This window comes from Paraburkholderia sediminicola, assembly GCF_046027355.1.
GTDB lineage: Bacteria > Pseudomonadota > Gammaproteobacteria > Burkholderiales > Burkholderiaceae > Paraburkholderia > Paraburkholderia sediminicola_B.
In genome coordinates, this window is sequence record NZ_JAQQEK010000050.1 from 1 (window position 1) to 41,588 (window position 41,588).

General features: G+C 64.0%; 35 protein-coding genes. 13 read left to right on the top strand and 22 right to left on the bottom strand.

Going from position 1 to position 41,588, the window contains the following annotated elements:
* Positions 1-289: 289 nt before the first annotated feature.
* Both PQR42_RS42045 and PQR42_RS42050 read right to left on the bottom strand, forming a co-directional pair.
* A complete protein-coding gene (locus PQR42_RS42045) occupies positions 290-421 on the bottom strand; it encodes a hypothetical protein (protein ID WP_408392533.1) in 132 nt (43 codons plus the stop codon).
* Positions 422-506: 85 nt separating this feature from the next.
* Positions 507-1,487, bottom strand: a complete 981-nt coding sequence (locus tag PQR42_RS42050; protein WP_408392483.1) for an AraC family transcriptional regulator — start codon at positions 1,485-1,487, stop codon at positions 507-509.
* A 384-nt stretch (positions 1,488-1,871) separates the two neighbouring features.
* Between PQR42_RS42050 and dalD the strand changes: the two genes are divergently transcribed.
* From dalD to PQR42_RS42065, 3 genes are all read left to right on the top strand, one after another.
* Positions 1,872-3,284: a D-arabinitol 4-dehydrogenase gene (dalD, locus tag PQR42_RS42055; RefSeq protein WP_408392486.1), complete on the top strand. Its 1,413-nt coding sequence runs from the start codon at positions 1,872-1,874 to the stop codon at positions 3,282-3,284.
* A gap of 158 nt (positions 3,285-3,442) precedes the next feature.
* Positions 3,443-4,924, top strand: a complete 1,482-nt coding sequence (gene xylB / locus PQR42_RS42060; protein ID WP_132373316.1) for a xylulokinase — start codon at positions 3,443-3,445, stop codon at positions 4,922-4,924.
* A gap of 90 nt (positions 4,925-5,014) precedes the next feature.
* Positions 5,015-5,962 carry a sugar-binding transcriptional regulator gene (locus PQR42_RS42065; RefSeq protein WP_408392489.1) on the top strand — a complete coding sequence of 316 codons (948 nt, stop codon included), beginning with the start codon at positions 5,015-5,017 and terminating at the stop codon, positions 5,960-5,962.
* Positions 5,963-5,980: 18 nt separating this feature from the next.
* Here PQR42_RS42065 and PQR42_RS42070 read toward each other — a convergent pair whose 3' ends face one another.
* From PQR42_RS42070 to PQR42_RS42100, 7 genes are all read right to left on the bottom strand, one after another.
* Positions 5,981-6,277, bottom strand: coding sequence for a DUF1330 domain-containing protein (locus PQR42_RS42070; RefSeq protein ID WP_408219919.1), 297 nt, complete (start codon positions 6,275-6,277; stop codon positions 5,981-5,983).
* Between the two features lie 58 nt (positions 6,278-6,335).
* The gene (locus tag PQR42_RS42075) at positions 6,336-7,445 is read right to left on the bottom strand and encodes an ABC transporter ATP-binding protein (protein ID WP_408219916.1); all 1,110 of its coding nucleotides are present in this window, start codon (positions 7,443-7,445) and stop codon (positions 6,336-6,338) included.
* A gap of 97 nt (positions 7,446-7,542) precedes the next feature.
* Positions 7,543-8,256 (bottom strand): HAD family hydrolase, encoded by a 714-nt coding sequence (locus PQR42_RS42080; protein ID WP_408392492.1) that lies wholly within the window; start codon positions 8,254-8,256, stop codon positions 7,543-7,545.
* Positions 8,253-9,086 (bottom strand): carbohydrate ABC transporter permease, encoded by an 834-nt coding sequence (locus PQR42_RS42085; protein WP_085966707.1) that lies wholly within the window; start codon positions 9,084-9,086, stop codon positions 8,253-8,255. Before PQR42_RS42085 ends, PQR42_RS42080 begins: the two co-directional genes overlap by 4 nt.
* 38 nt (positions 9,087-9,124) lie before the next feature.
* Positions 9,125-10,060 carry a carbohydrate ABC transporter permease gene (locus PQR42_RS42090; protein WP_310814025.1) on the bottom strand — a complete coding sequence of 312 codons (936 nt, stop codon included), beginning with the start codon at positions 10,058-10,060 and terminating at the stop codon, positions 9,125-9,127.
* Between the two features lie 164 nt (positions 10,061-10,224).
* Entirely contained in the window at positions 10,225-11,547 is a 1,323-nt protein-coding gene (locus PQR42_RS42095) for an ABC transporter substrate-binding protein (RefSeq protein WP_408392530.1), read from the bottom strand.
* 72 nt (positions 11,548-11,619) lie between these two features.
* Positions 11,620-12,402, bottom strand: coding sequence for an L-iditol 2-dehydrogenase (locus PQR42_RS42100; RefSeq protein WP_408219906.1), 783 nt, complete (start codon positions 12,400-12,402; stop codon positions 11,620-11,622).
* Between the two features lie 331 nt (positions 12,403-12,733).
* Here PQR42_RS42100 and PQR42_RS42105 point away from each other — a divergent pair, with 331 nt between their 5' ends.
* The 4 genes from PQR42_RS42105 to PQR42_RS42120 all read left to right on the top strand — a co-directional run bounded on the left by PQR42_RS42105 (position 12,734) and on the right by PQR42_RS42120 (position 15,929).
* Positions 12,734-13,228 (top strand): Fur family transcriptional regulator, encoded by a 495-nt coding sequence (locus tag PQR42_RS42105; RefSeq protein ID WP_408392495.1) that lies wholly within the window; start codon positions 12,734-12,736, stop codon positions 13,226-13,228.
* A 61-nt stretch (positions 13,229-13,289) separates the two neighbouring features.
* Positions 13,290-14,246, top strand: coding sequence for a metal ABC transporter solute-binding protein (locus PQR42_RS42110; protein ID WP_408392498.1), 957 nt, complete (start codon positions 13,290-13,292; stop codon positions 14,244-14,246).
* Positions 14,243-15,154, top strand: a complete 912-nt coding sequence (locus PQR42_RS42115) for an ABC transporter ATP-binding protein (protein ID WP_408392501.1) — start codon at positions 14,243-14,245, stop codon at positions 15,152-15,154. Before PQR42_RS42110 ends, PQR42_RS42115 begins: the two co-directional genes overlap by 4 nt.
* Positions 15,147-15,929, top strand: a complete 783-nt coding sequence (locus PQR42_RS42120; protein ID WP_408219894.1) for a metal ABC transporter permease — start codon at positions 15,147-15,149, stop codon at positions 15,927-15,929. Before PQR42_RS42115 ends, PQR42_RS42120 begins: the two co-directional genes overlap by 8 nt.
* A 59-nt stretch (positions 15,930-15,988) precedes the next feature.
* Here the strand turns inward: PQR42_RS42120 and fghA are convergent, their stop codons facing one another.
* The 3 genes from fghA to PQR42_RS42135 form a co-directional block, all read right to left on the bottom strand.
* Positions 15,989-16,840, bottom strand: coding sequence for an S-formylglutathione hydrolase (gene fghA, locus PQR42_RS42125; protein ID WP_408219892.1), 852 nt, complete (start codon positions 16,838-16,840; stop codon positions 15,989-15,991).
* Positions 16,841-16,855: 15 nt separating this feature from the next.
* Complete coding sequence (locus tag PQR42_RS42130) at positions 16,856-17,962, bottom strand: S-(hydroxymethyl)glutathione dehydrogenase/class III alcohol dehydrogenase (RefSeq protein ID WP_132373288.1); 1,107 nt, start codon at positions 17,960-17,962, stop codon at positions 16,856-16,858.
* Between the two features lie 217 nt (positions 17,963-18,179).
* The gene (locus PQR42_RS42135; RefSeq protein ID WP_408392504.1) at positions 18,180-19,610 is read right to left on the bottom strand and encodes a xylulokinase; all 1,431 of its coding nucleotides are present in this window, start codon (positions 19,608-19,610) and stop codon (positions 18,180-18,182) included.
* Positions 19,611-20,035: 425 nt separating this feature from the next.
* Between PQR42_RS42135 and PQR42_RS42140 the strand changes: the two genes are divergently transcribed.
* Entirely contained in the window at positions 20,036-21,445 is a 1,410-nt protein-coding gene (locus PQR42_RS42140; protein WP_408392507.1) for a nucleobase:cation symporter-2 family protein, read from the top strand.
* Positions 21,446-21,604: 159 nt separating this feature from the next.
* Here PQR42_RS42140 and PQR42_RS42145 read toward each other — a convergent pair whose 3' ends face one another.
* From PQR42_RS42145 to PQR42_RS42155, 3 genes are read right to left on the bottom strand one after another with little or no spacing between them, the layout of a single operon-like run.
* Positions 21,605-23,182: an efflux transporter outer membrane subunit gene (locus PQR42_RS42145; protein ID WP_408392510.1), complete on the bottom strand. Its 1,578-nt coding sequence runs from the start codon at positions 23,180-23,182 to the stop codon at positions 21,605-21,607.
* A 1-nt stretch (position 23,183) separates the two neighbouring features.
* Positions 23,184-26,405 carry an efflux RND transporter permease subunit gene (locus tag PQR42_RS42150; protein WP_408219880.1) on the bottom strand — a complete coding sequence of 1,074 codons (3,222 nt, stop codon included), beginning with the start codon at positions 26,403-26,405 and terminating at the stop codon, positions 23,184-23,186.
* A gap of 18 nt (positions 26,406-26,423) precedes the next feature.
* Positions 26,424-27,653 carry an efflux RND transporter periplasmic adaptor subunit gene (locus PQR42_RS42155; RefSeq protein WP_408219877.1) on the bottom strand — a complete coding sequence of 410 codons (1,230 nt, stop codon included), beginning with the start codon at positions 27,651-27,653 and terminating at the stop codon, positions 26,424-26,426.
* Positions 27,654-28,083: 430 nt separating this feature from the next.
* Here PQR42_RS42155 and PQR42_RS42160 point away from each other — a divergent pair, with 430 nt between their 5' ends.
* Positions 28,084-28,743, top strand: a complete 660-nt coding sequence (locus PQR42_RS42160) for a TetR family transcriptional regulator (RefSeq protein ID WP_408219963.1) — start codon at positions 28,084-28,086, stop codon at positions 28,741-28,743.
* A 138-nt stretch (positions 28,744-28,881) separates the two neighbouring features.
* Here the strand turns inward: PQR42_RS42160 and PQR42_RS42165 are convergent, their stop codons facing one another.
* On the bottom strand, positions 28,882-29,514 hold the full coding sequence (locus PQR42_RS42165; RefSeq protein ID WP_408392513.1) for a cysteine hydrolase family protein: 633 nt from the start codon (positions 29,512-29,514) through the stop codon (positions 28,882-28,884).
* Between the two features lie 168 nt (positions 29,515-29,682).
* Between PQR42_RS42165 and PQR42_RS42170 the strand changes: the two genes are divergently transcribed.
* Positions 29,683-30,684: a helix-turn-helix domain-containing protein gene (locus PQR42_RS42170; RefSeq protein ID WP_408392516.1), complete on the top strand. Its 1,002-nt coding sequence runs from the start codon at positions 29,683-29,685 to the stop codon at positions 30,682-30,684.
* A gap of 123 nt (positions 30,685-30,807) precedes the next feature.
* Here the strand turns inward: PQR42_RS42170 and PQR42_RS42175 are convergent, their stop codons facing one another.
* The 6 genes from PQR42_RS42175 to PQR42_RS42200 all read right to left on the bottom strand — a co-directional run bounded on the left by PQR42_RS42175 (position 30,808) and on the right by PQR42_RS42200 (position 36,593).
* Positions 30,808-31,572, bottom strand: a complete 765-nt coding sequence (locus PQR42_RS42175) for an SRPBCC family protein (RefSeq protein WP_408392519.1) — start codon at positions 31,570-31,572, stop codon at positions 30,808-30,810.
* A gap of 33 nt (positions 31,573-31,605) precedes the next feature.
* Positions 31,606-31,998, bottom strand: coding sequence for a DUF427 domain-containing protein (locus PQR42_RS42180; RefSeq protein WP_132373270.1), 393 nt, complete (start codon positions 31,996-31,998; stop codon positions 31,606-31,608).
* A 151-nt stretch (positions 31,999-32,149) separates the two neighbouring features.
* On the bottom strand, positions 32,150-32,647 hold the full coding sequence (locus PQR42_RS42185; protein WP_408219865.1) for a carboxypeptidase-like regulatory domain-containing protein: 498 nt from the start codon (positions 32,645-32,647) through the stop codon (positions 32,150-32,152).
* A gap of 301 nt (positions 32,648-32,948) precedes the next feature.
* Positions 32,949-34,466 (bottom strand): DegQ family serine endoprotease, encoded by a 1,518-nt coding sequence (locus PQR42_RS42190; protein ID WP_408219862.1) that lies wholly within the window; start codon positions 34,464-34,466, stop codon positions 32,949-32,951.
* 158 nt (positions 34,467-34,624) lie between these two features.
* Positions 34,625-35,926, bottom strand: a complete 1,302-nt coding sequence (locus PQR42_RS42195; protein WP_408219859.1) for an ATP-binding protein — start codon at positions 35,924-35,926, stop codon at positions 34,625-34,627.
* Positions 35,927-35,930: 4 nt separating this feature from the next.
* Positions 35,931-36,593, bottom strand: a complete 663-nt coding sequence (locus PQR42_RS42200) for a response regulator (protein WP_408392521.1) — start codon at positions 36,591-36,593, stop codon at positions 35,931-35,933.
* Between the two features lie 221 nt (positions 36,594-36,814).
* On the opposite strand from PQR42_RS42200, the gene dacB reads away from it, so the two are divergent.
* The 3 genes from dacB (at position 36,815) to PQR42_RS42215 (ending at position 40,990) form a co-directional block, all read left to right on the top strand.
* On the top strand, positions 36,815-38,494 hold the full coding sequence (gene dacB, locus PQR42_RS42205; RefSeq protein WP_408392524.1) for a D-alanyl-D-alanine carboxypeptidase/D-alanyl-D-alanine endopeptidase: 1,680 nt from the start codon (positions 36,815-36,817) through the stop codon (positions 38,492-38,494).
* Positions 38,495-38,682: 188 nt separating this feature from the next.
* Positions 38,683-39,645, top strand: coding sequence for a sterol desaturase family protein (locus PQR42_RS42210; RefSeq protein WP_408392527.1), 963 nt, complete (start codon positions 38,683-38,685; stop codon positions 39,643-39,645).
* A 94-nt stretch (positions 39,646-39,739) separates the two neighbouring features.
* A complete protein-coding gene (locus PQR42_RS42215; protein WP_408219851.1) occupies positions 39,740-40,990 on the top strand; it encodes an SGNH/GDSL hydrolase family protein in 1,251 nt (416 codons plus the stop codon).
* The last annotated feature ends 598 nt before the right edge of the window (positions 40,991-41,588 follow it).

A 41,588-nucleotide genomic window follows, 5' to 3' on the forward strand; every position in this document is an offset into this window, starting at 1 on the left:
TTGCCGCAAAGAAAGTAGGCAAAGAAAGCGGCTTCACACCGTAAGCTCATAAGCGGGTCCCCCGCACAGTCGCGATAGTGGTGCATCTGGAATCTGAGTTCTCGCACATTCCGCGTCAGTGACAAGGCGCTCATTCTTCCCGCCTCGCGCGACGCGCTCGCCGGAACGGTCGGCTCAAAACCGTGGGCTTGTCCGCGTGCGGTGGGGGTCGTCGGCTGCGCCATACCTCCCCGTGCCATGCCGCGCTATGCCCTATCCCGCCGTGCCACGCTCCGTCGCACTCGCCGCGTCATGCTCTGCCGTGCCGTGCCGTGTTGCGAATCAGGTCCATGCCCTGATTCACGCCGATCGGCGCGCCGGTGGTTTCAATATACACATCACAGCCGTAACCGTCGGTGAGCGAGTGGATGAAAGTGAGCACGTCCCTCACGCTGTCGTGGGACAGCGCGATACGTGTCGAAACGCAGGTGAAATGAAACGCTTCGGCGGAAAGCCTGAGCTCGGGACTACGTCGGTGGATAAGCAGCGGCGGCGCTGCGCGGCAGACCCGGCGCGAGCACGATGGCGGGCGCGTCGTCGATACCCACGCCGCGCGCCGCGGCTTCTTCGGAGGCGTCGCGACTCGCGTCGTTCAGTTGCTGATAGCGGCGGAATTTCGAAGGCGCCATGCCCTTCACCGCGAGAAACTGTCGGTTGAAATTCGACAGGTTGTTAAAGCCCGCCTTGAAACAGATATCGGTGACGCTCAGATCGTCGTCCGTCAGTAACTGGCACGCGAGGTTGATACGCATGCGGTTCACGTACTGCACGAACGGCAGCCCGGTATGCCGGCGGAAATAACGCGAGAACGCGCTGACGCTCTGGCCCGCGAGCTGCGCCAAGTCCGACTCGCGCAGCTCGTTCGCGAGGTTTTTGCCGATATACGACAGCACGTGATTGATGCGCGTCGACGCGAAGCTGCTCGGATCGGCCTGATAAGCGGGACTCGCGAGCGTCTCGCGATCCTCGGCGTTCATCAGGATTTCGAGCATCGACATGAACAGGACCAGCCGACGCAGTCCGCGCGCTGCCAGCAATTCAAGGAACAGCGGCTGGATCGCCGCGCTCGTTTGCACGCCGAACGAGATGCCCCGACGCGAATCGGCGAGCAGCGCTTCGACCTGACGCCACTCCGGAAAACTGTCGATGCAACTCGACACGAACTCCTGCCCGAACTGCACGACCAGATTGCGCTGTGCGATGGTCTCGCCTTCCTGCACGTCGCTCACCCAGTTGTGCGGCAGGTTCGGCCCCATCAACACGAGGTTGCCGGGCGTGTAGCTGCTGATGTGATCGCCGACGAACATCTTGCCGGTCGTCGCCACGATCAGATGAATTTCGTATTCCGGATGAAAGTGCCAGCGCACCGTACGGTACGGATAGCCGTGCGACCATACTTTGAACGATTCGTCACGACGTACGGCCACGAGTTCGAGATCGGGTTGCACTGTCTGTCTCCATGAAGCGGCGACTTGGAGCGCCGCTGGTCTTTCGTCTTGTATAGCGAAAAGTAGTCTTCTAACGCGTGATCCACCACTAAAAATGAGACCGCGGACCAATACTTTTTTGCATTCGGGTTAGTCCTGGCGCGCTCGATGTCAAATTTGATGCAATGCAATACGCGCGGCAACGCGCCGCCATCACACCACGGTGCACCGTGAGGCACACCGAAAAGCCGCGCCACGCCGCGCTGCGCCACAAAAACCGTACGCGGTCGCCTTGACTTTCGTTTCGCCGGGTACGATCATTCGCTCACATGCAGAGCAAATGCTCCATCTCAAGAAGAAACGCACGCGACGAGCCGTGCGAGCAAGGACATTCAGGAGACGCACATGAACAGCGGGCAAGACAGCGGCGCGGCCGCACACGTGATCCTGCACATCGGCGCGGGATCGTTTCATCGCGCCCATCAGGCGTGGTATCTCCATCGATTGAACGAGGCCAAGGTGCCCGGCGAGCCGCATTGGTCGCTCACGGTCGGCAATATCCGCAGCGACATGAATGCGGTGCTCGAAGCGCTCGCCGCGCAAAACGGCGTCTACACGCTCGAGACCGTCACGCCTCAAGGTGAGCGCGCGTACGAGACGATTCGCTCGATCGAACGCGTCGTGCCGTGGACCGAGAGCCTCGACGCGCTGATCGAAGCAGGCGCCGATCCGGCCTGCAAGATCATCGCGTTCACCGTCACCGAGGGCGGCTATTACCTCGACGAGCAGGACGAACTCGACACCGCCAACCCCGATCTCGCCGCCGATCTCAAAGGCGGCCACACCACCATTTACGGTGCACTGGCCGCGATTCTCGACGCGCGCATGAAAGGCGGCGCGGGCCCGGTCACGCTGCAGACTTGCGACAACCTGCGCAGCAACGGCGAGCGTTTCCATGCGGGCATGAGCGAGTTTCTCGAACGGCGCGGCGCTGCCGACCTGGCGCAATGGTGCGACGACAACACCGCCAGTCCGAGTTCGATGGTCGATCGCATCACGCCGCGTCCCACGCCGGACGTGAGTGAACGCGTCAAGGCCACCACCGGCGTCGACGACGCCTGCCCGGTGATGGGCGAAGCGTTCATCCAATGGGTGATCGAAGACAACTTCATCGCGGGACGTCCGGCATGGGAAAACGTCGGCGCGGAACTGGTCGACTCGGTGATGCCGTATGAAGAAGCGAAGATCCGCATTCTCAACGCGACGCATAGCTGCATCGCGTGGGCGGGTACGCTGGTCGGGCTGAACTACATTCACGAAGGCACGCTCGACGCGGACATCAACAAATTCGCCTACGAATACGTGACCGAAGACGTGATTCCGTGTCTCACGCCTAGTCCGCTCGATCTCGAAAGCTATCGCGACGTGGTGCTCGAGCGCTTCAGCAATCCTTATATCCAGGACACGAACCAGCGCGTCGCGGCGGACGGCTTCTCGAAGCTGCCCGGCTTTATCGCGCCGACGCTGTCGGAGTGTTTCGAGCGCGGCGTCACGCCCGCGGCGACTGCGATGCTGCCCGCGCTGTTCTTCCGCTTTCTCGATCGCTGGAACGCCGGCGAGTTGCCCTACGCGTATCAGGACGGCGTGATGGATGAACGCGTGGCGCGTGCTTTCTTCGAGGCGCCCGACCCGTTGAAAGCGTTCGCCGCCGACCGGCTGCTGTGGGGCAGCATGGCGCAGACGCCGGAACTGGAATCGGCGTTAGAGGGCGCACTGGCGCGCGTCGATGTATGGCTCGCCAAACGCGGCGCGGTTTGAGCGCCGCTGACTTCACGATTCAGAAGGGCCGCGCACCGCGCGGCATCGAAGCGCGCACGTGCCACGCCAAGCCACGCTCAGCCAGGCTTAATGCGCATGGCACGGCGCGCCATGTGCGGCTAAAGTAGCGCATCTCCAACGACGAAGGTTCCGCGCCCATGTATCTCGGCATCGACCTCGGCACGTCCGAAGTGAAAGTTCTGCTGCTCGCCTCCGACGGACGCGTGATCGGCACCGCAGGCTCACCGTTCACCGTTTCGCGCCCGCATCAGCGCTGGGCCGAGCAGAATCCCGAAGATTGGTGGGCCGGCACGCGTACCGCGCTTGCCGCGTTGCGCGCGAAGCATCCCGACGAGTTCGCGCAGATTCGTGGCATCGGCCTGTCGGGTCAGATGCACGGCGCCGTGCTGCTGGATGCGCAGGACCGCGTGCTGCGGCCCGCGATCCTGTGGAACGACATGCGCAGCGACAAGGAATGCGCGGAACTGACCGAGCGCGCGCCGGAGCTGCACAGCGTGGCCGGCAATCTCGCCATGCCCGGTTTCACCGCGCCGAAGCTGCTGTGGGTCGCGCGTCACGAGCCCGAGATTTTTGCGCAAACCGCCTGCGTATTGCTGCCGAAGGATTACTTGCGCCTGCAACTGACCGGCGGCAAGGTGTCCGATCCATCGGATGCGGCCGGCACGCTGTGGCTCGATGTCGCCAAACGCGACTGGTCCGACTCGCTGCTTGCGGCCTGCAACATGTCGCGTGCGCAGATGCCGAGCCTGTGCGAAGGCAGTGAGCCGTCCGGCACGCTGCTGCCCGAAGTCGCGCGCGAATTCGGTTTGAGCGACGGCGTGATCGTCGCGGCCGGCGGCGGTGACAACGCCACCAGCGCGATCGGCATCGGCGCGACGCAACCCGGCGACGGCTTCGTCTCGCTCGGCACATCGGGCGTGCTGTGCGTGGTCGGCGACAGCTTCCGGCCGAATCCCGCTTCCGCTGTGCATGCGTTCTGTCACGCGATTCCGGATCGCTGGCATCAGATGAGCGTGGTGCTGTCCGCCGCGAGCTGTCTGCGCTGGGTCTGCAAACTCACTTCCACCGACGAGCCGACCCTGCTCGCCGAAATCGAGGCGCTGCCCGCGGACGCGTTGAACACCGCGCCGCTCTTCCTGCCCTATCTGTCCGGCGAACGTACGCCGCACAACGACCCGTATGCACAAGGCGTGTTCTTCGGCATGACTCACGCAACCGATCGTGCGTTGCTCGGCTACGCGGTGCTCGAAGGCGTCACGCTTGCGCTCACCGACGGCCTCGACGCGCTGCGCGCAGCCGGTACCGAAGCGAAGGCACTGTCCCTGCTCGGCGGCGGCGCCCGCAGCGACTACTGGGCCCAGTTGCTCGCCGACGCGCTCGACACCGCCACCCGCAAGCATGGCGGCGGCGAGACCGGCGCGGCGCTCGGCGCGGCGCGCCTCGGCTGGCTGGCCGCCGGTGGCGATCCGGCCACGGTGCTGACCAAGCCGCCGATCGCCAAGGAGTTCACGCCGAACCCGCGCCGCCATGCCGAACTGCGCGCGCGGCTCGAAGCGTATCGCGCGCTTTACCGCCACGTGCGGCCGTTGTTCGACCCCGCGCGGCAGCCGCTTGCCTGACCGGCAATCCGCGGCCGGTTTCCGCGCAGGGATTGGTTGAAGCGCGGGGACCGGCTGCTATCATCGGCGCACTTCAAGCGAACCGTCACCGTGCCCAAGTCCACAGAAAAATTAGATCTTGCTACCCGCGCGGCGTGGCTTTACTACGTCGCCGGCAATACCCAGAACGAGATCGCCGAGAAGCTCCAGGTGTCGCGCCCGGTCGCGCAACGGCTGGTCGCCTTCGCGGTGGAGAAGAATCTGATTCGCGTGCGCGTCGACCACAAACTGGCAGACTGCCTCGCGCTCGCCGATCAACTGTCGAAGCGCTACGGCCTGAGCATGTGCGAAGTGGTGCCGATCGACAGCGATACGTCGGAGGAAGTCGACCGCAAACTGGCGGTGGCCGGCGCGCAGGTGATGGAGCGCTATCTCAGCGAGGAAAAACCGATGGTGGTCGCGGTGAGCAGCGGCCGGACGCTGAAGGCCGCGGTCGATCAGATCGCGCAACTGGACCGTCCGCAGCATCGGCTGGTATCGATGGTCGGGGCGATCGCCCAGGACGGCTCCTCGAACCGCTATGACGTCGCGCTGCACATTTCGGAGAAGACGGGCGGCAAGCATTTTCTGCTGCCCGCGCCGCTGCTCGCCGATAGCGAGGCGGAACGCGCGCAGTGGTGCAATCACCGGCTTTACCGGATTGTCGAATCGCTGTCGGCGCAGGCCGACGTGGCGTTCGTCGGCATCGGCAATATCGGGCCGAAATGTCCGCTGCACGAAGACGGCTTCATTACGTCGGCGGAAGTGAAGGAGTTGATGCAGAACGGCGCGGTGGCTGAAATGCTCGGCCTGCCGATCGATGCAGCCGGCGCACACGTCGAGTCGCCGACCGGCCGGCGCGTGACGAGCATCGCGCTCGACGCGCCGCCGCGGCGGCCGACCATCGGCTTCGCCGGCGGGCAGCGCAAGCGTGAGGCGCTGATCGCAGTGCTCAAAGGCGGCTGGCTTTCGGGGCTCGTCACTGATGAATCGTGCGCGAGGGCCGCGCTCGAGGCGTGAGCGGACGGTCTTGCCCTGCTACATCGCCGTCAGGCCTTCGGTGATGATGATCCGATATTCCCCGCCCTGCAGACGCGTCTCGCTGACGGCCTGGTACTCCGGGCTGCGATACCACGCGAGTGCTTCGTCGTAACTGGCGAATTCGAGGATCAGGATTTCGTCGATCGGCGGACCCTCCACCACTTCCTTGCGCCCGTGGCTCGCCAGCATCATCACCGGATGCCGCTCGAAGGTTGCAGGCGCAATCTGTTTGTATTCATCCAGCTTCGCGGGGTCGAGGGTTTTCTCGCGCGTAATGACAACGTAGGCGGCCATGAGCGTTTCCGGAGCGTGATTTGAAAGGAAAGCGGCGCGCCCGCCGCTTTCCCAATCATCACGCGGCTAGCACTTCGACGATCTTACGCTGGAATGCTTTCCCTGCGCTGTCGAACAGATGGCAATGCTCCGGCGTGGCGCCGAGTTTTTGCGTCTCGCCCTTGGTATGACGTTCGAGCGGCGGAATCCGCGCGATCAGTCCGTCCGGCGCGACGCCCGATTCCGCATACAGATACGCCGCGTCGCCGAGCGACTCGATTGCCATGGTGCGGGCCGAAATCCCGTCGTCGGCCATGCCGACATGCAGATGCTCGGGGCGAATGCCGACCGTCACCTTGTCGCCCTGCTTCACCGCCGCCGGTTCCACCGCGACACGCTGCGTCTCGCCGGTTTCGTAGCGCACCGTGACGCCATCGTGCGTGACCGACTGCACCACGCCCTCCATGAAGTTCATCTTCGGCGAACCGATGAATCCCGCGACGAAACGGTTGGCCGGCGCGTGATACAGCATGGTCGGGCTGCCGACCTGCTCCAGATTGCCCGCCGACAGCACGACGATCTTGTCCGCCAGCGTCATCGCCTCGACCTGATCGTGCGTCACATAGATCATCGTGGTCTTCAGTTCGTCATGCAGACGCGCGAATTCGAGGCGCATTTTCACGCGCAAGGCGGCGTCGAGATTCGACAGCGGTTCGTCGAACAGGAACACCTTCGGCTTACGCGTAATCGCGCGGCCGATCGCCACGCGCTGACGCTGACCGCCCGATAACTGCTTCGGCTTGCGATCGAGCAGATGGTCGATGTGCAGGATCTTCGCCGCGTTGCGCACGGCGGCGTCGATTTCCGGCTTCTTGGTGCCGGCGAGTTTCAGGCCGAACGCCATGTTGTCGTACAGCGTCATGTGCGGATACAGCGCATACGACTGGAACACCATCGCGATGCCGCGCTTGGCGGGTGCAACGTCGTTCACGCGCATGCCGTCGATGGTCAGATCGCCGCCGCTGATATCCTCGAGGCCGGCGATCATCCGCATCAGCGTCGATTTACCGCAACCGCTCGGGCCCACGAACACGACGAACTCACCGTCCGCGATATCGAGGTTGATGTCGCGCATCACTTCGTTTTCGTCGTACGCCTTCCTGATGTTGCGCAGAGTTACGCTTGCCATGATGTGTCTCCGTGTAATGCTATGTGTTGCTTGTCCGATGTTTCGGTTGCCTGAGTTTTCCAGGCGGCTACGTTGATTCGCTTTTCGATGCCGCCGCTTACGGCGCGGCCGCCGTCGCACTCAGCGTCCATTGCGCGACCAGTTCCGGCAACTGCTGCATGTCGTCGAATACGTGACGCGCGCCGGCTGCATGCAGCTTGTCGATCTGCGCGTCGCTCGCATGACCGCCGCCGATGAAGCCGAGCACCGTCATGCCCGCCGCGCTCGCCGCCGTCACGCCGGTGACGCTGTCCTCCACCACGAGGCACGCCGAGGGCGCGAGTCCGAGACCCTTGGCCGCCGCCAGATAGACGTCGGGCGCGGGCTTCGGATTCGGCACCGCATCGGCGCAAAACAGGCGGTCGCCGAAAAACCTCACGAGGCCCGTGCGCTCCAGCACCGTTTCCACATACGGGCGAAAGCTGTTGCTCGCGCAGCCCTTGGTGATCGGCACCTGAGCCAGCGCGGCTTCGATGCCTTCGACCGTCGGCGCCTGCATCGCCGCTTCTTCCACCGCGCTACGGATCGCATCGATATCGTCGGCGCTGAGGCTTTTGCCGAGCTGCGCCGCGGTGCCTTCCAGCACTTTCTCGATGCGTAACCCGAGCAGCGGCAGCACCACCGGTTCGACGTCGGTGTTGGGCCAGCGCGCTTCGAGTTCGTGCACCAGCATGCGCGCCGCCACGGCTTCGCTGTCGATCAGCACGCCGTCGCAATCGCAGATCAGTGCGAAATTGCCGGCGAGCGTGCTTCCACTCGTGCCTGCCGTCATTTGACCGCCCCGAAGGTAAGGCCACGCACCAGTTGCTTCTGCGACAGCCAGCCGACGATCAGGATCGGCGCGACCGCCAGCAGCGAAGCGGCGGACAGCTTGGCCCAGAACAGTCCTTCAGGACTCGAATACGAAGCGATGAACACCGTCAGCGGCGCGGCGTTCGAACTCGACAGGTTGATGCTCCAGAACGCTTCGTTCCACGACAGGATCACGAGCAGCAGCGCCGTCGATGCGAGCCCAGGCAGCGACATCGGCATCAGCAGATAGACGATTTCCTGCCACGTCGCGGCGCCGTCGATCCGCCCGGCTTCGAGAATGTCGCGCGGAATTTCGGCGAAGTACGTGAACGACATCCACACCGCGATCGGCAGATTGATCAGCGTGTAGACGATCACGAGGCCCGACACCGAATCCAGCAACCCGCTGTTTTTCCACAGCAGATAGATCGGCACCAGCACGCCGACCGACGGCATCATCTTGGTCGACAGCATCCACAGCAGTACTTTCTGCGTGCGGCGAGTCGGGAAGAACGCCATCGCATAGGCAGCCGGCACCGCGAGAATCAGGCACAGAATCGTCACGCCCGCGGAGATCAGTATCGAATTCCACGCGAACGAAAAGTAATTGCTGCGCGCGAACACCTCGCGGAAGCTATCGAGCGTCGGGATGAAAAACAGCGACGACGCATAGGCTTGCTGCTCCGTCTTGAATGCGGTGATCGTCATCCAGAAGATCGGAAAGAACAGCAGCAGGGCGACGAGCCAGGCGATCACGCCGGGAATGCCGCGGCGAATCGCGGCGAACGGCGACTTCGCCGGCACGGTCATGGCAGTCGAGTTCGACACCGGGGTAGAGGCAACCTGGCTCATTTTTCGTACTCCCCTTTCAGGTTCTTCGCGAGCATCCGCACGAGGAAGAACGACACGATATTGGCCAGCACGACAGCGAGAATGCCGCCCGCCGACGCGAGACCGACGTCGAACTGTTGCAGGCCCAGCGAATAGATCAGGTACGACAGGTTGGTGGTCGCGGTGCCCGGACCGCCGCCCGTGGTCGTATAGATTTCGGCGAAGATCGACAGCAGGAAAATCGTCTCCATCATCACCACCACCGCGATCGCCCGTTTCAGGTGAGGCAGCGTGATGTAGAAGAACATCGAGAACGGACCCGCTCCGTCGATGCGCGCCGCCTCCTTCTGCTCCTGATCGAGCGACTGGATCGCCGTGAACAGAATCAGGAAAGCAAACGGCAGCCACTGCCACGCGACGATCATGATCACCGCCGTCAGGGGATATTGCGCGAACCAGTCGATCGGCGTCATGCCCATGGCGCGCATGCCCTGCGCGATCAGGCCGTACACCGGATGCAGGATCATGTTCTTCCAGATCAGCGCGCTCACGGTCGGCATCACGAAGAACGGCGCGATGGCGAGTAGCCGCGCGATCCCCTGGCCGTAGAACTTGCGGTCGAACAGGATCGCCATCAGCACGCCGCCGACCACCGTGATCACGAGGACCGAGATGATCAGTTCGAGCGTGTGACCGATCGAAGGGCCGAACGACGGATCGCTGGCGAGGTATTTATAGTTGTCGAAACCCGCGAAGCCTTTCAGATCCGGATTCAACAGGTTGTAGCGCGAGAACGAAAACCAGATCGTCATCGCGAGCGGAATCGCCATCCACAGCACCAGGACCGCGACCGAAGGTGAAACTAGCCAGCGGGCGGAATTGGCTTTGCGGGTTTCGCGTTCTTTTTCTGTCTGGGGATGGGCATGCATGATAGGTAGGCGCAGAGGACGCATGATTGACCACCTGTTCGGTAATGCGCGGACCGCCGCCCGAAACCGCATGAACGCCGCGGCGACACTTTGCGATGTCGCGGCGCATGCGCGGCGGGGACGGCCCGCTGTGCTGCGTGGGCCGGCTGACGGGCGTCAGCCGGCGCGTGCCACATGACTATCGTGGCTTACTTCTGGTAGCCGGCCTGCTTCACCGCGCGATCCGCGGTGGCGTTGCCGGCTGCCAGCGCCTGATCGATCGTCATCTGACCGGCAATCGCGCCGGAGATGCTCTGACCGACCACGGTACCGAACGACTGGAACTCAGGAATCCCGACGAACTGCACACCGGTGTACGGCACCGGCTTGAGCGTCGGATGCTCCGGATCCGCCGTTTCGATCGCCTTCAGCACGAAGTCGCCGAACGGAGCGGCCTGCTTGTACTCCGGACGCGCGTAGGTGGATTTACGCGTTCCCGGCGGCACCGAGGCCCAGCCTTCGTCCTTCGCGACCATTTCGATGTATTGCTTCGACGTGGCCCACGTAATGAACTTCTTCGCCGCGTCAGGCTGCTTCGACGACTTTGGAATCGCCAGCGCCCAAGCCCACAGCCAATGCGAACCCTTCGGCGTGACCGCGATCGGCGCCGCGGCGAAACCGACCTTGTCCGCGATCTGCGATTGCTGCTTGTTGTAGAGCATGCCGGCGGCAACCGTGGCGTCGATCCACATGCCGCACTTGCCGGAGGACATCAGCGTGAGGTTCTCGTTGAAGCCGTTCGAGCTCGCTCCCGGAGGGCCGTCCTTCTTCAGCAGATCGACGTAGAAGGTCATCGCCTTCTTCCATTCCGGCGAGGTGAGCTGCGCATTCCACTTCTCGTCGAACCAGCGGCCGCCGAAGGTGTTCACCACCGTCGTGCCGTAAGCCATGTTCTCGCCCCAGCCCGCCTTGCCGCGCAGACAGATGCCGTAGATGCCGTTGGCCTTGTCGGTGAGCTTGTCGGCGAATTGCGCGATCTGTTCGTAGGTCGGCTGATCGGGCATCTTCAGACCCTTGGCCGCGAACAGGTCCTTGCGGTAATACGTCATCGAGCTTTCGACGTAGAACGGCAGCGCGTACAACTGGCCGCCGCTCGAGAGGCCGTCGCGGGCCGTCTTCACGACGTCGTTCAGATCGTAGTCAGCGGGCAGATTGGTGAGCGGCGTGAGCCAGCCGCGCTTGCCCCATTGCGGCGTTTCGTACGCGCCGATCGTCATCACGTCGAACTGGCCGCTGCCGGTCGTGATGTCGGTGGTGGCGCGCTGACGCAGCACGTTTTCTTCGAGAATCACCCAGTTCAGCTTGATGTCCGGATTCGCCTTTTCGAACTCGGGCGAGAGCTTCTTCAACTCGATCATGTCCGGATTGTTCAGCGTGGCGATCGTCACCGTGGCCGCCGACGCGCTCAATGCAAAGCATGCGACAGCGCCGGCACTGACCGCCTTTAGCGTGGATTTGAGGGCTGGCTTCATGTGTTGTCTCCTTTCTCGTACGTTATGTAGTGCAGCGTTTGTTCTACGAAAATGACGATGAACGGCGCGGACTCAGCTCATCCAGTTGCCGCCGTCGACGTTCAGGGTTTGCGCGGTGATGTAGTCGGCATCCGCCGACGCGAGAAACAGGGCGGCGCCGGTCAGATCGTCCGGCACACCCATGCGGCCGAGCGGCACCGCTTCGCCGACGAGGCGCTTCTTCTCGCCGAGCGGCCGGTTTTCATAGCGGGCGAAGAGCGCGTCGACTTCGTTCCACATCGGCGTATCGACGACGCCCGGCGCGATGCCGTTCACATTGATCTTGTGCGGCGCGAGCGCCAATGCCGCGGATTGCGTATAGCTGAGCACGGCCGCCTTGGTCGCGCAGTAGTGCGACACGAGCGCTTCGCCGCGCCGGCCGGCTTGCGACGACATATTGATGATCTTGCCGCCACGACCCTGTTCGACCATCTTTTGCGCAACGGCTTGCATCAGGAAGAACATGCCTTTCACGTTGACCGCGAAGAGGCGGTCGAACACGTCCCAGGACTCGTCGAGGATCGGGCGCATGTCGAAGAGCGCCGCGTTGTTGAAGAGAATGTCGATCTGGCCGAAACGCTCCAGCGTGCTCGCCACGATGCGCTCGATATCGTCGCGGCGCGTGACGTCGGCCCTCACGGTCAGCAAACGATCGCCATAAGCGGTGCGCAAGGTGTCGCCGAAACTGTCCGCCGGCTTCACATCGACCAGCACGCAGCGCGCGCCCTCGTCCAGATACCGGCGGGCCACGGCTTCACCGATTCCGCTTGCGGCACCCGTCAGAATGGCCACCTTGTCTTGCAATCGTGCCGCCACTGCTCGTCTCCGGTTCGTTTCGCTTCTTGAGGCGCTGTGAGCGAACGCTCGTCGCGCGAACAATTGCTCTGTTGGTGATCGAATGATCGGATACGCACCGGGCCATGTCAAGGCGCCCGAGCAGATTTCGATGGTGCAGCGCGGCAGGAGACCGGCACTCGCCGTCTGCCTCGAACAACACCAAGACGAGAAATCGAGGACAGCCAATCTGCTTTCTGCTGACGCTGCTGACAAAATTTCGAGATACGTTATATCATTGCGACCTCGCTTCGCTTCGAAGCCGCTTGATTGCGATTTCGCTTGATTGCCATTTCGTCAGGAGCATCCGCCGATGGCCACCTCGATTGCAGAACACCACGCCGTGCGGCTCGCGCATGCCGAAGCGCATGCCGCGTTGCACGGGCTCGCGCTGACGCCGCTGCGTCGTCAGGTGTATGCGGCGATTGTCGCCAGCGAGCGGCCGATCGGCGCTTATGAACTGCTGGACGCGCTCGAGCCGCAGCGCGGCCGTGTGCCGCCCACGACCGTCTACCGCGCGCTGGATTTTTTGCTCGCGCACGGCTTCGTCCATCGGATCGAATCGAAGAATGCGTTCGTGGCCTGTTGCGAAGTCGGCGTGCCGCATCGCAGCCAGTTTCTGATGTGCGACGGCTGCGGCGCGACCGTCGAGATTCCCGGCGACGACCTCGCCGAACAGTTGTCGCATAGCGCGCCGGCGCATGGTTTCGAAGTGCATCGGCAGGTCGTCGAACTGAGCGGTCTGTGCGCGCTGTGTGCCCGCGCGGCGCGGCCCGCGGGTGCTTCCGCCGGCACAAAGCCGGCGTAGAGCCGGCACGCCCTTCCTAACGTCAGTGATTCATTCAACTCTCACGCAGCAGGACACAACAATGAAGAAAATCGGCTCAATGTTGAACGGGGCGCAGCGTGCGCTGAAGCTGTCGAAGTACCTCGCCGTGAGCGCCGCCGTGCTCGCCTTCGGCCACACCGCGATGGCCGCGGATGCAAAAATTCCTGTGGTTGCGGCAGAGAATTTTTACGGCGACGTGGTGCAGCAACTCGGCGGCGATCGCGTCGACGTGACGAGCATTCTCACCAATCCGGACCAGGACCCGCATCTGTTCGAAGCCAGCCCGAAAACGGCGCGTGCGCTGCAGCATGCGAGCCTTGTGGTCTACAACGGCGCCGACTACGATCCGTGGATGGCAAAATTGCTGGCGGCGTCGAAGGGCGCGAAGCGCGTGACGATCGTCGCGGCCGATCTCACCGGCAAGAAGGGCGGCGACAATCCGCACCTCTGGTACGACCCGGCCACCATGCCGAAAGTGGCGCGCGCGGTGAGCGAGGCGCTCGTCGCGGCTGACCCGGCGCACAAGTCGGCGTACGATGCGAACCTCGCGAAGTTTCTCGATTCGCTGAAACCGGTCGACGCCAGGATCGCCGAACTGCACGGCCGCTACGCGGGCGTGCCGGTCACGGCGACCGAGCCGGTGTTCGGCTATATGTCCGACGCGGTGGGCCTGACCATGCGCAATCTGCGCTTCCAGCTCGCCACCATGAACGACACCGAAGCCAGCGCGGCCGATATCGCCGCGTTCGAACGCGATCTGCGCGAGAAGCGCGTCCGTGTTCTGATCTATAACAGCCAGGCAACCGAGGCCCTGACCCAACGCATGTTGAAGCTCGCGCAGCAATCGAAGGTGCCGACCATGAGCGTCACCGAGACCGAACCGGCCGGCGAGACCTATCAGACGTGGATGCTGACGCAGCTCGACGCGTTGGGCACGGCGTTGGCAGCGGGCGACGCGAACGCAGCGGCATCAGGCGCGAAAGGAAAAACCCAATGACTCTGACTGGCCGCAGCGCGCCGGCACCCGTGCTCGAACTCGAGCACGTGACGCTCGAACTCGGTGGCCGCACGATTCTGCGCGACACCGGCTTCGTGGTGAACCAGGGCGAATTCATCGGCGTGCTCGGGCCGAACGGCGCGGGCAAGACGACGCTGATGCGCGCCGTGCTCGGCCTCGTGCCTGCCGCTCAAGGCGCGATCCGCGTGCTGGGACAACCGGTCGAGCGCGGCAATGCGTCGATCGGCTATATGCCGCAGACGCGCAGTGCGCTCGCCGGACGCCGCGTGCGCGGCCGCGATTTCGTCGCGATGGCCGCCGACGGTCACCGCTGGGGCTTGCCGCATGCGGACGCCGCCACGCGCGCCGATGTCGAGCGCGTGCTGGATCTGGTGGGCGGCCGCAAGCTGGCCGAGCGGCCGTTGTCGGAACTGTCGGGCGGTGAGCGTCAGCGGCTCCTGCTCGCGCAATGCCTGCTCGGCAACCCGAAACTGCTGCTCCTCGACGAACCGCTGATCAGCCTCGACCCGCATCATCAGAAGAGCGTGGTCGAACTGGTCCGGCGCGTGCAGCAGGAACTCGGCATCGCCGTGCTGTTTTCCGCGCATGAACTGAACCCGCTGCTGCACGCGCTCGATCGCGTGCTGTATCTCGGCAGCGGGGTGGCGGCGCTCGGCACCGTCGACGAAGTGATCACCCGGCCGGTCCTGTCGCGCCTCTATGGCTCGCCGATCGACGTGATGCGTGTGAACGGCCGCATCTTCGTGATGTCGGGCGACGTCGAAGTGGAAAAGCACGATCACGAGCACGAACACGACGAGAACGGCGGCCACAGCCATTCGCATGGCCACTCGCATGGCCACTCACATCAGCACGACTCACGCGACGGACACACGCACGATGTTTGAATACGATTTCATGGTGAACGCATTCGCGGCGTCGGGGATCGTCGCGGTGCTGGCCGGCGTGGTGGGCTATTTTCTGGTGATGCGCGGACAGACCTTCGCGGGCCACGCGCTTTCGCACGTCGGCTTCACCGGCGCGACCGGCGCGGTGCTGATCGGCATCTCGCCGATCTGGGGGATGATCGGCTTCACGCTCGCGGCGGGCGTCGGCATGGGCGCGCTCGGCGAACGCCTCGCCGGACGCGATGTGGCGATCGGCATGATCCTCTCGCTGTCGCTCGGTTTCGGCTTGTTGTTCCTGCACTTCTTCACCGCGTACGCGACCCAGGTCACCGCGCTGCTGTTCGGCAACGTGCTCGGCGTGAATACGTCGACGCTCGGCGTGCTCGCGGGCTTGGGCGTCGTGAGTTTGCTGGCGCTCGCGGCGATCATGCGGCCGCTGCTGTTCGCTTCGTTGCAGCCGGAACTGGCCGAAGCCAAGGGCGTGTCGTTGCGCCTCGTGTCCGTGCTGTTTCTCGCGATTGCCGCGCTCGCCGTGGCGGCGTGTACGCAGATCGTCGGCGTGTTGCTGGTGTTCACGCTGATGGTCGGCCCGGCCGCCGCCGCGCAAAACGTGACGACGCGGTTATCAGCGGGTCTGGTGCTCGCCGCTGTGTTTGCGCTGCTGCAGGCGTGGCTCGGTCTGACGCTCGCGTTCTATACCGATTGGCCGACGAGCTTCTGGATCACCGTGCTGTCGGCGCTGGTGTATGGCGGGAGTTTGTTGAGACGGCATTGAATCGGCGAGAACGACGGCAGCGGCGTATCCGCACGCCACTGCCATCGTCCTGCGTGATTTCAGCCGAGCAGCACCTTCGCGTGATGCGCGAGATGGTCCTCGATGAACGTCGAGATGAAGTAATAGCCGTGGTCGTAACCTGCATGACGGCGCAACGTCAGCGGCTGACCCGCGGCCTGGCAAGCGGCTTCGAACACGTCCGGATTCAGTTGCTCGGCGAGGAACTGATCCGCGAGTCCCTGATCGACCAGAATCCCTTCCGAGAACTTGCGCGACGTACGCGCGACCAGTTCGCTCGCGTCGTACTGCTTCCACGCTTCGCGGTCTTCGCCCAGATACCCGCTGAACGCCTTCACGCCCCACGGGCATAGTGAAGGCGCGGCAATCGGCGCGAACGCCGACACCGATCGATAGATCTCCGGATTACGCAGCGCCAGCATCAACGCGCCGTGACCACCCATCGAATGCCCGAAGATGCCAAGGCGCGCGCCGTCCACCGGCAGATTCGCGAGCACCGTTTCGCGCAGTTCGTCGCGCACGTACGAGTACATCCGATAATGCTGCGCCCACGGCTGCTGCGTGGCGTTGACGTAAAAGCCCGCGCCCACGCCGAAGTCCCACGCCGCGCTTTCGCCCGGCACGCCCGCGCCGCGCGGACTGGTATCCGGCGCGATCAGCGCGATGCCGTGCTGCGCGGCGAAACGTTGCGCGCCGGCTTTGACCGGAAACGTTTCCTCGGTGCACGTGAGACCCGCGAGATAGAACAGCGCGGGCACGTTCGCGTTGGCTTGCAAAGCCTGCGGCGGCAGATAGATGGAGAAGCGCATCGGCAGACCGATGGTCTGCGAGTCGTGCCGATAAATGCGCTGCTCGCCGCCATGACAGGCATGCGACGACAAGAGTTCAAGCATGGCGAGGCTCCCGGATTAGTACAGCACGACCGAGCGGATCGACTCGCCCTTCTTCATCAGATCGAAGCCCTCGTTGATGCGTTCGAGCGGCAGACGGTGCGTGATGAGATCGTCGATATTGATCTTGCCTTCCATGTACCAGTCGACGATCTTCGGCACGTCGGTGCGGCCGCGCGCGCCGCCGAACGCCGAGCCTTTCCACTCGCGGCCCGTGACCAACTGGAACGGGCGCGTGCTGATCTCTTCGCCTGCCGCCGCCACGCCGATGATGAACGACTGACCCCAGCCCTTGTGGGTGCATTCGAGCGCCTGACGCATCACCTTTGTGTTGCCGATGCATTCGAACGAGTAGTCCGCGCCGCCATCGGTGAGCTGCACGATGTGATCGACCACGTTCTCGACTTCATTCGGGTTGATGAAGTGGGTCATGCCGAACTTCTTCGCGAGTTCGACGCGGCCCGGATTGATGTCGACGCCGATGATCTTGTCCGCGCCGACCATCTTCGCGCCCTGAATCACATTCAACCCGATGCCGCCGAGGCCGAACACCACCACGTTCGCCCCCGCCTCGACCTTCGCCGAATACACGACCGCGCCAACACCCGTCGTCACGCCGCAGCCGATGTAGCAGATCTTGTCGAACGGCGCATCTTCACGCACCTTCGCGACCGCGATTTCCGGCACGACGATGTAGTTCGAAAACGTGGACGTGCCCATGTAGTGAAACAAAGGCTTGCCATCGAGTGAGAAACGGGAGGTCGAGTCAGGCATCAAACCCTTGCCTTGCGTCGAACGGATCGCCTGACAAAGATTGGTCTTGCGCGACAGACAGAACTTGCACTGACGGCATTCCGGCGTGTAGAGCGGAATGACGTGATCGCCCTTCTTCAGCGTACCGACGCCGGGACCGGTATCGACAATCACGCCCGCGCCTTCATGCCCGAGAATCGCCGGGAAGATGCCTTCCGGGTCCGCGCCGGAGAGCGTGTAGTAATCGGTATGGCAGATGCCCGTGGCCTTCACTTCGATCAGGACTTCGCCGGCGCGCGGCCCTTCCAGATCGACTTCCTCGATCGTCAACGGCGCGCCGGCTTTCCATGCGATTGCTGCTTTGGTCTTCATCGTGAATGCTCCTGTGAGTCTGTCAAGGCAAGGCGCGCCGCGGCGGACTGCGTGGCGGCGCGCTTGTGTTGCGATTCGGGGCTACGGTTGATTCGTGCGCCATTGAGGGCGTCATTGCCACGCGGCGCAATGTGCCGAGCCATACCTTAGCGTGCGAGAAACGTCATGGTATTGCAAAGTGCGTCACGGCATTGTCTGAACCTGACATGACCTTCGCTCATCGCGACGGCGTGTCCGTGAACCATGTTTCGACTCGTCCGTAGAGATCGATAAAGCGCGCATAGCGCCTGGCGAGCGCAGCATCGCCTTGCGGACCGGCGACGCGCGTCGCGCCCGGCGCGAGCGCGGCGAGATCGCGCGCGTGCCAGTGCCCGCTCGCGAGGCCGCCGAGAATCGCCGCGCCACACGGCGCGGCGTTCGGACAATCGACTGCGTGCAGTTCGACATTCAGCGCATCGGCGAGCAACTGGCGCCAGCGGGCGTCGACGGAACCGCCTCCCGCCAGCTTCAATGCACTCACCGTCGCGCCGCTCGCGCGAATCGCATCGAGCCCGGCGCGCAGCGAGAACGCGACGCCTTCGAACGCGGCGCGCATCATCGTGCCGCGCGTGTGATCGAGGGCGAGGCCGAGCCAGCCGCCGCGCGCCATCGGATTGAGCCAGGGCGTGCGTTCGCCGGTGAGGTAAGGCAGGAACGTGAGGCCGGATGCCGTCGTCGTATCGGCAAACGCATCACCATACGCGTCAGCCCATTCATACGATAACCACCCGCGCACACGTTCAAGCGCGATGCCGACGTTCTGCATCGCCGCCATGCGATACCAGTGATCGCTCGCCGCCCGATAACGATGCAAGCCCTTGACCGCCGCGGGTGCGTGCTCGGCCAGCACGACAATTTGTCCGCCGGTGCCGGTGGTGAGCAATGCGTCGCCGTCACGCGCCAGGCCGCTACCGAGTGCGGCGCAAGGCGTATCGGCCGCGCCTGTCGCGAGCACGATGCCGGCGCGCAAACCCAGCGCCTGCGCTGCCTGCTCCGACAACACGCCACCCGCGGCATAGGATGGCGCCAACGGCGCAAACCACTCACGCGGAATATCGAGGCGGTCGAGCAACGCCACGTCCCACACGCCGGCCGGATCGGCGAGCGCAGTCGCGCAGGCGTCGGACGGATCGGTCGCCACCTCGCCACCCAACGCGACGCGCAGCCAGTCTTTCGGTTGCAGCGCCCAGCGCGTGCGGCGCGCGGACTGCGGTTCGTGCAGCACGATCCAGCGCAACAGCGGACCGGCCATACCCGGCGCAACCGGATTCGGCTGCGGCTCGGGCCACGCATCGAGCAAAGCCAGCGCACGCGTGTCGGGCCACAGCATGGCGGGCCGCACGGCCTCGCCCGCCGCGTCGATCAGGACGACGCCGTGCATCTGTCCGGAAAAGCCGATGGCGCGCACATCGCGGCGCAATCCATCAGGCAAACGCGCGGCGGCTTCACAGAGCGCGCGCCACCATGTTTGCACCGAGGTCTCTGCCCAACCCGCATGCGGCGTTTCGATTGGATAAGCGACGCTCGCCACCGCCTGCTCGCGACCGTTCTCGTCGACGATTGCTACTTTGAGGGAACCGGTGCCGAGGTCGATGCCGAGAAAACTCATGGGCGATAGAGCGTCAAAATAAGGATGGGTATGGGCACGCGAAAGCTGCCCGAAAAGCGTATTTTTCCGCGTCGTCGCAGCGCTTGGGAAACGCGCGCAAACGCCCGCCGAAAATCCCGAATCGCGGGTTAACCCGCCTACGCCGCAAGCCGCATCAAAATGGGACTATGCGGTGAGCGAGATACACCTCATTGATTCTCACACATATCGCGTCAAGCCGGGCTCGCGCGACGCATGGCCTCGCATCGCCAGTGCAAGGGGCTGACCGCCCATGGACCAGGTCCGCACATTTCTTTTGGCTTTCAAACGGCCCCCACGCATATCGCCACCGGGAATGCCGGAATAGGCCCCAGTGGTCTTGTTGTGCTTTTTCGTCCCCGATACCTTGGAGCCATCTCAAAACTAAGATGGTGGAGACAGACGATATGCAATCGAACACGGTTCACCCGTGCGACGAGCGACTGCCCGCAGGCCAGTTGCTCACGCTCGGCATTCAGCACGTTTTGGTGATGTATGCCGGTGCAGTCGCGGTGCCGCTGATCATCGGCGCGGCGCTCAAGTTGCCGAAAGACCAGATCGCGTTCCTGATCAGCGCCGATCTCTTCTCCTGCGGCATCGCCACGCTGATTCAGACGCTCGGACTGTGGATTTTCGGCATTCGTCTGCCGGTCATCATGGGCTGCACGTTCGCGGCCGTCGGTCCGATGGTCGCGATCGGCACCAATCCCTCGCTCGGCATTCTCGACATCTTCGGCTCGACGATCGCGGCCGGTGTGGTCGGTATCCTGCTCGCGCCGGCGGTAGGCAAATTGCTGCGCTTCTTCCCGCCGGTCGTGATCGGCGTGGTGATCTCGGTGATCGGTTTGTCGCTGATGGAAGTCGGCATCAACTGGGCGGCCGGCGGCGTGGGCAATCCTGATTATGGCAATCCGATCTATCTCGGCCTCTCGCTGATCGTGCTGATGCTGATTCTGTTGATCAACAAGTTCGCCAAGGGGTTCCTTGCCAATATCTCGGTGCTGCTCGGCATTGTCGCGGGCTTCGTAATCGCGCTGGCGCTCGGCCGCGTCAATATGGAAGGCGTCACGCACGCGCCGTGGGTCGGCTTCGTCATGCCGTTCCACTTCGGCCTGCCGCACTTCGATCCGCTGTCGATCGCGACGATGGTCACCGTGATGTTCGTCACCTTCATCGAATCGACCGGCATGTTCCTCGCGGTCGGCGACATGGTGGACCGTCCGGTGGATCAGAAGACGTTGGTGCGCGGTCTGCGTGTCGACGGCCTGGGCACGTTGATCGGCGGCATCTTCAACTCGTTCCCGCATACCTCGTTTTCGCAGAATGTCGGCCTGATCGGCGTCACCGGCGTGAAGAGCCGCTTTGTCTGCGCGATGGGCGGCGTGATCCTGGTGCTGCTGGGCCTGTTCCCGAAGATGGCGCAAGTGGTTGCCTCGGTGCCGGCCTTCGTGCTCGGCGGCGCGGGCATCGTGATGTTCGGCATGGTCGCGGCGAACGGCATCAAGGTGCTGTCGAAGGTCGATTTCGTGAAGAACCACCACAACCTGTTCATCGTCGCGGTCAGTATCGGCCTGGGTCTCGTGCCAGTGGTGTCGCCGCACTTCTTCTCGAAGCTGCCGCCGGCGCTCTCGCCGCTGCTGCACAGCGGGATTCTGCTGGCTTCGGTGTCGGCGGTCGTACTGAACCTGATCTTCAACGGCGTCAAAAGCGAGAAGAAGGCGCAGTGCGAAATTCGCAGCGCCGGCCACGATTTCGACGGGCGTGGCGGCAACGAACCGCGAGGCGACGAGATGCTGCGCGCAGCGGATCTGCACTGAGCGGCACGCAACGCTTAGGCGCCCGCGCGAACGAGAGATCGCGCGAGCGCTACGGATAAAAAAACGCCACGGCATGCCGTGGCGTTTTTTTTATGTCCGGCTGCGCAAGGCGGTTCCTGCTGAAACTGAAACCGCTCGACGCGCCGGAGGCTACACGTCTTAACCCGCCGTGGCCGCCGAAGCCGCCACCGGCGCGCTCGCCGCACCGTAGTCGACCGGTGCGTCAGCCGGACGCGGCTGCTCGCCGTTGCGTTCGATCCAGCCGCCGCCGAGTGCCTGATACAACGTCACGAGGTTCTGCAAACGTTCCATGCGGGCGACCACCAGCAACTGCTGCGCCTGATACAGATCGGTCTGCGCGATCAGCACCGCCAGATAACTGTCGACGCCGTTCGTGTAACGCAGATTCGACAGATCCAGCCGGCGTTGTTCCGCAAAGGTATTGCGCTCCAGCGCCTGGATCTGCTGATCGTACGTGCCGCGTGCCGCCAGTCCGTCCGCCACATCGCGGAAGGCCGACTGGATCGCCTTTTCGTACGTGGCGATCTGGACTTTCTTCTGGATGTTGGCGAGATCGAGGTTGGCGAGATTCTGTCCGCCCTCGAAAATCGGCAGCGTGATCGACGGCGCGAAGCTCCACGCCGCCGAACCCGGCTTGAACAGACCGCCCAGCGAGGGGCTCAGCGTACCGAAGCTGCCAGTCAACGAGACCTTCGGGAAGAACGCCGCGCGCGCCGCGCCAATGTTCGCGTTGGCGGCCAGCAGATTCTCTTCGGCCTCCATGATGTCCGGACGACGCGTCAGCAGATCGGACGGCAGACCCGCCGGAATATCCGTGAGCAGATTCTGGCTGTCCAACGTCATGCCCGGCGGCAGGTCGTCCGGCAACGGCTCGCCGACCAGCAGCACGAGTGCGTTATCCGCCTGCGCCCGCAGACGCTGCTGCTGCTGCAGGTTGGCCGAAGCCTGCTCGACCACCGTTTGCGACTGACGCAGATCCAGTTCCGAGCCCGTGCCGTTGTCGAACTGCAGCTTGGCGATCCGATAGGATTCCTGCGAAGTCTTCAACGTGTTCTCGGTGACCTTCAGCAGATCGTCGAGTTCGAGCACCGTCATGTACTGGTTCGCCACCTGCGAGACCAGCGAGATTTCCGCCGCCTTGCGCGCCTGAGCCGTGGCCAGGTACTGCGCCAACGCCTGATCCTTCAGGCTCTGAATCCGCCCGAAGAAGTCGATTTCCCACGACGCGTTCAGACCGACCGAGTACGAGTTGGAAATCGTCTGGTCGAAGAACGACAGGTCTTTCGGCGTACGCGACTTGCTTTGCGAAGCCGAAGCGTCGAGCGTCGGGAACAAACCGGCGCGAACGATACGGAACTGCGCCGCCGACGCCTGCATGTTCAGCACGGACACGCGCAGATCGCGGTTGTTCTTCAGCGCGATCTCGATCAGCCGCTGCATGCGCGGATCGACAAAGAAATCGCGCCAGCCGATATCCGCGGCGGCCTGGCCGTTCGCGCTACGGGCGGCATTTGTCGCGCCGGGCTGTTGCTTGCCCGACTGGGTCGCGTCCGACTGGCTCGCGCCCGGTTGGGTCGCGCCCGGCTGCGTGTCATACACGCCGCCGGTCGGGAAGGTGCTCGTCGTGGGCACGGCCGGGCGCTCGTACTTCGGCGCCATCGTGCAACCCGCGGCGAACAGCGCGACCGCCACTGCAATCAGAGAGTGTTTTTGCATCTCAATGTCCGTCCTTGCCCGAGCCTTCATCAGTCGACCCGCCAGCCGAACCGCCGCCTTGGCCGTCATGCGGATGGTGCTGGTTGTAGTGTGCGAGCGCCTCATCCGGGTCTTCCTTCTCACCGCCGAATTTCGCGCGGATCACGACGAAGAACATCGGGATCATGAAAATGGCGAGGAAGGTCGCCGTCAACATCCCGCCGATCACGCCGGTACCGATCGCGTGCTGGCTGGCCGAACCCGCGCCGTTACTGATCGCGAGCGGCATCACGCCAAGAATGAACGCGAGCGAGGTCATCAGAATCGGACGCAACCGCAGACGCGCTGCTTCCAGCGCGGCCTCGATCGGCCCCATGCCTTCACCCTGCTGCAGCTCGCGGGCGAATTCCACGATCAGAATCGCGTTCTTCGCCGACAGCCCCACGGTGGTCAACAGACCCACCTGGAAGAACACGTCGTTCTCGAGCCCGCGCAGCGTGGCGGCCAGCAGTGCGCCGATCACGCCGAGCGGCACCACCATGATCACCGAGAACGGGATCGACCAGCTTTCATACAGCGCCGCGAGACACAGGAACACGACCAGGATCGAGATGCCGTACAGAATCGGCGCCTGCGAACCGGACTGACGTTCCTGCAACGACAGGCCCGTCCATTCATAGCCGACACCCGCCGGCAGCTTCGCCACGAGCGCTTCCATCGCCGTCATGGCCTGACCGGTCGACTTGCCCGGTGCCGCCGCGCCCTGGATTTCCACCGCGGAAATACCGTTGTAGCGTTCCAGCTTCGGCGAACCGTAGGTCCACGTGCCGCTGGCGAACGACGAGAACGGCACCATGCCACCCGCGGTATTTCGCACGTACCACGCGTTCAGGTCTTCCGGTTTCATACGGAACGGAGCATCGCCTTGCAGATACACCTTCTTGATCCGGCCATCGGTATCGAGGAAGTTGTTCACGTACTGCGACGCCCACGCGATCGAGAACGTCTGGTCGATCGCGGACAGCGACACGCCGAGGGCCGAAGCCTTCTCGTGGTCGATATCCACCTTGAACTGCGGCGTGTCGTTCAGGCCGTTCGGACGCACCTGAGCCAGCGTCGGATCTTTCGCCGCCATGCCCAGCAACATATTGCGTGCTTCCATCAGCTTTTCGTGACCAACGCCCGCGCGATCCTGCAATTCGAAGTCGAAGCCCGCGGCCGTGCCGAGTTCAGGAATCGACGGCGGATTCACCGGATACACCAGCGCGTTCTTGTAGCTGCCGAAGTGCATGAAGAGACGGCCCACCAGCGCCTGCACCTTCTGGTCCGAATGCTGACGCACCGCGTAGTCCTTCATCCGCACGAACACGAGACCCGCGTTCTGACCGCGGCCGGCGAAGCTGAAGCCGTTCACGGTAAAGGTCGATTCGACGATGCTCTTCTCAGTGTTGAGCAGGTAGTCGGATACGTCCTTCAGCGCGCGCGCCGTGGTTTCCTGCGTCGAGCCGGACGGCGTTTGCACCAGCACGAACATCGTGCCCTGGTCTTCGTCAGGCAGGAACGACTTCGGCAACTTCACGAACAGCAGGCCGACCGCGAAGATCACCACCATATAGATGATCAACCAACGGCCCGAGCGCTTGATCACGTGGTGCACGCCCGAGTGATACTTGTCGCGGCTCTTGTTGAAGGTGCGATTGAACCAGCCGAAGAAGCCGGTGGTTTTTTCCTCGTGACCCTTTTCGACCGGCTTGAGGATCGTCGCGCACAATGCCGGCGTCAGAATCAACGCGACCAGCACGGACAGCACCATCGCCGCCACGATCGTCAGCGAGAACTGCCGGTAAATCGCGCCGACCGAACCGCCCGAGAACGCCACCGGCACGAACACCGCCGACAGCACGAGCGCCACGCCGACCAGCGCGCCGGTAATCTGATCCATCGCCTTGCGGGTGGCGTCACGAGGCGATAAGCCCTCCTCCTGCATCACCCGCTCGACGTTTTCCACCACCACGATCGCATCGTCCACCAGCAAGCCGATCGCCAGCACGAGCCCGAACATGGACAGCGTGTTGATCGAGAAGCCCACCAGACCCATGATCGCGAACGTGCCCAGCAGCACCACCGGCACGGCGATCGTCGGGATCAGCGTGGCGCGCAGGTTCTGCAGGAACAGGTACATGACCAGGAACACCAGCACGATACCTTCGAGCAGCGTCTTGACCACTTCCTCGATCGACAGGCGCACGAACGGCGTGGTGTCGTACGGGTACTGCACCACCAGACCGTGCGGGAAGTACTTCGACAGTTCGGCGACCTTCGCGCGCACCGCCTTGGCGGTAGCCAGCGCGTTCGCGCCGGTAGCGAGCTGAATACCGAAGCCCGCCGTCGGCTGGCCGTTGTACTTGGTGTCGAAGTTGTAGTTTTCGCCACCCAACTCGATGCGGCCCACGTCCTTGATACGGACCCGCGAACCGTCCTGGTTCACCTTCAGCAGCACGTTGCCGAACTGTTCAGGCGTATTGAGCAGCGTGGCTTCCGTGATGGTGGCCTGCAACACCTGGCCCGGCACGGAAGGCGTGCCGCCGAGCGAACCGCCCGCGACCTGCACGTTCTGCGCTTGCAACGCGGTTTCCACATCCACCGGCGTGAGGCCGAAGTTGGTCAGCTTGTTCGCATCCAGCCAGATCCGCATGGCGTACTGCGAGCCGAACAGCGTCACCGTGCCCACGCCGTCGATACGGCTGACCGGATCCTGGATGTTCGACGCGACGTAGTTCGCCAGGTCGTACTTGTTCATGCTGCCGTCTTCGGACACGAACGCCATGACCAGCAGGAAGCTGCTGCTCGACTTCGTGACCTTGGTGCCCAACTGCTGCACGGCTTGCGGCAAGAGCGGCGTGGCGAGCTGCAGCTTGTTCTGCACCTGCACCTGCGCGATGTCAGGATTGGTGCCGGCCGCGAACGTCAGCGTGATGGTTGCCGTACCCGAGTCGTCCGAGGTGGACGACAGATACAGCAAGTGGTCGAGACCACTCATCTGCTGCTCGATCACCTGCGTGACGGTGTTTTCCACCGTCTTCGCCGATGCGCCCGGGTACGTTGCGCTGATCTGCACGGCCGGCGGCGCGATGGTCGGGTATTGCGCGATCGGCAACGTGAAGACCGACGCGATACCCGCGAGCATCAGAATAATGGCGATCACCCATGCAAAAATCGGGCGATCAATGAAGAACTTTGCCATGAGGCGGGCTCCCTGTTATTACGCGCCCGATGCGGCGGAGGCAGGTTGTGCCGTCTGCGCACCGCTGGCGGCCGGCGCGCTCTGAGCAGCTGCGCCGGAAGCGGGTGTGGCGGGAAGTTGCGCGGCAATGGTCTTGACCTGCATGCCGGGTTTCGCCTTGTCGGTGCCCTGCACGATCACGCGGTCGCCCGGATTCAGGCCGCTTTCGACCACCCAGTTCGAACCGTACGTGCCCGAGGTGACCAGCTGACGCAACACCACCTTGTTGTCGTTACCGACGACCAGCGCGGTCGGCTGACCCTTCTGGTCATGCGTGATGCCGACTTGCGGCACGACGAGCGCGCTCTCGTTGGTGCCTTCCTCGATGCGAGCGCGCACGAACATGCCCGGCAGCAGCACCTTGTCGGCGTTCTTGAAGATCGCGCGCACCGTGACCGAACCCGTGCCCTGGTCAACCGTCACGTCGGTAAACTGCAGCTTGCCCTTCTCTGAATAGGTGCGGCCGTCTTCGAGAATCAGCGACACCTTGGCGGCGTCCGGACCCGTGGTCTTCAGGCGCCCTTCCTGCATGTCGCGGCGCAGCTTCAGGCCGTCGAGACTCGATTGCGTCAGGTCCACATAGACCGGATCGAGCGTTTGCACGGTGGCCATCAGCGTGGCGGCGCTCGCTTGCACGTAGGCGCCCGGCGTGACCTGCGAGATACCGACCTGGCCGCTCACCGGCGAAACCACATCCGTGTAACCCAGATTGATCTGCGCCGTGTCGACCGCCGCCTTGCCTGAGGCGACGTCAGCCACGGCCTGGCCTTGCGAGGCCACCGCGTTGTCGTAGTCCTGCTTGCTGACCGCATTGGCCGCCACCAGCACCTTGTAACGGTTGGCTTGCGCGGTGACCGACGCGAGGTTGGCCTGGGCCTTCGCCAAGGTCGCCTTGGCGTTATTCAGCGTGGCGATGTACGGCGCCGGATCGATCTTGTACAGACGTTGACCCGCTTTGACCTGGCTGCCTTCCGTGAACTCGCGGCGCAGCACAATGCCGTCGACCCGCGCGCGCACTTGCGCGACGAGGAAGGCACTGGTGCGGCCGGGCAATTCGGTGACGACGGGCACGGCCGTCGGCTGGACGGTGACGACCCCAACTTCGGGCGTTTGTTGCGGCGGGGCAGATTGTTTTGGTCCGCACGCTGCCAGCAATACGGCAGCCGTCGCGGCACTGATTAAGCGGAATGGAACCCGTTCGACGCGCATGGAGCGACCTCTGTCTAAGACTGAGAATGAAAAAGTGCGCGCATCCCTACCCCGGGGACGACAGCGCACACATGCGTCTTACGACGCTTGACCGGACACCCGCGGACGCACACCGAACCTGCAGGGCATCCTGAGCGAAATGCGCCATACCGGGGAAATGCCGCACGGCGCCGCCCGTCTGGGCGCGGCGCGAAGAGCGTTTTGAAAGGCAACAGTGACGGATATTAACGTTTCGTCACGGCTTGGGCTATCCGATCGTGGGATGCTATTATATATACATTCACGAATGCATGTAAAAGTGCGTTTATGTCGCTTGCGGGCGGGGGGCCTGCAAGATCACCGCGCAATTCACTTAACGCTAGACAGATTGTCATCGGGCGTACTTAAAAACGCTCGGGAAAACCCCACAATCAGAGCAGGTCATTCCAACATGGTCAGAAGAACCAAAGAAGAGGCGCAGGAGACGCGCAACAGCATTCTCGACGCGGCCGAACGGGTTTTCTTCGAGAAAGGCGTATCCCGCACGTCGCTTGCCGACATCGCGCAGGCCGCCGGTGTCACACGCGGTGCCATCTACTGGCACTTCGCGCATAAAAGCGATCTGTTCACTGAAATGTTCGATCGCGTGCTTCTGCCGCTGGACGAACTCAAAGCCGCCTCGCAAGATCCCAACGAGCCCGATCCGCTTGGCCGTCTGATGGAAATCTGCACAGTCTGCCTGCGCGACACCGCCAACGATCCGCGTCGCCGGCGTGTGTTCGACATCCTGTTTCTGAAATGCGAGCTGGTCGAGGAAATGGGCCCGGTGATGGTCCGCTATCAGACCAACATGCGTGAAGGGCTCAAGAAAATCGAGGGCGGTCTGCGCAACGCCATCTCCAAAGGGCAACTGCCCGCGGATCTGGATACGAAGCTGGCGGCGGCGATGGTGCATGCGTTTGTCAGCGGCTCGCTGCGCGACATGCTGTTTCTGCCCGACGCGACGGATTTCGGCGCCCATGCCGTGCAGATGGTTGAAGGCATGTTCGACGCGCTGAAGCTGAGCCCGGCCTTGCGCAACGGGCATGCACAGCGGACGGGTGGCGGTTAGTTATCTGTCTGGCGCAAGCGGCGCATGCAAAAAAAGGCGGTCGGGTGAACAACCCGGCCGCCTTTGTTTTATGTGCAGCGGCGTGGTGCCCCATCCTTATATAGCAGCCGTTCGACGCGGCCGCCGCCCGCGACGTTTTTACGCCGCGGCTCGCGTGGCCCGCGCCTTCTGGTTCGACGCATAGATATTGCCGCGCTCAAGCGGCGCCCCGCTCTGCACCGCCGCGATCCACTCGTCCGTGCTCGCCACGGCCGCGAAGCGCGATTGCAGCACCACGCTGAACACCCGGTGGATGTCCTGCGCGCTGGCGAAACCCGCGCTGTTCTCATACGGCACCGAACCCGTCGCGTCGTGCAGAAATTCGACGGCGAGCCCTGAGTGAACCGCATGGTTGATGGTCGACGCGTCGCAGTTGTGGGTCATGTAGCCAGTGACCGTCAGCGTGTCGATCTGACGCGCGGCGAGCCAGTCGGCCAGATCGGTGCCCGTAAAAGCGCTCGGCAGCGACTTCTCCACGTAATGATCGCGAGCCCGTTCGCCCACCACCGGATGCAGCTCCGCCCCGCTGCTGCCACGCGCGAACAACGGCGAGCTGGCCGGCGCGAAGTTCTGCACGACCACCACCGGCACGCCGGCGGCCCGCGCCGCATCCATCGCTCGGCCAATGTTGGCGAGCGAGCTATCCACGGCCGGGTATTCGATCGGCAGATCGCCGCTCACGTATTCGTTCTGCACGTCGATGACGATCAGCGCACGGCGCGGTGTGGTCATGGCAAGACTCCTCAGTCGGATAAAGGGGCCGCGCGGGAGGGTCCGGTTTGGACTCAGCACGAGCAGCGGCGACGACTGCATTGTTCCTCCACGGCCCACTTCACGACAGCGACCCGAATGACAAGATTCGCTAGAATCGGGCCATCGTCGGAATTCACGAGGTGACTGATGGCCACGCCCGCTTCCGCTTCTTCTGCCGCGACACGCGGCGAACCGGTCCGCCACGTTGTCGCGGTGGTCGCGTTCGACCGCATCAGTCCGTTTCATCTTTCGGTGCCGTGCGTGGTGTTCGGCGAGGACCGCAGCGGCGGCGGCGTGCCGGGGTTCGACTTTCGCGTCTGCGCCGCCGAAACGGGCGCGCTGACCACGACCGCCGGCTTTTCGATCGCCGTCACTCACGGACTCGAAGCGCTCGCCGACGCCGACACGATCATCGTGCCGAGCTGGCGCGACCCGGCGGAAACGCCGCCCGCCGCGCTGCTCGACGCGCTACGCGCCGCCCATGCCCGCGGCGCGCAACTGGTCGGGCTTTGCCTGGGCGCGTTCGTGCTGGCGGCCGCCGGCGTCCTCGACGGCCGTCCGGCCTCGACGCACTGGGCGTGGGCCGATGACTTCGCACGCCGCTACCCACGCGTGCGGCTCGACCCCAACGTGCTCTATGTCGACGACGGCAACGTCCTGACCTCGGCCGGCACCGCCGCCGGCCTCGACTGCTGTCTGCATGTGATGCGCAAGATGTGCGGCGCTGAGATCGCGAATCACGTGGCGCGCCGGCTGGTGGTGCCGCCGCATCGGCAAGGCAATCAGGCGCAATACGTTCAGCAGCCGATGCCGCCGAACGTGCGCGGCGACCGGTTGTCGGGTCTGCTCGATTGGGTGAGCGGCAATCTGGCGTTGCCGCATACGCTCGACACGCTGGCCGGGCGCGCGCTGATGAGCCGCCGCACCTTCACGCGACGCTTCCGGCTCGCCACCGGCACGACCGTTGGTGCATGGCTGCTGGCGCAGCGGCTCGCTCGCGCGCAGCAATTGCTGGAGAGTACCGACCAGTCGGTGGAAGCGATCGCGGGGATTGCGGGTTTCGGCTCGACCGCTTCGTTGCGGCAACATTTCGCGGAGGCTTTCCGCACGTCGCCATCGGCATGGAGAAGGGAGTTTCGCGGCGTGTGAGAGTGAGCGCGCGAGCGTGACGCTATTCAGCCGACGACGTTTCGTAGCGAGCCACCGGAATTTCGTAGTCGCATCGGCGCGACAGCGGCGCAACTGGCCGCGCGCGCCACAACTAAGAAAAGCTCAATGCTCGCTGATCCAGCGCGCCACATACAACAGCAACGCGACCAGAAAGATCATCGCGGCCCAAGCCCAGTTCGGGACTGCGTGCGGACTGGGCTCGTGATGCGGGACCCCATGCGACACACCATGCGCGGTGGTTCCGTGCGACGCGCTGGCCGCGCGCCCAGGCAGCGCATTGCCGTGATCCGTACGCACGCGCCGCGCCATGTTGCCGAGTGTGATCGGCCGCAGGAACACATGCTGGCGGCGCACCGCCGAACCCCGCGCGCGATTCGGACCTTGCCCATGCTTGGCGCGCACGACGGCGTCGAACTCGGTGAAAAAGTCATCGGCCAGTTGATGCAGCGCGTTTTCGAGTTGCCGCGTCGGCAGTTCGGCGAGCGGGCCGGACGAGGTCGCCCAAATCGTGTAATCGATCCGCGTGCCGCGCTCCCTGTCGGCGCCATGCGCGCTTTCGTCCGCGCGCAGGCGTACTTCGATCTGTCCGCGTAATGCGCCGATGCCTTCGGCCCGGGCTTTGAAGTTGATGGTACGGCGCTGCGCGTCCGCCGGTCCGGAATCCTGGCCGGCCACGTGGGCACGCGCCTGGTAGCGCGCGCGCAGCGGACCGAGCGGGACGGTCATGATCAGTTCGTATTCGCCGTGCGCAAGGCGCGTGAACGACTCGCAGTTGTCGAGGCTGGCGCGCAGTAGCGCAAGGTCTTGCAACGCCTCCCAGACGTCGGACGGCGCAAGCGGAATCCGTAACGCGTCGTTCAGTTCCATGGCAGCCTCCCCGATGAACGCGCGACACCGGGATCAGGACGTCTGATCGATGCGGTCGACGCGCGATGCGTAAAACGCGAGATACCCTTTGATCTTCATCGCCGACTCGAGCGGCGTTTCGTAACTCCACACGGCGTTCTCGATCAGGCCGTCTTCCGTGCGCAGATGGAAGTACGACGCGTCGCCTTTGAACGGACAGTGCGAGCTGTGCGTCGAGCGTTCGAGCCGGGCCATGTTCACGTCCGAACGCGGGAAATAGAACACGTCCGGCAGACCGGTTTCCGACAGTGTCAGTCCCGCCTGCGTATCGGCCATGGTCACGCCGCCGTGGATCACGCGCACCCGGTGATTGTTGCCGGTGATCGCGATGGTGTGCCCGCCCGCGCTCGCGCCGGGGCTCCCGTGAGGTGTCAAGGCATCGCTCATGTCTCGGCTCCGTGATGGTGTGCGGTCGTGCAAACAGTAAAGCCACGGGGTGCGCCCGTGGCTTCATTATCGACCAAAGTCCGGCCGATTGCGCGGCCTTCCTGCACGGCGTGCGGCGCCGACCACAACGCCGCGCAGAACGGCGTCGCGCCTATTGCGTGTTCCAGTAGAACGCGGCCTTGGCGGTGCCCTTGGCCGGGATCGTCACCGGTTTGGACTGGTCGCGATCCTTGTATTGCGCATGCACCGTGTAGCGGCCCGGACGCAATTTGACCAGCATGTACGGTCCACGCGACGTGGTGCTCAGCACCTCACCGTTGTGCGCATCGACCACGCGCACGTGAACGTCGGCGAGAAAGTCCGAGCCCGGGCCCGTAAAGCGCAGCGACAGCGGCCACTGGCTCTGCGCCTGCTGCAATGCCTTCGATTCGTCGAGACCGACGCCGCCCGACACGAACGAGACGTCGCCTTGCTGCTGGATTTGCGGGAGGCCGCCACCATTGGCGTTGCCCGCGCTGGTTTCATCGGTGGTCGTGCCGCCGGTCGTATCGCTTGCCTGCTGTGCATATGCGCCACCCGCCAGACCGAGCGTGAGCGCTGCGGCAACCGCAGCGGCTACGATCCTTCGCTGATTGCGTTGGGTTTTCATCGGTTTGCTCCTTGTTGAGGTCTTATCCCTGCTTGCCCGGTATCCCGCGATGGGCCCGGGATCAGGGCAGACGCAACCTGCGTGCCAAGCTGCCGGCCGCGTCACCTGGAAACCGCCGCGCGCCGCACCGGGTGGCGCACAGCGCCCTGCTCCGATGCCGCGTTCCAAATGAAAATTGCCGATCCGCTGGCAGTAAATGCAACGGACCGGCAAGCATTACTTCAATTTGCGGCGGATCAGCGGACGGTCGGTCAAACTGCCGGCCGGACGAGCGATCGGGCCGTCCAGCCCGCGCGACTCATCAGCCGAGATCGACCGGCACGAAGATCTGCGCGTTGTCGCGCTGGATCAGCAACGCGATGCTGTTGCCGGCACTGGCGATCACCTGCTTCAACTGATCGACGCTCGAAATGGGCCGGCCGTTGACCGCGAGAATCACGTCGCCCGGCTGGATGCCGGCGCTTTCCGCCGCGCCGCCCGATTGCTGCACCAGCAGACCGTGCGAGACCGACGCGCCGCTCTTCTCTTCCGGCGTCAGCGGCCGCACCGCCACGCCGAGCCGGCCTTGCAACTGAGTCGGCTGATCAGCCTTGTCCGAGGCGACCTTCGCATCCGACAACGAGCCGATGGTCACCTTCAGGTCCTTGGTGGCCTTGTCGCGCCAGACCTGCACGGTCGCCGAACTGCCCGGCGCCAGACCGGCGACCTGCGCGGGCAGATCGGACGAGTCGCCAACCGGTTCGCCGTTCACCGACAGGATCACGTCGCCCGGCTGCAAACCGCCCTTGGCCGCCGGGCCGCCCGGATCGACCGAGCTGACCAGCGCGCCCTGCGGCTTCTGCATCCCGAACGAATTGGCGAGCGTCTGGTTCATGCCCTGCACCGCCACGCCGAGACGGCCGCGGCTCACGTGGCCGGTCTTGACGATGTCGTCCTTGACCTTGATCGCCTCATTGATCGGGATGGCGAACGAAAGGCCCTGGAAGCCGCCCGTCTGCGAATAGATCATCGAGTTGATACCGATCACTTCGCCTTGCAGATTGAAGAGCGGGCCACCTGAGTTGCCCGGGTTCACCGGCACGTCGGTCTGAATGAACGGCGTGTAGTTTTCGTTAGGCAGCGAGCGCGACTTCGCGCTGATGATGCCCGAGGTCACCGTGTTGTCGAAGCCGTAAGGCGAGCCGATCGCGACGACCCACTGGCCGACCTTGCTCTGACGCGGGTCGCCGATCTTTACGGTCGGTAGATTGCTCGCGTCGATCTTCAGTACGGCGACGTCGGACTGCTTGTCGGCGCCGACCACCTTCGCGCGGAATTCGCGCTTGTCGGTCAGCTTCACGGTGACGACGTTGGCGCCGTCCACGACGTGCGCATTGGTCAGGATGTAGCCGTCATTGCTGACGATGAACCCCGAGCCCAGGCTCGCGCTCGGCTGATCGGGCGCATCGCCGCCGTCGCCGCCTTGCATGCCCGGCATGCCGCCGAAGAAGTGCTTGTAGAACTGGTAGAACGGATCGCTCGGATCGATCGGCAACTGATTGCCGCCGCCGTTGCCATTGCCAGGATTGCCGCGCAGCGCCGCCTGCTTGACGACGTGCTTCGCGCTGATGTTGACGACGGCCGGGCCGTAGGTTTCGACGAGGCCCGAGAAGTCGGGAATGCCGGTTTTGGCGGCGGCTTCAGCGGGCATCATCGCGGCTTGCGCCGGCGTGATCACCTGCGGCGCGGGCACGTCGCGATGCCCCGCCACATAGCCGGCGGAGAGCGCCACGGCGACAGCCACTGCAACAGCGCTGCGGGACAAGGTTTTCGCGTTCATCGTGTACTCCTGACTGGGAGAAAAAAGACTTTGGATGTCTCGAAGCGTACGGGGCATCGCTTAAAAGAGTCTTAAGCAGCGACAGATCCGCTTCCATCCAGTTATTTAGGCCTGTTTAAGCCTTGTTTAAGTCTCTTTACGAACAGAAAGCCTTGCCTTCAAAAACGCACGCTGACCTGCAAGCCACCCGCGGGCGATTCGTCGAGCGACACGGCAGCATGATGCTGCATGGCGATGCGGCGCACGATCGCCAGACCCAGCCCGCTGCCGGCCACGTCGGTACGGACGCGATTCGCGCCGGCGCCCGCGCGATAGAAACGATCGAACACGCGATCGCGTTCGGCCGGTTCGATCCCCGGTCCGCTGTCGGCGATGCGCACGACCGGGTGCCCTTCTTCGACATGCAGGCCGACATCCACACGTCCGCCGCGTGGCGTGTATTTGGTTGCGTTATCCACGAGATTGTTGAACATCACACGCAGCGCGTCGGCATCGCCGATCACGGTGGCGGATTCGGTCGCCTCGATGCCGAGATCGACGCCGCGATTCAGCGCAAGCGGCGCGTAAGCCACCACGCACTCTTGCAGCAGCGCGCGCAGATCGATCGCGTCGGTGGCGGCGAGGCCGTCCGGTTCGGAACGCGCGAGCGCCAACAGTTGTTCGGCAAGTCGCGTGGCGCGCGTCACGCCGGCTTGCAGATCGGCGAGCGCTTCGCTGCGGCCGGTGTCGTCCTTCGCGCGCGCCACCAGTTGCGCCTGAATCTGCACGGCGGCGAGCGGCGTGCGCAATTCGTGCGCGGCGTCGGCGACAAATGCTTTCTGAATATCGAGCGCGGTGGCGAGCCGCTCGAGCAGACCGTTCAGCGCACGCACGAGCGGCTGCACTTCGAGCGGCAGACGCTGATCCGGCAGAGGATCGAGCGCCTCGGGGTGACGCGCGTCGAGCGCGCTGGTCACGCGCCGCAATGGCCTGAGTCCGCGTCCGATAACCACCCACACCGCGAGCCCCAACAAAGGCAGCAGCACGATCAACGGCCACAGCGTACGCAGCGCGACATTCGCGGCGAGCCGATTACGCACGGAAACCGGCTGCGCCAGTTGCACCACGTTATCGCCGACGATCGCGCCATACACGCGCCACTCGCCACGATCCGTGTGCTCGGTCGAAAAGCCGAGTTCGGCGCGCGGCGCGAGCGGCGCACGCGGACGCGAGTAGTACATCAGCACGCCGTTGCGATTCCAGATCTGCAGCACGATACCTTCGTCGCCGGTGTCGCGCGAACCGAGCACTTGCGAGAACGGTTCCGACGGCAGCGCCGCGGCAATCTGCTCCAACTGGTAATCGAAGAGTTCGTTGGCTTCGGCAAGCGCTTGCCGATAGATCAGCCAACCCGCGATGCCGACGCCGAGCAGCACCAGCGCCAGCAGCCAGACCAACAATTGACGGCGAATCGAACGCATCGGCTCAGGCGTCCTTCGCGATCATGTAGCCCAGACCGCGCACGTTGCGGATCAGATCCGCGCCGAGTTTCTTGCGCAGCGCGTGAATGTAGACCTCGACAGTATTGCTGCCGATCTCCTCGCCCCAGCCGTACATTTTTTCCTCGAGCTGGCTTTTCGAGAGCACAGCGCCGGGCCGCGCGAGCAGCGCCTCGAGCAACGCGAATTCACGCGCCGACAATGCGACCGGCGCGCCGTCGAGCGTGACCTGATGCGACGCGGGATCGAGCGTCAGGTTGCCGTGGCGAATAGTCGAATCGCTGCGTCCGGACTGACGCCGGATCAGCGCGCGCATGCGGGCGCCGAGTTCGTCGAGATCGAAAGGTTTGACCAGGTAATCGTCGGCGCCGGCGTCGAGGCCTTTCACGCGGTCCGCCACGGCGTCGCGCGCGGTCACGATCAGCACCGGCAGCGCATGGCCGCGCGAGCGCAGCGTACGCAGCACGTCGAGACCGTCGCGTTTGGGCAGGCCCAGGTCGAGCAGCACGAGATCGTAAGGCTGGCTGGCCGCCGCGCTGAGCGCGGCTTCCCCGTCTTCCACCCAGTCGACCGCGAAGCCTTCGCCGCGCAGCGCCTTGCGCACGCCTTCGGCGATCATCCGGTCGTCTTCGACTAGCAAGATGCGCATGGTTATCCGTTCCGAATCGTTCGATGATGCCGCATTCTAGCGCCCGCCCCCGCCCTGCGCGCCGCGTGGCGCATTTTCCACCGCAGCCTGGCGGCATATCTCTACAATGGGCGCTTTGCTTCGCGCGGCCGGCGTTTCCGTCCGCGCGCCAACGCGATCCATCGGCGCCGCCTGGATTGCCGCGTGCCCCACGCCCTGACATTTTGCTTTTTCGCCCGTCCATGACGCACGCTTTTCTGTCTTCTCTCGCACGCCACATCCACACTGTCGCCCTGCGTCCGCGCTCTGTTGTTGCTTTGACCGCTTCCACCGCTTCTACCTTTCGGTTGCCTCGCCGGTTCGCGCCGCGCGCAAGTGCCTGGCTGCTCGCCTGCGCCGCGCTCGGCTGCGGCTTATCGCTGCCACTTGCCGCGCAGGCTCGCGTCAAGGCCACGCGTCCGACGGTCAACGTCACCACTGTCCTGCCGCAATCGGTGATGGTCGGCTTGCAGCGCGCACACGTGCCCTTGTCGTCGATCAGCGTGGTCGTGGAGAAAGTCGGCGACCGCACGCCGATCCTCGCACTGAACGCCGGCAAGCCGATGATGCCCGCCTCGACGATGAAACTCGTCACCACCTACTCGGGCCTCTCGATACTCGGTCCCGACTACCGCTGGCGCACGAGCGCCTACGCGGACGGCACCATCGACGCCAACGGCGTGCTGCACGGCAATCTCTACATTCAGGGCACCGGCGATCCAAAGCTCGTGCCGGAAGAACTGATCGACCTCGTGCAGAAGATCCACAAGGCGGGCATCAGCGGCATCGACGGGGCGCTGGTGCTCGACAAGCGCTACTTCGATCCGTCCACGCGCGACCTGCCGCCGTTCGACGACGACGCCACCGCGCCGTACAACGTCGGCCCCGATCCGCTCCTGTATGCGTTCAAATCGCTGTCGTTCACGCTGACGCCGTCGCCCGACGGCAGCGTCGCGATCGACGTGTTGCCCGCGCTCGCGCAATTGCAGATCGACAACCAGATGCACGCCGTGAACGGCCCGTGCCGCGGCGATGCGGCCTCGGTGTCGCCCACTGTCACGCCGCAGCCGAACGGCACCGTCGTGGCCTCGTTCAACGGCGACTATTCGATGCGCTGCGGCCCGCGCACGATCAACGTCGCGGTGCTCGATCACTCAGCGTTTTTCGCGGGCGGTTTTCTCGCGCTGTGGCAGCAAACCGGCGGCACGTTCAGCGGCGCGACGCGCGAGGGCGCAGTGCCCGTCGGCGCCAAACTGGTGGCGACGCATCAGGGGCCGATGCTGTCCGACATCGTTCGCGACATCAACAAATTCAGCAACAACACGATGGCGCGCAACCTCTTTCTGACGATCGGCGCGGCCGAGGAAAAAGGGCCCGCCACGCCCGCCAAATCGGCGCGGGCGATCCAGGCGTTTCTGCGCCGCGACAGCATCGACATGGAATATCTGACGCTCGACAACGGCTCGGGCCTCTCGCGCGACGAGCACGTCACCGCGCTCGCGCTCGCCGATCTGCTACAGCGGGCCAACGCGAGTCCAGTCGCGCAAGTGTTCGTGGAGTCGCTGCCGATCGCGGGCGTCGACGGCACCATGCGCAACCGCTTGACCAACCAGGGCGCGGGCGGCAATGCGCACATCAAGACCGGCACGTTGCGCGACGTGCGAGCGATCGCGGGCTATGTGGCCTCGGCTGACGGCAATAGTTACGTGGTGGTCAGCCTGATCAACGATCCGCATTCGGAAGCCGCGCGCGCCGCCCACGACGCGCTGCTCGAATGGGTGTATCAGGGTCCGTCACAGGGCTTCACCAAGGTTTCCGATCCCGTCGTCGAACCGCGCAGCAGCAAGCCCAGGAAAAACCCGCACAAGCGCGGCGCTCACTGAGTGTTCCTTCTAGCGAAGCCGCGCGCGGCAACGTCCTCAAGCGTGTACGCTGTCGGGCAGTGTTTGAGGCGCGCGTAAAACGCTGGACGTGGCGCCAGGGCCGTGCATCGGTTACGGTCCCGCTCGAACAATAACGACAACACCCGCTGCGCATAACGCAGCGGCCAGGGACCACGGAGGAAGACACAATGCAATTCGATGCCGAATTGCTGTTGCTCGCCATGGCGCCAGTCTTTCTCGCATGCATCGGCTGGGAGGCGTGGCATCTGCGGCGCACGCAGCCGGGCGCGCAACTCTATAGCTGGCGCGACACGCTGTGCAACGCCGCGCTCGCACTGATGCAGCAAGCCGCCGACAAGCTCGCGTGGCTTGCCATCATCCCCGTCTACGCGTTTTTCTACGATCACTACCGCGTCTACACGTGGCAAGCGAGCTGGGTTTCGTTCGTCGTGCTGTTCGTCGCGCAGGATCTGCTCTACTACGTGTTCCATCGCTGCAGTCATCGCGTGCGCTGGCTGTGGGCCGCGCATGTCGTGCATCACTCGTCGGAGCGCATGAATTTTTCGACCGCGTTCCGCCAGAGCCTGATGTATCCGATCGCGGGCATGTGGCTCTTCTGGACGCCGCTTGCCGTGCTCGGTTTCCCGCCGAAGCAGATCGTCGCGATCGTGCTGATCAATCTCGGCTTTCAGTTTTTCGTGCATACGCAGGCCATCGGCAAACTCGGCTGGATCGAATACGTGTTCAACACGCCGTCGATCCATCGCGTGCATCACGCGCGCAACGACCGCTACATCGACCGCAACTATGCCGGCGTGCTGGTGATCTGGGATCGCCTGTTCGGCAGCTACGTCGAGGAAGATCCGCGCGATGCGCCGATCTACGGCATCGTCGAGCCGCTTCACACTTACAACCCGCTGAAGGCGACGTTTCACGAATGGGCGTCGATGGCCGTCGACTTCGCGAGCGTGCGCGGCTGGCGCAACAAGCTGCGCGCACTGTTCGCGCCGCCTGCGTGGGCTGCGGATTTTCATGCGCGACGCGCCGCCGGTTCATCCGTATCGCGCGTGGATTCAAGTGAAAACTCAGGCGAGGCAACTCGCGTGAAGCAAGACCATACGGTCGCGTTTCAAACACCACGCAGGCCGTAGAAGATTCTGTAAGCTGTCGTCACGCCGCCTAAGCGGTGGGCGCTGCCTGCAACACATGGCATAAGGGCCACACATACGAGGAGATGTAGTCAACATGAAGCAAACAGCATCGCGGAAACAACATTGGCTGCGCGTGACGCAGATCGCCGTGGCCAGCACGGCATTCGCTCTGCTCGCGGCTTGCGGCGGGGGTAGCGATAACAACAACAATGCGAGCAGCACGCCTGCAGGCGGCGTTAAATTGCAGGTCGTGTCGTTCGGCGACAGCTTGTCGGATGTCGGCACGTACGCGCCGGTGATTCAGGGGAGCTTCGGCGGCGGCCGCTTTACGACGAACCCGGGTGAAGTGTGGACCCAGAAGGTCGCCGAGTACTACGGCGACACGTTGACGCCGGCGTACCTCGGCGGCTTCGGCAAGCCGCTGGTCGCAGCGGGCGGCTACGGCTACGCGCAGGGCGGCTCGGACGTCGTCAACGCCCAAGGCCAGGGTTGGGCGCCCAATAGCATGGCCGCGACGACCGTGCCGGTGGTGACGCAGGTGGCCAACTATCTGGGCGCGCATACGAGCTTCAACGCGAACCAACTCGTGCTGATCAACGGCGGTGCGAACGACATCTTCCAGTTCGCGGGGACCACCACCAATCTGACGGCGCTCGGCGCCGCGCTACAGACGCAATATCCGCTGCTCGTGCAGGCCGGCAAACTGCCGAACTCGCAGGCAGGTCAGGTGGCGTTTATCGTCGGCTACCTGCAACAGCTGGCCAATCCGCAGATCGCGCAGGCCGCCACCCAGCTCGCCGCGCAAGTCCAGAAAATCGTCAACTCGGGCGCGACTCACGTGGTGGTGTCGACAGTGCCGGACATCGGCAATACGCCGCTCGGCGTTGCAGCCAACGTGAGCACGCCTGGCACGGCTGCACTGCTGTCCGGGATTACCGCGGCGTATAACTACCTGCTGGTCCAGAACCTGACGGCCCTTGGCCTGGTGGGTACCGGCAAGGTCATTGTGGCCGATGCGTTCACGTGGATAGATCAGCAGTTGCCGAACTACCAGGCGCTGGGCTTCACGGTGTCCAACACCGGCACGGGTTGTAACCTGACGTCGATGCAGAACAACGCAACCGCGTATGCCACCGCCAATCCGAGCGCGACGAACGGGCTGACCCCGGCGCAGTATGGCGCGCAGTTCGGCTCGTCGCTGTTCTGCTCGCCGCAGACTTATACGGTGGCTGGCGCTGATCAGACTTACATGTTCGCGGACACGGTTCACCCGAGCACGCATCTGCATGCGTTGTTCGCGCAGTATGTGCAGCAGCAGATCGCTGCGACGGGGTTGGGGAAGTGAATTGAGGAGGGCCGCGTTGTGGTTTTGGTTTGCGGCGTGGCCTTTCCTTGATTTGTTAGTGGTTTATTAGCGTTGCCCCTGTGCGGGGCGGCACCTACTTTTCTTTGCCTGCCGCAAAGAAAAGTAGGCAAAAGAAAGCGGCTCACACCGCTAATTCTTAAGCGCGTCCCCCGCACAGCCGAGGTAGTGGTGCATCTGGAATCTGTGTTCTCGCACATTCCGCACTTGTGACAAGGCAGTCATTCTTCCGGCGGCGCTGCGCGCGCCGAAGGGCGCTTCATAAACAGTCTGCTGGTTTTTGCTCTCGCGTTTCGCCCGATGTCGGGGACTGTCATTGCATTGCCGCCGCGACTTCGACACACCCCGGATCCGCACAAAGCGGGGAGGTGCCTATCAGCGCACCACCGACTCGGCGAGGCGAAGCCGATCGCCCCACGACGCCCCGGTTCCCAAGCATACCCATCCGCGACGCACGCAGTGCGGAGTGGGAGCTGATGAGTGCGTTGTCACTCGTGCCGAATGTGCGAGAACACGGATTCCAGATGCACCACTACCGCAACTGTGCGGGGGACCCGCTTAAGAATTAGCGGTGTGAGCC

Coding starts and splice junctions, on each gene's coding strand:
- dalD (WP_408392486.1), top strand. CDS start 1,872: ATGAACAGCGGGCAAGACAGCGGCGCGGCCGCACACGTGATCCTGCAC.
- xylB (WP_132373316.1), top strand. CDS start 3,443: ATGTATCTCGGCATCGACCTCGGCACGTCCGAAGTGAAAGTTCTGCTG.
- PQR42_RS42070 (WP_408219919.1), bottom strand. CDS start 6,277: ATGGCCGCCTACGTTGTCATTACGCGCGAGAAAACCCTCGACCCCGCG.
- PQR42_RS42075 (WP_408219916.1), bottom strand. CDS start 7,445: ATGGCAAGCGTAACTCTGCGCAACATCAGGAAGGCGTACGACGAAAAC.
- PQR42_RS42080 (WP_408392492.1), bottom strand. CDS start 8,256: ATGACGGCAGGCACGAGTGGAAGCACGCTCGCCGGCAATTTCGCACTG.
- PQR42_RS42085 (WP_085966707.1), bottom strand. CDS start 9,086: ATGACCGTGCCGGCGAAGTCGCCGTTCGCCGCGATTCGCCGCGGCATT.
- PQR42_RS42090 (WP_310814025.1), bottom strand. CDS start 10,060: ATGCGTCCTCTGCGCCTACCTATCATGCATGCCCATCCCCAGACAGAA.
- PQR42_RS42095 (WP_408392530.1), bottom strand. CDS start 11,547: ATGAAGCCAGCCCTCAAATCCACGCTAAAGGCGGTCAGTGCCGGCGCT.
- PQR42_RS42105 (WP_408392495.1), top strand. CDS start 12,734: ATGGCCACCTCGATTGCAGAACACCACGCCGTGCGGCTCGCGCATGCC.
- PQR42_RS42110 (WP_408392498.1), top strand. CDS start 13,290: ATGAAGAAAATCGGCTCAATGTTGAACGGGGCGCAGCGTGCGCTGAAG.
- PQR42_RS42115 (WP_408392501.1), top strand. CDS start 14,243: ATGACTCTGACTGGCCGCAGCGCGCCGGCACCCGTGCTCGAACTCGAG.
- PQR42_RS42120 (WP_408219894.1), top strand. CDS start 15,147: ATGTTTGAATACGATTTCATGGTGAACGCATTCGCGGCGTCGGGGATC.
- fghA (WP_408219892.1), bottom strand. CDS start 16,840: ATGCTTGAACTCTTGTCGTCGCATGCCTGTCATGGCGGCGAGCAGCGC.
- PQR42_RS42130 (WP_132373288.1), bottom strand. CDS start 17,962: ATGAAGACCAAAGCAGCAATCGCATGGAAAGCCGGCGCGCCGTTGACG.
- PQR42_RS42135 (WP_408392504.1), bottom strand. CDS start 19,610: ATGAGTTTTCTCGGCATCGACCTCGGCACCGGTTCCCTCAAAGTAGCA.
- PQR42_RS42140 (WP_408392507.1), top strand. CDS start 20,036: ATGCAATCGAACACGGTTCACCCGTGCGACGAGCGACTGCCCGCAGGC.
- PQR42_RS42145 (WP_408392510.1), bottom strand. CDS start 23,182: ATGCAAAAACACTCTCTGATTGCAGTGGCGGTCGCGCTGTTCGCCGCG.
- PQR42_RS42150 (WP_408219880.1), bottom strand. CDS start 26,405: ATGGCAAAGTTCTTCATTGATCGCCCGATTTTTGCATGGGTGATCGCC.
- PQR42_RS42155 (WP_408219877.1), bottom strand. CDS start 27,653: ATGCGCGTCGAACGGGTTCCATTCCGCTTAATCAGTGCCGCGACGGCT.
- PQR42_RS42160 (WP_408219963.1), top strand. CDS start 28,084: ATGGTCAGAAGAACCAAAGAAGAGGCGCAGGAGACGCGCAACAGCATT.
- PQR42_RS42165 (WP_408392513.1), bottom strand. CDS start 29,514: ATGACCACACCGCGCCGTGCGCTGATCGTCATCGACGTGCAGAACGAA.
- PQR42_RS42170 (WP_408392516.1), top strand. CDS start 29,683: ATGGCCACGCCCGCTTCCGCTTCTTCTGCCGCGACACGCGGCGAACCG.
- PQR42_RS42175 (WP_408392519.1), bottom strand. CDS start 31,572: ATGGAACTGAACGACGCGTTACGGATTCCGCTTGCGCCGTCCGACGTC.
- PQR42_RS42180 (WP_132373270.1), bottom strand. CDS start 31,998: ATGAGCGATGCCTTGACACCTCACGGGAGCCCCGGCGCGAGCGCGGGC.
- PQR42_RS42185 (WP_408219865.1), bottom strand. CDS start 32,647: ATGAAAACCCAACGCAATCAGCGAAGGATCGTAGCCGCTGCGGTTGCC.
- PQR42_RS42190 (WP_408219862.1), bottom strand. CDS start 34,466: ATGAACGCGAAAACCTTGTCCCGCAGCGCTGTTGCAGTGGCTGTCGCC.
- PQR42_RS42195 (WP_408219859.1), bottom strand. CDS start 35,926: ATGCGTTCGATTCGCCGTCAATTGTTGGTCTGGCTGCTGGCGCTGGTG.
- PQR42_RS42200 (WP_408392521.1), bottom strand. CDS start 36,593: ATGCGCATCTTGCTAGTCGAAGACGACCGGATGATCGCCGAAGGCGTG.
- dacB (WP_408392524.1), top strand. CDS start 36,815: ATGACGCACGCTTTTCTGTCTTCTCTCGCACGCCACATCCACACTGTC.
- PQR42_RS42210 (WP_408392527.1), top strand. CDS start 38,683: ATGCAATTCGATGCCGAATTGCTGTTGCTCGCCATGGCGCCAGTCTTT.
- PQR42_RS42215 (WP_408219851.1), top strand. CDS start 39,740: ATGAAGCAAACAGCATCGCGGAAACAACATTGGCTGCGCGTGACGCAG.